Annotated in this window: 48 protein-coding genes (1 of these 48 running past the window's edge); 30 read left to right on the forward strand and 18 right to left on the reverse strand. The window is 57.8% G+C overall.

Features of this window, described 5'->3' with window-relative positions; genetic code table 11:
• Positions 1-146: 146 nt before the first annotated feature.
• Positions 147-461, reverse strand: coding sequence for an antibiotic biosynthesis monooxygenase family protein (locus HKD21_RS07395; protein ID WP_194255232.1), 315 nt, complete (start codon positions 459-461; stop codon positions 147-149).
• 239 nt (positions 462-700) lie between these two features.
• Here HKD21_RS07395 and HKD21_RS07400 point away from each other — a divergent pair, with 239 nt between their 5' ends.
• The gene (locus HKD21_RS07400; RefSeq protein ID WP_194255049.1) at positions 701-1,858 is read left to right on the forward strand and encodes an iron-containing alcohol dehydrogenase; all 1,158 of its coding nucleotides are present in this window, start codon (positions 701-703) and stop codon (positions 1,856-1,858) included.
• 30 nt (positions 1,859-1,888) lie between these two features.
• Here the strand turns inward: HKD21_RS07400 and HKD21_RS07405 are convergent, their stop codons facing one another.
• Positions 1,889-2,479, reverse strand: coding sequence for an NAD(P)H-dependent oxidoreductase (locus HKD21_RS07405; protein ID WP_194255050.1), 591 nt, complete (start codon positions 2,477-2,479; stop codon positions 1,889-1,891).
• 123 nt (positions 2,480-2,602) lie between these two features.
• Between HKD21_RS07405 and HKD21_RS07410 the strand changes: the two genes are divergently transcribed.
• Entirely contained in the window at positions 2,603-3,526 is a 924-nt protein-coding gene (locus tag HKD21_RS07410) for a LysR family transcriptional regulator (protein WP_194255051.1), read from the forward strand.
• A gap of 14 nt (positions 3,527-3,540) precedes the next feature.
• Here the strand turns inward: HKD21_RS07410 and HKD21_RS07415 are convergent, their stop codons facing one another.
• Entirely contained in the window at positions 3,541-4,509 is a 969-nt protein-coding gene (locus HKD21_RS07415; protein WP_194255052.1) for a LysR family transcriptional regulator, read from the reverse strand.
• A gap of 170 nt (positions 4,510-4,679) precedes the next feature.
• On the opposite strand from HKD21_RS07415, the gene HKD21_RS07420 reads away from it, so the two are divergent.
• Genes HKD21_RS07420 through HKD21_RS07430 form a run of 3 tightly spaced genes read left to right on the forward strand, consistent with a single transcriptional unit; the run spans position 4,680 to position 8,943 of the window.
• Entirely contained in the window at positions 4,680-6,344 is a 1,665-nt protein-coding gene (locus HKD21_RS07420) for an MFS transporter (RefSeq protein ID WP_194255054.1), read from the forward strand.
• Between the two features lie 14 nt (positions 6,345-6,358).
• Positions 6,359-7,435: an HlyD family secretion protein gene (locus HKD21_RS07425; protein ID WP_194255055.1), complete on the forward strand. Its 1,077-nt coding sequence runs from the start codon at positions 6,359-6,361 to the stop codon at positions 7,433-7,435.
• Between the two features lie 8 nt (positions 7,436-7,443).
• Complete coding sequence (locus tag HKD21_RS07430) at positions 7,444-8,943, forward strand: efflux transporter outer membrane subunit (protein ID WP_228121155.1); 1,500 nt, start codon at positions 7,444-7,446, stop codon at positions 8,941-8,943.
• 24 nt (positions 8,944-8,967) lie between these two features.
• Here the strand turns inward: HKD21_RS07430 and HKD21_RS07435 are convergent, their stop codons facing one another.
• The gene (locus HKD21_RS07435) at positions 8,968-9,870 is read right to left on the reverse strand and encodes a S1/P1 nuclease (RefSeq protein WP_194255057.1); all 903 of its coding nucleotides are present in this window, start codon (positions 9,868-9,870) and stop codon (positions 8,968-8,970) included.
• Between the two features lie 538 nt (positions 9,871-10,408).
• On the opposite strand from HKD21_RS07435, the gene HKD21_RS07440 reads away from it, so the two are divergent.
• The 4 genes from HKD21_RS07440 (at position 10,409) to HKD21_RS07455 (ending at position 16,068) form a co-directional block, all read left to right on the forward strand.
• Positions 10,409-12,055, forward strand: coding sequence for a lactate permease LctP family transporter (locus HKD21_RS07440; RefSeq protein WP_194255058.1), 1,647 nt, complete (start codon positions 10,409-10,411; stop codon positions 12,053-12,055).
• Positions 12,056-12,483: 428 nt separating this feature from the next.
• Positions 12,484-13,101 (forward strand): sorbitol dehydrogenase family protein, encoded by a 618-nt coding sequence (locus tag HKD21_RS07445; protein ID WP_194255059.1) that lies wholly within the window; start codon positions 12,484-12,486, stop codon positions 13,099-13,101.
• Positions 13,102-13,121: 20 nt separating this feature from the next.
• Positions 13,122-14,759 (forward strand): GMC family oxidoreductase, encoded by a 1,638-nt coding sequence (locus HKD21_RS07450; RefSeq protein WP_194255060.1) that lies wholly within the window; start codon positions 13,122-13,124, stop codon positions 14,757-14,759.
• Entirely contained in the window at positions 14,752-16,068 is a 1,317-nt protein-coding gene (locus HKD21_RS07455; protein ID WP_194255061.1) for a cytochrome c, read from the forward strand. Before HKD21_RS07450 ends, HKD21_RS07455 begins: the two co-directional genes overlap by 8 nt.
• Before the next feature lie 83 nt (positions 16,069-16,151).
• Here HKD21_RS07455 and HKD21_RS07460 read toward each other — a convergent pair whose 3' ends face one another.
• From HKD21_RS07460 to HKD21_RS07480, 5 genes are all read right to left on the reverse strand, one after another.
• Positions 16,152-16,415, reverse strand: a complete 264-nt coding sequence (locus HKD21_RS07460; protein ID WP_228121156.1) for a hypothetical protein — start codon at positions 16,413-16,415, stop codon at positions 16,152-16,154.
• Positions 16,416-16,618: 203 nt separating this feature from the next.
• On the reverse strand, positions 16,619-18,148 hold the full coding sequence (glpK, locus tag HKD21_RS07465) for a glycerol kinase GlpK (protein WP_194255062.1): 1,530 nt from the start codon (positions 18,146-18,148) through the stop codon (positions 16,619-16,621).
• A 40-nt stretch (positions 18,149-18,188) separates the two neighbouring features.
• Complete coding sequence (locus HKD21_RS07470; RefSeq protein ID WP_194255064.1) at positions 18,189-19,085, reverse strand: MIP/aquaporin family protein; 897 nt, start codon at positions 19,083-19,085, stop codon at positions 18,189-18,191.
• Between the two features lie 35 nt (positions 19,086-19,120).
• Positions 19,121-20,701, reverse strand: coding sequence for a glycerol-3-phosphate dehydrogenase (gene glpD, locus HKD21_RS07475; RefSeq protein ID WP_194255066.1), 1,581 nt, complete (start codon positions 20,699-20,701; stop codon positions 19,121-19,123).
• Between the two features lie 118 nt (positions 20,702-20,819).
• A complete protein-coding gene (locus HKD21_RS07480; protein WP_194255068.1) occupies positions 20,820-21,605 on the reverse strand; it encodes a DeoR/GlpR family DNA-binding transcription regulator in 786 nt (261 codons plus the stop codon).
• A 257-nt stretch (positions 21,606-21,862) separates the two neighbouring features.
• Between HKD21_RS07480 and HKD21_RS07485 the strand changes: the two genes are divergently transcribed.
• The gene (locus tag HKD21_RS07485; RefSeq protein ID WP_407646546.1) at positions 21,863-22,252 is read left to right on the forward strand and encodes an RcnB family protein; all 390 of its coding nucleotides are present in this window, start codon (positions 21,863-21,865) and stop codon (positions 22,250-22,252) included.
• A 9-nt stretch (positions 22,253-22,261) separates the two neighbouring features.
• Here the strand turns inward: HKD21_RS07485 and rbsK are convergent, their stop codons facing one another.
• A complete protein-coding gene (gene rbsK, locus HKD21_RS07490) occupies positions 22,262-23,206 on the reverse strand; it encodes a ribokinase (RefSeq protein ID WP_194255072.1) in 945 nt (314 codons plus the stop codon).
• Positions 23,207-23,491: 285 nt separating this feature from the next.
• On the opposite strand from rbsK, the gene HKD21_RS07495 reads away from it, so the two are divergent.
• From HKD21_RS07495 to HKD21_RS07505, 3 genes are read left to right on the forward strand one after another with little or no spacing between them, the layout of a single operon-like run.
• Positions 23,492-23,767, forward strand: a complete 276-nt coding sequence (locus HKD21_RS07495) for a YtcA family lipoprotein (RefSeq protein WP_077802577.1) — start codon at positions 23,492-23,494, stop codon at positions 23,765-23,767.
• A gap of 2 nt (positions 23,768-23,769) precedes the next feature.
• Positions 23,770-24,819: a multidrug transporter subunit MdtN gene (gene mdtN, locus HKD21_RS07500; RefSeq protein ID WP_194255074.1), complete on the forward strand. Its 1,050-nt coding sequence runs from the start codon at positions 23,770-23,772 to the stop codon at positions 24,817-24,819.
• Complete coding sequence (locus tag HKD21_RS07505; protein ID WP_194255076.1) at positions 24,800-26,647, forward strand: FUSC family protein; 1,848 nt, start codon at positions 24,800-24,802, stop codon at positions 26,645-26,647. Before mdtN ends, HKD21_RS07505 begins: the two co-directional genes overlap by 20 nt.
• A gap of 65 nt (positions 26,648-26,712) precedes the next feature.
• Here the strand turns inward: HKD21_RS07505 and HKD21_RS07510 are convergent, their stop codons facing one another.
• Positions 26,713-27,798: a glycosyltransferase family 4 protein gene (locus HKD21_RS07510; protein ID WP_194255077.1), complete on the reverse strand. Its 1,086-nt coding sequence runs from the start codon at positions 27,796-27,798 to the stop codon at positions 26,713-26,715.
• 307 nt (positions 27,799-28,105) lie between these two features.
• Between HKD21_RS07510 and HKD21_RS07515 the strand changes: the two genes are divergently transcribed.
• Complete coding sequence (locus tag HKD21_RS07515; protein WP_194255078.1) at positions 28,106-30,313, forward strand: TonB-dependent receptor; 2,208 nt, start codon at positions 28,106-28,108, stop codon at positions 30,311-30,313.
• A 7-nt stretch (positions 30,314-30,320) separates the two neighbouring features.
• On the opposite strand, the gene HKD21_RS07520 is transcribed toward HKD21_RS07515, so the two are convergent.
• Positions 30,321-30,962, reverse strand: a complete 642-nt coding sequence (locus HKD21_RS07520; RefSeq protein WP_194255079.1) for a TetR family transcriptional regulator — start codon at positions 30,960-30,962, stop codon at positions 30,321-30,323.
• 78 nt (positions 30,963-31,040) lie between these two features.
• Positions 31,041-31,403: a hypothetical protein gene (locus HKD21_RS07525; protein ID WP_194255080.1), complete on the reverse strand. Its 363-nt coding sequence runs from the start codon at positions 31,401-31,403 to the stop codon at positions 31,041-31,043.
• A 192-nt stretch (positions 31,404-31,595) separates the two neighbouring features.
• On the opposite strand from HKD21_RS07525, the gene metH reads away from it, so the two are divergent.
• The 6 genes from metH (at position 31,596) to HKD21_RS07555 (ending at position 40,632) form a co-directional block, all read left to right on the forward strand.
• Positions 31,596-35,102: a methionine synthase gene (gene metH / locus HKD21_RS07530; protein WP_194255081.1), complete on the forward strand. Its 3,507-nt coding sequence runs from the start codon at positions 31,596-31,598 to the stop codon at positions 35,100-35,102.
• A 39-nt stretch (positions 35,103-35,141) separates the two neighbouring features.
• Positions 35,142-36,020: a formyltetrahydrofolate deformylase gene (gene purU / locus HKD21_RS07535; protein WP_194255082.1), complete on the forward strand. Its 879-nt coding sequence runs from the start codon at positions 35,142-35,144 to the stop codon at positions 36,018-36,020.
• Between the two features lie 101 nt (positions 36,021-36,121).
• Positions 36,122-36,568, forward strand: a complete 447-nt coding sequence (locus tag HKD21_RS07540; RefSeq protein WP_194255083.1) for a hypothetical protein — start codon at positions 36,122-36,124, stop codon at positions 36,566-36,568.
• Positions 36,569-36,716: 148 nt separating this feature from the next.
• Positions 36,717-38,135, forward strand: a complete 1,419-nt coding sequence (locus tag HKD21_RS07545) for an FAD-binding oxidoreductase (RefSeq protein ID WP_194255085.1) — start codon at positions 36,717-36,719, stop codon at positions 38,133-38,135.
• A gap of 57 nt (positions 38,136-38,192) precedes the next feature.
• Entirely contained in the window at positions 38,193-39,692 is a 1,500-nt protein-coding gene (gene mqo, locus HKD21_RS07550) for a malate dehydrogenase (quinone) (protein ID WP_194255087.1), read from the forward strand.
• Positions 39,693-39,813: 121 nt separating this feature from the next.
• On the forward strand, positions 39,814-40,632 hold the full coding sequence (locus HKD21_RS07555) for a DeoR/GlpR family DNA-binding transcription regulator (protein ID WP_194255089.1): 819 nt from the start codon (positions 39,814-39,816) through the stop codon (positions 40,630-40,632).
• A gap of 23 nt (positions 40,633-40,655) precedes the next feature.
• On the opposite strand, the gene mntR is transcribed toward HKD21_RS07555, so the two are convergent.
• Positions 40,656-41,147 (reverse strand): manganese-binding transcriptional regulator MntR, encoded by a 492-nt coding sequence (gene mntR / locus HKD21_RS07560; RefSeq protein WP_194255091.1) that lies wholly within the window; start codon positions 41,145-41,147, stop codon positions 40,656-40,658.
• Positions 41,148-41,315: 168 nt separating this feature from the next.
• Between mntR and HKD21_RS07565 the strand changes: the two genes are divergently transcribed.
• Positions 41,316-42,650, forward strand: coding sequence for an Nramp family divalent metal transporter (locus HKD21_RS07565; protein ID WP_228121158.1), 1,335 nt, complete (start codon positions 41,316-41,318; stop codon positions 42,648-42,650).
• Between the two features lie 3 nt (positions 42,651-42,653).
• Here the strand turns inward: HKD21_RS07565 and HKD21_RS07570 are convergent, their stop codons facing one another.
• Together HKD21_RS07570 and cysG are read right to left on the reverse strand one after the other, a co-directional pair.
• Complete coding sequence (locus HKD21_RS07570) at positions 42,654-43,610, reverse strand: glutaminase (RefSeq protein ID WP_194255096.1); 957 nt, start codon at positions 43,608-43,610, stop codon at positions 42,654-42,656.
• A 142-nt stretch (positions 43,611-43,752) separates the two neighbouring features.
• Positions 43,753-45,192 (reverse strand): siroheme synthase CysG, encoded by a 1,440-nt coding sequence (gene cysG, locus HKD21_RS07575; RefSeq protein ID WP_407646547.1) that lies wholly within the window; start codon positions 45,190-45,192, stop codon positions 43,753-43,755.
• Positions 45,193-45,413: 221 nt separating this feature from the next.
• Between cysG and HKD21_RS14470 the strand changes: the two genes are divergently transcribed.
• From HKD21_RS14470 to HKD21_RS07585, 3 genes are all read left to right on the forward strand, one after another.
• Positions 45,414-45,539 carry a hypothetical protein gene (locus HKD21_RS14470; RefSeq protein WP_265588979.1) on the forward strand — a complete coding sequence of 42 codons (126 nt, stop codon included), beginning with the start codon at positions 45,414-45,416 and terminating at the stop codon, positions 45,537-45,539.
• Between the two features lie 29 nt (positions 45,540-45,568).
• A complete protein-coding gene (locus tag HKD21_RS07580) occupies positions 45,569-46,156 on the forward strand; it encodes an HD domain-containing protein (RefSeq protein ID WP_194255098.1) in 588 nt (195 codons plus the stop codon).
• A 152-nt stretch (positions 46,157-46,308) separates the two neighbouring features.
• Positions 46,309-48,969: a TonB-dependent receptor gene (locus HKD21_RS07585; RefSeq protein WP_194255100.1), complete on the forward strand. Its 2,661-nt coding sequence runs from the start codon at positions 46,309-46,311 to the stop codon at positions 48,967-48,969.
• A gap of 6 nt (positions 48,970-48,975) precedes the next feature.
• Here HKD21_RS07585 and alr read toward each other — a convergent pair whose 3' ends face one another.
• The gene (gene alr, locus HKD21_RS07590; RefSeq protein ID WP_194255102.1) at positions 48,976-50,079 is read right to left on the reverse strand and encodes an alanine racemase; all 1,104 of its coding nucleotides are present in this window, start codon (positions 50,077-50,079) and stop codon (positions 48,976-48,978) included.
• A gap of 226 nt (positions 50,080-50,305) precedes the next feature.
• Between alr and HKD21_RS07595 the strand changes: the two genes are divergently transcribed.
• The 6 genes from HKD21_RS07595 (at position 50,306) to HKD21_RS07620 (ending at position 57,009) form a co-directional block, all read left to right on the forward strand.
• Positions 50,306-51,673 carry a lipopolysaccharide biosynthesis protein gene (locus HKD21_RS07595; protein ID WP_194255104.1) on the forward strand — a complete coding sequence of 456 codons (1,368 nt, stop codon included), beginning with the start codon at positions 50,306-50,308 and terminating at the stop codon, positions 51,671-51,673.
• Positions 51,670-52,800: a sensor domain-containing protein gene (locus HKD21_RS07600; protein ID WP_194255106.1), complete on the forward strand. Its 1,131-nt coding sequence runs from the start codon at positions 51,670-51,672 to the stop codon at positions 52,798-52,800. Before HKD21_RS07595 ends, HKD21_RS07600 begins: the two co-directional genes overlap by 4 nt.
• Positions 52,800-54,611 (forward strand): fatty acyl-AMP ligase, encoded by a 1,812-nt coding sequence (locus HKD21_RS07605; RefSeq protein ID WP_194255108.1) that lies wholly within the window; start codon positions 52,800-52,802, stop codon positions 54,609-54,611. The genes HKD21_RS07600 and HKD21_RS07605 overlap by 1 nt, the downstream gene beginning before the upstream one ends.
• Before the next feature lie 128 nt (positions 54,612-54,739).
• Complete coding sequence (locus tag HKD21_RS07610) at positions 54,740-54,994, forward strand: acyl carrier protein (RefSeq protein ID WP_099285040.1); 255 nt, start codon at positions 54,740-54,742, stop codon at positions 54,992-54,994.
• Complete coding sequence (gene spt, locus HKD21_RS07615; protein WP_194255110.1) at positions 54,991-56,184, forward strand: serine palmitoyltransferase; 1,194 nt, start codon at positions 54,991-54,993, stop codon at positions 56,182-56,184. Before HKD21_RS07610 ends, spt begins: the two co-directional genes overlap by 4 nt.
• 63 nt (positions 56,185-56,247) lie before the next feature.
• The gene (locus HKD21_RS07620) at positions 56,248-57,009 is read left to right on the forward strand and encodes an energy transducer TonB (protein ID WP_194255112.1); all 762 of its coding nucleotides are present in this window, start codon (positions 56,248-56,250) and stop codon (positions 57,007-57,009) included.
• A gap of 6 nt (positions 57,010-57,015) precedes the next feature.
• Here the strand turns inward: HKD21_RS07620 and HKD21_RS07625 are convergent, their stop codons facing one another.
• Positions 57,016-57,671: the 3' portion of a hypothetical protein gene (locus tag HKD21_RS07625; RefSeq protein ID WP_194255236.1), read on the reverse strand. The gene runs 283 nt beyond the window's last position; the window shows 656 of its 939 coding nt (coding positions 284-939); its start codon lies beyond the right edge, outside the window — the gene reads right to left on this strand; it ends in the stop codon at positions 57,016-57,018.

Consider the following 57,671-nt stretch of genomic DNA (forward strand, 5'->3'; position numbering starts at 1 on the left):
CTGGCGCTCAGACAACAAAAATACCTCACTCACAGGCCTACCCTCCATCGGTAAGCCTGTGAATCACAACCTCTCGCTCAGTTCAATAAATTAATAGGTCCTGAGCCTAGGAAACAACACCTGCAAGCTTAAGCAGAAGGCACATGTCAGGCATCAATATTCTGCAGAACCTGAAACCCTTCAAAAACAGGTGGGCCAATCGTCAAAACCGCCCTTTGTCCCGCTCCGACATGTGCGACACGAAACTCTTCGGAGCGGGTCCAGCCGATAAATGCCTCGTAAGAGGTCCAAACGGTATGGGACGCGTACAGAACATATTCCTCAAGAACCGGCCCCCGCAGAAACTGGAAGCTGACAAACCCGGGGACGGCCCTGAGCAGGACATCCCGGCTTAGCCATTTCTGACGAAAGGCCTCTTCGCTGTCAGGCCGAACCTTGAAACGATTCATGGCAATGTACATCGCAATACCCTCATTCGCGCTTCGCAGGATATGCTCATGCGCCCGGAAACAACGAGCTGTCCGCAATGCGGTTTCCTTTATGGCAGAATGCACAATCCAAGACACTACGTCTGATAGTGATATTTTCCCGTCTGTGTCGAAACAGCGAAAAGCGTTAGGATCACGTCAGGTACATTCAGGCCGTAACGATCGCATTGATGACGGCGCAATCAGAAACACCCACTCTGAAGGCAGAAACCATGCAGAATTTTGAATTCTACAACCCCACGCGTATTATTTTCGGTGAGAACACGATCCCGAAGCTGGCGGAACAGATCCCGGCCGATGCCCGCGTCCTGATCCTGTTTGGCGGCGCAAGCGCAGAACGCAACGGCACACTTCCAGCCGTCCGCGAGGCGCTGGATGGCCGCTTTACACGGGAATTCGGCGGCATCGAAGCCAATCCGACCTTCGAGACGCTGATGAAGGCGGTCGAACTGATCCGGAACGAGAAACTGGACTTCCTGCTGGCCGTAGGCGGCGGCTCCGTCATTGACGGCACCAAGTTCGTAGCTGCGGCCGTGGATTTTGAAGGCGATCCGTGGAGCATCCTCACAACGCATGGCGCAAACGTCAAAGCTGCGATGCCATTGGGAACCGTTCTGACGCTGCCTGCGACCGGTTCGGAAATGAACAGCTTCAGCGTCATCACCCGTCATGCCACGCGCGAGAAGCTGGCCTTCGGCAGCCCGCACGTCTTCCCGCGCTTTTCAGTTCTGGACCCGACCCGCACCTATTCCCTGCCCGTCCGGCAGATTGCGAATGGCGTCGTGGATTCCTTCGTCCACATCATGGAACAGTACCTGACCTATCCGGCGGACGGTCTGGCTCAGGACCGCTTTGCCGAAGGGCTTCTGCTCAGCCTGATCGAAATCGGGCCGAAAGTCGTTGCAGAACCTGAAAACTACACGCTTCGCGCCAATTTCATGTGGATCGCAACACTGGCGCTCAACGGCATCATCGGTGTCGGTATGCCGCAGGATTGGTCCACACACAGCATCGGCCACGAACTGACGGCACGTTACGATATCGACCATGCCCGGACACTGGCCATCGTCCTGCCGTCCATGCTGCGTGTCCGCAAGGACGCCAAACGCGGCAAGCTCCTGCAATATGCAGCCCGCGTCTGGAACCTGCATGAGGGCACGGAAGACGAGCGGATCGAAGCCGCCATCGTGCAGACGGAAAAATTCTTCGAAAGCCTCGACATTCCGACCCGCCTCTCCGCTTACGACATCGGCGAAGACGGCATTGACCCACTGGTCGCACAGCTCGATGCTCACGGCATGACGGCACTGGGCGAACAGGCTGAAATCACTCTCGATATCAGCCGACGCGTGCTTCAACTGAGCCTGTAAAACAGAGGGCGGTTGAGGCCGCCCCTCTTTTCAGGATGCAGTCCCGATCACGTCTTTCAGATGCTGGTGATAGGCGGCAAGTGTCGCGTCCACATTTGGCGCTTTCATTACGTCTGTCGCCAGAAACGTCGGAAGTGGGGACATCCCCAGAAATTCATGAGCCTTGTGAAACGGGAAATAAACCCCGTCCACACCACGCCCCTCAAAGAACTGATCCGGGTCCGTAAAAGCATCTTCCGGCGCATTCCAGGTGACTGACAGCATGTAATGCTTGCCCTGTACCAGACCGCCAGAACCATATTTACGCTCGGGATGTGCACGGCTGCGGCCATCATTTGCATACAGCTTCCCATGACCAGCCGTCATGACTTCGTCCATGTATTTCTTGACGATCCAGGGCACGCCCATCCACCAGCCGGGGCACTGGTAGATGATCAGATCAGCCCACATGAAGTTCCCGACTTCCTGTTCCACATCGTATCCGTCATCAATCTTCGTCTGACGGATATCGTGACCGTTTTTCAACAGGATATCAGCGGCACACGCCTGAAGTGTGTCGTTCAGACGACCGTGAGAATGGGCAAAGACCTTGCCACCATTCAGAAGAAGAATTCTTGTCATGATTGCATATCCGTTATTGGCCCAAACCGGGGCTATAAAACCATCATGAACCCCTGAAACCCACTTGATAACCGTCGCGATCTCCACAAAATCTATGAAGCAGTTTCACAGATCGGGCAGAAAATGGACAACCGTTTCGGCGAGATGAAAATCTTCCTCCTGATTGTGGAAAGCGGCAGTTTTTCCGAAGCGGGCCGCCGCTCCATGATGACGCCATCCACAATCAGCAAGCTGATCGGGCGCGTGGAGAACCGCCTTGGCGTTAAGCTCGTGGATCGCTCGACCCGAAAACTTTCCATCACGCCCGAAGGTCTTGCCTATTACGAACGGGCTCAGGCTTTGATTGCCGAGCTTGAAGATATGGAAGGGTGTTTATCCAGAAAAACCGTCCAGTTGACAGGGATCATACGGATCAGCGCGTCCGTAGCGTTCGGGGCTTTGGTACTGGAGCCGTTGCTGCCGGAATTCTGGGCGACATATCCAGATATCGTGGTGGATCTGTCACTCTCCGACGAGATGGCAGACCTGTATCTGGACCGAACGGATGTTGCGTTTCGAGTGGGAAAACTTCAGGATTCCAGCCTGATGGCCCGACATCTGGGAACCGTACCGCGGCTTATCGTCGGTGCGCCGGAGTATCTGGAACGCTTTGGACGGCCTGAGAGCGTGGACGATCTGGAGCGTCATCGATGTCTGGGTTTCAATTTCCAGCGCGCGGCTCCGGTCTGGCCATTGCAGGAGCGCGGACGGGTCGTGGATCGGATTATTCGAGGGCCACTGCTCGCCAATAATGGTGAGACTGTCCGACGCGCGGCGCTCCGGGGCGCTGGGCTGGCACGGCTGGCGGAATATCATGTGCGCGACGATCTGAAGACGGGGAGACTGGTGGAGGTTCTGACAGATCGTGGTACGCGGGACGAAGAAGCCATCCACGCGCTTTATCAGGGCGGAAAACAGATCCCGCAACGCATCCGGGCTTTTCTGGACTTCGTGGTTCCACGTCTTCAGGTAAAACTCAAACCGACAATATCTTATAAAAATTTGTGAAGAAAATTCTCTGATCAGTATTCAAGCGGACGCAATGGGCCATTTCTGAAACGGACGAGCTCGTGGCGGATGACCTGAAACACAGTGTCGCGCAACCAGCGATGAACGCCATCTGAATCCACTCGGGGATGCCAGGCCTGAAAGGACGTAACGGGAGGAAGGTCGAACGGAAAATCGAACGCTTCGAGCTGGATTTGCGACAAGGGAAGACGGTCAATCACGATATCAGGCAGCGGAAGGATCATGTCCGTCTCTCGCATGGTTTCAATCATGGAATGGTAAGTCGGCACAACCATGGCAATGAGTCGGGTTAGGCCGTAATGCTCCCGCAAAACAGTGTCGATCGGGCCATGGAGCCGCCCTTTGCGGGAGACGCTGATATGATCATATTCGACAAGCGTCTGCGGCGTGATCCCGCGTGCGAAAATGGGGTGTCCTTGGCGCACCATGGCGCGGAATGACGTCAGAAACAGGGTTTGACGCATAATTTCGGGCCGCAGATCGTCCGTAGCACCGACATAAAGGTCGATCCTGCTGTTGCGTAGGGCGTCACTGGCCGGTTCCTCTGTTTCGGGAGCGAACACAACGCTGCAATTTGGGCACTCTCGCTTGAGGGCCATCAGGATGACATGCCCAAACGCACTGACGACAAGGTCATTGGCGCGGATCGTGAAGCGGGGCGAAAGATGGCGCAGATTGAGCGTTTCGCTGTCATTCACTAGCGCATCGGCCTCCCGCACGATGTTCTGGACCCGGTCACGAATGCGGCTGGCGAAGGCTGTGGCCATCATTCGGCGCCCGGACAGAACCAGAATAGGATCTCCGAACACGGTGCGCAGCGTTGCAAGATGGCGGCTCATGGCGGCATCGCTCACCTTCAGCCGACGCGCTGCCTGTGAGACGCTTTCTTCTTCCACAAGAACCTGAAGATAACGCAGCAGGTCGAGATCGTAGCGTCTGTGACTGTCAGTTCGTTTGGCCATCGCTCTCTCCGTTTCCTGCGGTTTTCCAGTATATTTCAGTGCTTTTACGCTGAAATGGAAGGGTTTTTTATAATCCTTGCGGAAAGTGGAAACGTCACTTGCTGCAAACGTGGGTTTTCGGACCACTCCGCTCTGGATAGTGGCTGTGGGACAACGAAAGAGACCCCACAATGCAACCAGCAGCCTCGCCTTCGGCGGGTGCGCCGCCCGCGCAGCCGTCTTACATTCCGCCTTTCGGCATGCGGACGATCGTCGGCTGTCTCGGGATGCTGCTGGCCGTGCATGTCGCCGGATTCAACGAACACATTACCGAAATCGGCCTCGCCGATATCCGCGGCGCAATGCATATCGGGCACGATGAGGGCACGTGGTTCACCTCGATCTACGAGGCCTTCAACATTGCGGCCATGGCGTTCACGCCCTGGTTCTACATGACGTTCTCGATCTATCGCTTCTCGATCTTCATGACCGCCGTATTAGCGCTTCTGTCCATCCCCCTGCCCTTCATGCCAGACATGATTTCGCTGTGTTTCCTTCGCGCCGCACAGGGCCTGAGCGCGGGCTGTCTGCCGCCCGTCCTGATGACGGTCATGCTCAAATACCTGCCTCCCCCCATCAAGGTGTTCGGCATTGGCGGCTATGCCATGAGCGCCACCTTCGGTCCCAATCTGGGAGGTCCTCTGGAAGCGATGTGGTTCGAGCATGTCGGCTGGCGCTGGCTTTACTGGGAAGTCATTCCCTTCAGCGTCGTCGCCATCGCCATGATGGCCTACGGACTGCCGCGCGATCCGGTGCATCTCGAACGGTTCCGGAATTTCAACTGGCGTGGCTTCTTTATTGGAGTTCCGTCCATCCTGTGTGTGGTGACGGTGCTGTACCAAGGAGACCGGCTGGACTGGTTCCGCTCGCCGATCATCTCCCATCTGACATTTTGGGGTGGTGCGTTGTTCGTGGGATTCCTGTTCCATGAATGGCACCATCACAGCCCGTTTTTCCGGCTTCAGTACTGGAAAAACCGCAACATCACGATGTCTCTGCTGACACTCGTGGGCGTGCTCATCATCTGCGGGCTGATGATGGAAGTCCCGATGACATATCTGGAAGCCGTGCGGGGATACCGACCCATCCAAGCAGCTCCGGTTGCGCTGACGGTTGCCCTGCCCCAGCTCATCATGCTGCCGCTGACGGCTGCGCTCTGCAACTCCGCACGGGTGGACTGCCGGTATGTTCTGGCGTTCGGGATGTCCTGTCTGGCGCTCGCGGCCTTCCTCGGGACCTGGCTGACGCCGGATTGGGTGCGGGATAATTTCTATCTCCTGCAGGCGCTTCAGATCCTTGGTCAGCCAATGGTCGTGATCCCGGTGCTGATGCTGGCGACCATGTCTCTCGGCCCGGCGGACGGGCCGTTCATCTCGGGCATGGTCAATATGCTCAAGGGAATGGCCAACGCGTTTGCAGCGGCCATTTTCGAAATCCTGCTCCGCCGTCGGGAACAGTATCACTCCACAATGCTATTGGACCGGACAGGCAATAACGCCACAGCGCTGTCCGGTATGGGCGATCCGATCCAGGGAGCCATCAGCAACAGCTCGCCCGACGGCGATCATGTGACGCGCAATACGCTCCAGATCTTCCACACCTATCTGCACGAGCAGTCGATCACGCTGGCGCTGGTGGACATCTATTTCGTCGTGATGTGCCTCTGCATTGCCTATGTCGCGCTGACTGCCGTGCTGCCGAAACGGGTTTATCCACCCGGCAAGGGGCCTGCTCCGGCCATGCCTGCCGCCGCCCGCGAACCCGATCCTTCCTCCCTTCCCGCCACCGCGCACTGACGGACCTGCCTCATATGATTTACGGAAAACCCCTTCTTCTGGCCGGATGTGCGGTCGTCCTGCTGACCGGCCTTGCCTGGACGGCAGATCGTTTCTTCGTGGGCGACGGCATCCGTCAGGAAACCAACGACGCCTATGTCACAGCCGATTTCACGACCGTGGCTCCCAAAGTCTCCGGACGTATCGACCGGGTGCTGGCGGAAGACAACGAATACGTCCATGCCGGGGAAGAACTCGCCCATATCGAGGATGACGATTACCGTGCGGCTCTGGATGCCGCGCGTGGCGATACGGCTGCGGCTCAGGGCGATGTGAACAATCTTCAGGCCCTGCTGGACCGTCAGGGCTCCATCGTCGATGCGGCGAAATATACCGTGCAGTCCGACGAGGCCGCGCTTGTCTTTGCGCGGCAAAATGCAGCCCGTTACCGCAATCTGTCCGCAGGGGGCGCGAGCACGATCGAGCAGCAGCAGGGTGCGGAAGCCCGACAGCTTGAAGCCCTCGCCGCCCTTGCCCGCGACAAGGCCGGAACCAGTACGGCTGAACAGCAGATCGCGGTGCTGAAGGCTCAACTTGAAAAGGCTCAGGGTGCGCTTCTGAAGGCAAAAAGTGCCGAGCATCAGGCCGAACTGAACCTCTCTTACTGCACTATTCCCGCGCCGGTGGACGGCGTGGTGGGAGAGCGAGGCGTGCGTGTCGGTGCCTATGTCCATCCGGGCACGGGGCTTCTGGCGGTCGTGCCGGTCCGCAAGGCCTATGTGCTGGCGAATTTTCAGGAAACACAGCTGACGAAAGTCCAGACCGGCCAGAGTGCGACGGTATGGATCGATACGTTTCCCGGTCATCCGCTCAAGGCCCATGTGGACAGTCTGGCCCCGGCCACAGGTGTCGCATTCGCAGCCATCCAGCCCGACAATGCGACCGGAAACTTCACGAAAGTGGTCCAGCGCGTCCCCGTCAAGCTGACTTTTGATCCCGGCCAGCCTCTGGCGGAAAAGGTTCGTGTCGGCATGTCGGTCGAAGCGCGTATCGACACGTCTTCCACGCCAGAAGGCACCCATTCCCATGATGCTCGGTATCTCTGGAAATGAGATCTTCCATGTTTCCCCCCTCACGCTGCCTTCTTCTGGCACTCACCATGCTGTCTGCCTGTACGGTGGGGCCGGACTATCACCGCCCCGACCCGCAGGCCCCTGCGCACTGGCATCAGAGCCTTTCTCCCGAAGCCAGTCATCCGCAGGAGACATCCATTGTCGATGCACAATGGTGGCGGATCTATCGCGACCCCACGCTGACGGCGCTGGAAGAAGATGTGGCGCGCAACAATCTCGATCTGCGTGAAGCCGCCCTACATTTCACCGAAAGTCAGGCGGAACGGCGGATCGCCAGCGCGGCCCAGATGCCGCATATGGAAGGCGCTGCCTCCTATGCCCGTGAACGCGCCAGCACGAACGGTATTCTCGGCCTTCTGGGAACCATGCAACAAGCCGGGCCCGGCGAGATTGCCAGCGGCCAACAGGGCTTTGGACCGGCTGCAATGGATGGCGCGAAGGGCAACCCGTCTTTCAATCTGCCACAATACGGGCTGAGTGCATCATGGGAGGTCGATTTCTGGGGGCATGTGCGTCGTCAGGTCGAGGCAGCTACCGCGGCCATGCAGGAAACGGACGAACTGCACCGCGATGTGCTGGTCTCCCTCATGGCGGAAACCGCGCAGGATTATCTGAGCCTGCGAAATATCCAGACGCAGATCGGCATCACGCAGCAGAGCATCGCAATTGCAGCACACAGCGTGAAACTGACGGAACTCCGCTTTGCACAGGGCACGGCAACGAAGCTCGATATCGCTTATTCCCGCGGTCAGATGCATGGTTTTGAGGCGCGCCTTCCTGTGCTGAAAAGTCAGGAAGTGCACCTCGTGAATGCCCTGAGTTTCTTGACGGCGCGACAACCGGGCGCGTTGAAAGACACGCTCGGGTCTGTTCAAGCCCTCCCCTCCGTCCCTGCTGACATTCCGGTCGGTCTGCCCTCCGAACTGGCCGAACGCCGCCCCGATGTGCGAGCGGCAGAAGACCACCTCCATGCCGCGACGGCGAGTATCGGCGTGGCAGTCGCGGATTTTTTCCCGCGCGTAACGCTGTCTGGCAGTCTGGATATTCAGGCATTGCAATTCAGCGGGCTGGGTTCATGGGCATCGCGTCAATACGGGTTCGGGCCGACTATGACGCTTCCCTTGTTCGAAGGCGGTCGCCTGACCGGACAGCTTCATCTGCGCCGTGCCCAGCAGAAGGAAGCGGCGATTGGGTTGCAGCGCACGCTTCTGAAAGCATGGGAAGAGGTCGATGACTCAATGGCGGATCTGAGCGCCGCGCAGGAGCGGCGCAACAGGCTCGCAGAGACGGTCGCGGAAGACGAAACCGCTGTTCATATCGCGCAGCTCCAGTACGGTCAGGGAGCCGGAGACTTCCTCAACGTCCTGACGACGCAGAATGCCCTTCTGGCCAGCCGAAGCGCTCTGGCTGAGTCAAGCGCGAACGTCTCGATCTCCGTCGCCCATCTATACAGGTCTCTGGGAGGAGGCTGGATGCAGAAACCCTGACATCCAGCGAATGCAGCGTCGTCCTCAGCCGTTATTCAGAGCGGAATTGAGGACGGCTGCCAGACGCACACCCGCCTGTTCGAGACGCAGTTGCATGATCGGCCATGTCAGCTCGGTGTAGGCCTTGCCTACATCGGCACCCTTGTTTGCCGGAAGCGCACCATAAGCCACGCTGCGGGCCAGTGAATGGCTTTCATCGGCCCAGTTGACGGTCGCGTCGTGAACGTCGCCGCCTTCCAGATCCTGCACCCAGTATTGCGCTTCATCAGGCGTAATCAGGGCACCGAGACGATCCGCCTCCTGTTTCGCACGGGCGGGATCGATGCTGTAGAACGGCCCGACATGCAGGTCCGCTTCATGATCGATCACTCCTTCGTCCCACAGGGAATGCAGGTTCATGTGACCATTGGCGTTATTGCCGAAATAGGTCAGGTGAATTGCGTTGCCGCCCATATCCTTGTTGCGCTCAGCGGCGTGGAGGGGCTGGTGGATATCGCCCATCAGATGAACGACCCATTTTAGCGCGACCAGACGCTCCTGAGGCGATGCATGCGTATCGGCAAGGATCCTGATTTCTTCGGGAAGTTTTTCCACAACACAGGCATGGTCCGGACAGTCGCGGGCCTGATCATAGGCCGGATGAGACACGTCGATATCAACGTAATGCCATTTCAGCGTCTCGGGCGCGCCTCCCTTCTTCTTGGGAACATGGCCGATCGTATCGGGCCATGAGGCGACCTGATCAAGGGTCTGGTGGTTTTCAAGTTTCAGCAGAGCTGCCGCCGCTTTGCTGGTCTGGGGCGTCAGGCGCTCCTGAGCGATATCCGCCACGATAGCGTGACCATAAGGCCCCCAGGCAAATGCACTGGAAGAAAAGGCAAGCATGCCTGCCCCGATCAGGGACGCACAGAGAACACGAAACTGCATGGAAAACCTGACTGCCCATTGCTGGAAATAATGTTCTCTCTGTTTCTCACCCTTTCGGGAGCACCACAAGGCATTCCAGCGCGACGTCATACCTCGCGTTCGACCTGCGATCACAGGAAAGAAATTCTACAATAAAAATCTTTGAAATTTCCTGATTTCATTTAATTTTTTAGTTTTATAAACTAACTTCTCTTCCATGATAAATTATAACGCTCAACATTCCACATTAGACCATAATTTTTATTTCATATCATCCGATTTTACTTCATAATTTATAATGATCGAGATGAAATAATTCACAAATTCTTCAATCTTAAACTACAAACTTTAACGATAAACATCATGGTTTATTCGAATTTATCAAAGGATGTATTCTCATTTATCCAACTATTAAAAACAGTATGTCATAAAATTTACCACAATTTTCGAAATACCCTCATTGCTATTATTATTCCCAAAAAATACGATCCATTTGTGAATGCAAGAGAAATACAAATTTTTCTTAATATCACTTAATTTCTATTTTGGAGGCTCCAGAATGTCATCCTGGGCACAGGTTTACGATCCAATAGGCAACATCTGGATTTCTGGAGCAGTCGCCCTTATTCCAATCCTGTTTTTCTTTTTCGCCCTTCTTTACCTGCATATGAAGGGCCATATTGCCTGTACCATTACTGTGGGAATTACTTTTGCACTGGCTGTCCTGTTTTACGGCATGCCTTTCCTCACAGCTGTAGCAGCCTGTATGTATGGCTTTGCTTACGGATTATGGCCGATTTCCTGGATCATTATCGGGGCAGTCTTTCTGTACAAGATTTCCGTCCGGACAGGTCAGTTCGACATTATCCGCCATTCCATTTCCACGGTTTCAAAAGACCAGCGCATTCAGCTTCTGCTGGTCGCCTTTGCTTTTGGGGCCTTTCTGGAAGGAGCTGCCGGTTTTGGCGCGCCTGTAGCTATTACGACAGCACTGCTCGTCGGGCTTGGTTTTCCGCCGATCTACGCCGCCGGGCTGTGTCTGATCGCCAATGCGGCACCTGGCGCATTTGGTGCCATGGGCATTCCCGTGATCGTCGGCGCGCAGGTCATCGGGGCCGAGCCTTATGCCGTGGGTCGACTGGTCGTGATGCAGTTGCTAGCGATCGGCATCATCATTCCATTCTGGCTGGTCGCTGTTGTGGACGGAGTGCGGGGCATCCGTGAAACGTGGCCCGTTATTCTGGTTGCCGGAGTAACCTTCACCGTCACGCAGTCTCTGACAGCCCTGCTGATCGGTCCGGAACTTCCTGATATTATTGCGCCACTGGTGACGATGGTTGCCATCCCGGTCTTTCTGCGCTTCTGGAAGCCAAGCCTGGTTTTCCGTTTCGACACTGGCGATACACCCGCCGATGCCGTGATTGACAACACCTCCTATACGTCATCGCAGATTATGCGGGCCTGGTCTCCGTTCATCATCCTGACGGCCTTCGTTGCAATCTGGAGTATCAAGCCCTTCAAGGCCTTGTTTGCCGCTGGTGGCCCGCTAAACTGGACGGTACTCGTCATCCAGTTTCCAGGACTGCACAATCTGGTCCTGAAAACGGCCCCGATTGTCCCCAGCCCGACCCCGTATGCCGCAATTTTCAAGCTAGATTTTATTTCTTCGGTCGGAACAGCCATTCTGCTGGCCGGTGTTGTGACCGTTATGTTCCTCAGGATGCGCCCTACAGACGCCTTGGCGACATTCCGCGACACCCTGCGTGAACTGCGCATTCCAATCTATGCCATCGGTATGGTGCTGGCCTTTGCATTTCTCGCAAACTACTCCGGCCTTTCCACCACGCTGGCGCTGGTTCTTGCCATGACCAAGGGTGCCTTCACGTTCTTTGCACCGCTTCTCGGTTGGCTCGGAGTGTTTCTTACGGGGTCCGACACGTCTTCCAATGCGCTGTTCGGCGGTCTTCAGGCGGCAACCGGACGGCAGATCGGGGTCAGTGGAGAGCTTCTGGTAGCCGCAAATACGGTAGGCGGTGCTGTGGGAAAAATGATTTCCCCACAATCCATTGCTGTAGCCTCGGCAGCCGTCGGGCTGGTGGGACGCGAAGGCGAACTGCTTCATTTCACGCTGAAATGCAGCATCATTCTGGCCGTTCTGGTTGGACTGGTTACGACGGCGCTTGTTTTTATGGGGGTAGGCGCCTGATCCTTTATTGATCTGAAAGCGATGATGATCGGGCGCAGGAATATTCTTGCGCCCGTTTTCTTGTTCAGGCCCCGATAAGATTGCAAAATTCTGCTTCTAAAAATTAGTTAAGAAGCATTCGCAACAACAATAAACACTGCTGCAGAAGCATCCCGGCGAATCCCCTCTTCTGCACGAAGAATCACCACAATAGAGCTTTGTAAAAATCTTCAACACTCTTCGGAAACCACAATAAGACAACGAGCGTTTTCGCTTTCTATCCTTTCGCAATATCGTTCGAAAACTTTGTTTTTTAGGAGATTATTTACCGATAATAAGCTCTCCGCGGTTGCATGATCACACGACGTCTGTAGGTTGCGGACCTTTGTAAGGTGACACTGATCACGGTCATGTCATCCGTCTCGAGTGTATGCGAAGAGTGATTTTACATGACGAAAGATCGTCACTGCCCTCTTGTTGACCTCCATACGTCCTCCCCCAATGCCATGCGTCTGAACCGGCTGACGCGAATGTCGCGTCGCGATACGCTGATGACGGGCATGGCGGGCGTAGGCGTTCTGGCGGTTGGAAATGTCGCGGCCGCAGACCCTGCGACTGGCGCCGATCCAGAACTTGAACGCTTCATGAAGGTGTCAACGCGTCTGACCGATCGCGCCTCTCTCGATCCCCGGATCGGAAAGGCTCTGTACGAGCGCATTCTTCAGTCTGGGCCAGAGCGCAAAGCGCAGCTTTCTAAGCTGGCGACGCTGCTGGAAAGCGGAAATTACGAAAACGCCTCCGCGTTCGCCAAGGCCGCCGAACAGGCTGATCCGGCGTTCAAGGATGTCATTCATGATATCATGACCGGCTGGTATCGCGGTGTCGCGGACGGCAAGGTTGTGGTCTATCGCTCCGCCCTCATGTTCGACGTCACCAAGGACGCGATCTATCCCAAGACCTATGCCGCAGGCGGCCCGTTCTACTGGACGACTCAACCGCCTGATGTCGACAAGCCGACCGGCGCTCCTGCGCTGTCGCCGTCCAAGTTCGACGTGGAACCTACCTGAGAGCGGGAAAAGCATCTCCTATGTCTTCTGATCAGAATCTCTCCGCCGATGTTGTGATCGTCGGGTCCGGCGTGGCTGGCAGTTCCATTGCGAACGAACTGGCGCGTGCGGGCATTTCCGTCATCGTGCTGGAAGCCGGACCGCGTGTGGACCGGCAGCATTTCGTGGATAATTTCCGCAATCTGGAAAACAAGCCGTCCTATCAGGGTCCCTTCCCCTCCACGCCCTGGGCCGTGCATCCGCCCAACCAGATGACGCCGAACCAGTATCTGCATACGAGCGGCCCCAACGCGGAAGCCTATCAGCAGGTCTATCTACGGATGATGGGTGGGACGACCTGGCACTGGGCCGGATGTGCATGGCGTTATCTGCCGTCAGATTTCGAACTCAAAAGCCGCTATGGTCAGGGCCGCGACTGGGCACTGAAATACGACGATCTCGAACCGTTCTATTATCAGGCCGAAGTCATGATGGGCGTGTGCGGGCCGGACCCGAAGGTCGAGGATCTGGGCTCTCCCCGCCAGCAGCCCTATCCGATGGAAGCGCTGCCAATTTCTTATGCAGCGCAGCAGTTCCGCAAGCTCATCAACGAAAAAACACCCTACCGTGTCGTACATGAACCGCAGGCCCGCAACACGCGGCCTTATGACGGCCGCCCGACCTGCGAGGGGCACAACAACTGCATGCCGATCTGCCCGATCGGTGCGATGTATAATGGCGGATATTCCGTCTATCACGCAGAGGCGGCCGGGGCGAAGTTCATCCCGAACGCAGTCGTCTACAAGATCGAGCGTGACAGCGCGAACAAGAAGGTGACGGCCGTTCACTATTACGATCCGGACAAGGGATCGCACCGCGTCACAGGCAAGTATTTCGTTATTGCGGCGCACTGCATCGAGACGGCCAAGCTCCTTCTGGTTTCGGCAGACGAACAGAGCCCCAATGGTATTGCCAACAGTTCGGGCCATGTCGGTCGGAACATGATGGATCATACGGGCGTACAGGTGACGTTCATCAGCGGCGATAAGGCTCTGTGGCCGGGACGAGGGCCACTTGAAACCAACGTGATCGACAATTTCCGCGATGGCGACTGGCGTGGCGATCGCGGCGCATATCTCGTGCACATGGTTGACGACAATCAGGTCGATTTTGCAACGCAGCTTGCGATTTCAAAGGGTTATGTCGGCAAGGATCTCGAAGAGCAGATCCGTTATCTGGCCTCCCATACCGTCCGTCTGTTCAGCCATAATGAAGCTCTGCCCGATCCGGACAACCGCCTGACGCTGAGCACGACGCACAAGGATGCGCTCGGCATTCCGCACCCGGATGTCTATTACAAGCTGCCGGAATACACCGTCCGCAGTTGCGAGCATACGCGCGGACTGTTCAAGAACCTCATCGGCCTGATGCATGGCACGGACGAGCAGTGGACGCCGGGCTATTTCCCGCAGGATCATCCCTCCGGCAGCACCATCATGGGTGTGGACCCCAAGGATTCCGTCGTGGACGGGCACTGCCGGACGCATGACCACGAAAACCTGTTCATCGCAAGCTCGTCCGTGTTCTCCACGGTCGGGACCGGAAACATCACCCTTACCGTCGCAGCCCTTGCGCTTCGTGTTGCCGATACGCTGAAAAAAGAACTGCTCCATGCCTGATTTCAAAACCGTTTTCTGGTCTTTTCTTGTTGGTGGAACGGTTCTGGGCGGACTGTCTTCTTTCGCTGCGCGGGCGGCGGACGTGGATCAGGACGTCATGAACCGTGGCGCCTATCTCGCCACGGCTGCGGACTGCATCGCCTGTCACACCAAGCCGGGCGGCACACCATTCGCGGGCGGTCTGAAGATCGCCACACCCATGGGCGACATCATTTCCACGAACATCACGCCCGATGCCGATCATGGCATCGGAAAATACTCCGAGCATGACTTCGAACAGGCCCTGCGTCGTGGCAAACGTCGCGATGGCGAGAACCTATATCCCGTAATGCCGTATGTCTCTTACGCGGCCATGACGGATCAGGACGTTCATGCGCTCTATGTATGGTTCATGAACGGGGTCAAACCTGTCGCGCAGACGCCCCCCGCAACCCAGCTCAGTTTCCCAAGCAATATTCGCCTGACGCTCTCAGGCTGGAACATGCTGGCAGGAACCGAGACGCAGGAAACGGGCGATTCTGCGACTTACGACAAAATGCGTCGCGGTCGATATCTGGCCACAGCGCTCGAACATTGCGGAACATGCCACACACCACGCAATGTCATGCTGATGGAGAAATCCGACCAGTATCTGGCGGGTAGCCCGCTATCTGGCTGGTACGCGCCGAACATTACACCGAGCAAAACGGGCGGAATTGGAGACTGGAACGAAGACGATCTCGTCCAGTATCTGCGTACCGGTCGGGTTAAAGGCAGGAGTCAGGCGGCTGGACCGATGGGCGAAGCTGTCGAACACAGCACAAGCCATCTGACAGACGAAGATCTGCACGCTATCGCGGCGTTTGTCCTTCAGGTCAAACCGATCGACGATGCTTCCGACCATCAGCCGCGTGACGGTTTCGGCAAAGCGAACGATATCCCCGATCTACGCTCGGGCGAGCTGACCCGCATCGACAACCTGTCCCAGAAAGCCCCGGAGAACCTGTTCGACGCCAACTGTGCCGCCTGTCATGGGCAGAACGGTGCGGGAACCGTCGATCAGTATGCGCCGTCGCTCTATAAAAACTCCGTGGTCGGTGCAGGACGCCCGGACAATCTGATCATGACGATCCTGACGGGTGTGAACCGCAAAACGGCGGACGGTCACGCGAGCATGCCAGCTTTCGGCAGCACCTCGGATGTACAGCGTCTGGATGATGCGGAGGTCGCAAGCCTCGTGAACTATGTCAGCAAGACTTTCGGCAGCGGCACCTACACCGTCACCGCAGATCAGGTCGCCAAGGTTCGCAAGGACCACACGCCGCACTGATCCTTCGTCAGTCACACATGTTCATCAAAAAAGGGGGGAGCCGTATCTGATTCGGCTCCCCCCTTTTTATGAAAAACGCAGATTCACCCTTCGCTGGAACGACGCTTCATCAACAGCAGGACGAAATACGGCACGAAAAAATAAAGGCCAATCATCACCATGAGCGGACCAAGTAGCCAAGCCATGTTTTCGTGAAACAGCGACTGGCTGAAGAGATTGCCGAGCCCCATCATGCAACTGACGCAGAAAAAGCCACCCAGATTTGCGAGAAATCCGCGGTCCCCATTAATTTGACGCAGCTGGTTGAAAACGGAACTGGATTGCTGCGGGACGGTCATTGCGGACATGCTTCCTGTTTTCCAGCAGAAAATAGAAAAAGAACACGCCAGTCGTGGCTTTCCATCCTGTTGGAGTGTCGGGAAGGATACTGCCAAGTCCCGCAAGATCAAAGCCTCAACTCCACAAAGAAGAGCCGCACGAGGTTCTGTCCGACATTCAATAAAAAACCGGCGCCTTTGCAGGCGCCGGTTTCCCAAAAATTATTGAACGCTCAAGCGGCCTGACTGGAAACCGCGGCGGCAGTCGGCTCGGCCGGAGGCGTGAGCGTGCGGCGGACCGCGTCGTGCCAGCCATCGATCATGATACGACGCTGTGCCGGGTCCATCTTCGGTGCGAAAACGCGCTCCTGTTTCCAGGTCGCCGCGACTTCATCCAGACTTTTCCACAGTCCAACCTGCAATCCAGCGAGGAAGGCTGCGCCAAGAGCCGTAGTCTCGATATTGACCGGACGTTCGACCTCAGCCTTGAGCATGGAGGACAGGAACTGGGCGAACCAGTCATTGACCGCCATGCCACCATCGATACGCAGAATGCTTGTGCGCATGGCACCGTCTTCGCGCATGGCGCGGATCAGGTCATAGGTCTGGTAGGCCACGGATTCCAGCATGGCACGTGCAATATGCGCCTGCGTGGAGCCGAGCGTCAGGCCGCAAATCAGGCCACGCGCGTCGGGGTCCCAGTGCGGAGCGCCGAGGCCTACGAAGGCCGGAACCATATAGACGCCGTGGCTGTCCGGGATACGGGTTGCCATGTCGTCGGTCTGGGAGGCGTGCGTTATCAGTTGCAGGCCATCACGCAACCACTTGATGCCCGCCCCAGCCACGAAAATAGAACCTTCCAGCGCGTAAAAGGTCTTGCCGCCGATGCGATAGGCGATCGTGGTCAGCAGGCGGTTATTGGACATGATCGGCTTTTCCCCGGTGTTGAGCAGCATAAAGCAGCCCGTACCGTAAGTCGCCTTGGCCATGCCTTCATGGAAACAGGCCTGTCCGATAACGGCAGCGTGCTGGTCGCCTGCCATACCGCCAATGGCAATCTTTTCCCCGAACAGCTTGGCTTCCGTCTCACCGAAATCGCTGCTGTTGTCGCAGACTTCCGGCAGAAGGGCGCGCGGCACGTTGAAAAGCTCAAGAAGTTCATCATCCCACTGTTGCGTGTGGATATTGAACAGAGACGTGCGGCAGGCATTGGTGATATCGGTCGCGTGTTTGCGTCCGCCTGTCAGGCGCCACAGCAGGAAGCAGTCGATCGTGCCTGCTGCAAGTTCACCAGCTTCCGCACGGCGGCGCGCATCGGGAACATGATCGAGCAACCACGCAATCTTGCTGGCCGAGAAATAGGGGTCCAGCAGAAGCCCGGTCTTGTCGCGAACGATGGCTTCCTTGCCTTGCTGGCGCAGAGCGCTGCATTCATGGGCCGTCCGGCGATCCTGCCAGACGAGCGCACGATGGATGGGGCGGCCCGTTTCGCGATCCCAGATGACGACAGTTTCGCGCTGGTTGGTAATGCCCAGAGCCGCAATCCGCTCAGGCCCGCCCACTTCGTCGATGGTCTCCCGCGCTGTGGCGAGCACGTCACGCCAGATGTCCTCGACGTCATGCTCCACCCAGCCGGGCTCAGGGTAATGCTGCGGAAACTCACGGCGGGAGATGGCCAGAGCCTGCGCATCCTTTCCGAAAATGATGCTACGGGTCGAGGTCGTGCCCTGATCAATGGCGAGGATGCAGTCTTTCTTGTTCATGATAGGCTCTCCAATAAAGGTTCAAAAATTCAGACTGATGTCAGGACACTCGGTTGACGACCGGGAAAGCAGGATCGCCAGGATTGGACACGACCAGAACCGGCTCGGCGGGATTGATCCCCTCGGGCGCCACGATGACGGTCTGCTCCAGGTAGCGTGGCATGAACGGGCGCAGGCCGAACTGGTAAATGGCGGCACCGATCGGACCACCGATCAGAGGAGCAACGATGGGCACCCAGAAGTAATTGCCCGGTGCTGGCAGTGCGCTCTGTCCCCAGCCAGCAAAGAAGCAGAACAGACGTGGACCAAAGTCACGGGCCGGATTGATCGCCCATGCGTCCAGATAACCGCAGGATGCACCGATGATCGCGACGAGCAGACCAATGATCAGCGCGCTGGAATTCGCCTGAGGAGCCTGCGTATTGTACTGGCAGGTAATCGCGAAAATCCCGAAAACCAGCACAGCCGTCAGAACCAGCTCGTCCCAGAACGCATGCGACACCGTGACGAAATCGCCGGGATGGGTGAAGAACACGCCTGCAGCACCGCCATCGACGGCACGCGTCAGATTATGCGCCAGATTGAAATGGTCGATGACCGGCACATAAAGCGAGTAAATCACTGCCGCACCGGCAAAACCGCCCAGAACTTGAGCGCTAATGTAGGGAAGCACTTTCTTCCACGAAAAGCCGCGGAACATGGCCAGAGACAGCGTAACAGCCGGGTTTGCATGCGTTCCGCTAATCGCGCCGGTGGCGTAAATCGCCACCGTCACGCCCAGACCCCAGACGATACACACGCCCCAGTAGGCCGTTTTGTACGGACTGGGATCATAGAGCGAGTACATGGCCGCAACACCGTCTCCGAAAAGAATGATGATTGCGACTGCGAAGAACTCAGCAAGGAGTTCACCAAGGTAACGTCTGTTTTCTGACATGACTGATATCCGCCATGAAAATGAAGCAAATGAGGTCAGGCGACGTTCTGGCGCGCGACCGGATCGGTATTGGAAACAGAGGCGACGACCGCTGGCAGGCGGCCCTCGACATAGGTCTGAAGGACCGCGCGATCAGCGTCGTTGACGAACAGGCCAAGCCGTGAACGACGCCACAGGATGTCCTCGGCAGTACGGGCCCATTCGTTGTCGATCAGGTAATCCACTTCCCGCGCGCTGAGCGTATCGCCGAACATCTGGCCCATGCCCTCGGCATCGGCAGTAGCGATTTCGAAAGCCCGGAGCCCGTAATTGCGCATCAGGCGCCATGAACTGCGCTCGGACAGATGCGGTGCGTATCCCCGGAAGCGACGAAGCTGTGCGTCGAAATCCTTTGGCGCGAACTCTCCGCCGGGAAGCGGGGTGCCATCCGTCCAGCCCGGCTTGTGCAGGACGGGAAGATGCGGCGCGAGCTTCTCGACGGCATGTTCGGCCAGTTTGCGGAACGTCGTGATCTTGCCACCGAAAACGGACAGGATCGGCGCGGCTGTCGCGTCCACATCCAGCACATAATCACGCGTCACGGCCGAGGCATTGCCCGAATTGTCGTCATAGAGCGGGCGCACGCCAGCATAGGTCCAGACGACGTCATCGGGGCTAACGGTTTTCGTGAAATAGCGGTTTACGCTCTCGCACAGATAACTGATTTCATCAGGCGAAATATTGACCGTCCCCGGGTCCTTCTCCCACGGAACATCCGTGGTGCCGATCAGGGTGAAATCCTTCTCGTAGGGAATGGCGAAAACGATCCGCTTGTCCGGGTTCTGGAAGATGTAGGCCTGCGAACCCTCAAAGACGCGCGGAACCACGATGTGGCTGCCTTTGACCAGACGTACCTTATTGCGGCTTGGCACGTTCAGGCGGTCCTGAAGAAGTTCGGCCACCCACGGGCCCGCGGCATTCACAAGCGCCTTTGCCTGAACCGTGCGCTGCTCACCCGTCTGGGTGTTTTCGAGCGTGGCGGTCCAGACTTGCGGGCCGCGAACAGCCTTGACGAGACGTGTGCGGGTCTGGACGTTCGCACCCACGCGCACGGCATCCATGGCGTTGAGAACCACGAGCCGACTGTCCTGCACCCAGCCATCCGAATATTCAAAACCGCGCACATAGTCCGAACGCAGCGGCTTGCCCGCCGGGGCAGACCGCAGGTTCAGAGCCTTCGTTTTGGGAAGCGTCATGTTCGGGCACAGATGGTCGTACAGGAACAGTCCCGTACGCAGGAGCCAGGCCGGACGCAGCATTTTCGAGTGCGGCAGAACGAAGCGCATCGGCCAAATGATGTGCGGTGCGATCTTCAGCAGACGCTCACGCTCCATCAGGGCCTCGCGGACCAGCCGAAACTCGTAATATTCGAGATAGCGCAGGCCACCATGAATAAGCTTAGTGCTGGCGGACGATGTATGGCTTGCAAGATCATCCTGCTCGACGAGAAGCACATTCGCCCCCCTGCCCGCGGCATCTCTCGCAATTCCGCAGCCATTGATCCCGCCGCCCACAACCAGAAGGTCGTAGGGCGCGGCCGGATTGGCCGCAGATGAAACCTCATGAATCGATGACATCATAATCTCCTGTCATCACGCTCCAAAACGAGCGGTCGATGTTCGTTTTGGAGCATGTTGAGCGATAAAGAAAGGGGTTTATGTGATTCGTAACGCAATAGTGTTAGAAGACGCTGCGTTATTCGTTATTTTCAGCCACATGCAGCGTGACACCCGCAGTATCCAAAAGCCGCTGAAAGGAGTCGGAGACCGGACGGTCCGTGATCAGGTCATCGATATCCCGCAGATCCCCTACCCTACCCAGCGGGTGACGCGTGAACTTCGTATGATCGGCCAACAGCAGAACACGGCGCGAGTTCCGGATAATTGTCCGTGCGCACTGGATTTCCTCCAGATCGAAATCCAGCAACGTGCCATCTTCCTCAATCCCGCTGATCCCGATCACGCCGAATTCCGTGCGAAACGAAGACAGGGTTTCGATGGCCGTGGCACCGAGAATGGCGCCGTCCTGCGGACGCAACTGTCCGCCCGCAATGATGGTATGAAAATCCGGTCGCCCAGAGACAAGAGACGCCACATGCAGGTTATTCGTCACAATCCGCAGATCCCGATGGCTTGTCAGAGAGCGTGCAAAGGCTTCCGTCGTTGTGCCGATATTGATGAATAGAGACGAACGATCGGGAATCAGGGCCGCCGCATAACGTCCGATCGCATCCTTGGCAGAGGAATTGAGGATCTGGCGTGCGTCATAATCCAGATTTTCAACCGTAGAGACTGGCGTTGCACCCCCGTGATGGCGGCACAGCAGACCAAGCTCCGCAAGATGGGTCACATCACGGCGAATGGTCTGAACCGCAACGCTGAAATGCTGCGCCATCTCTTCATTGGCCATATAGCCCTGACTGCGAACCAGACGCACGATCTGGTCCTGTCTTGGGCTGGTGGAGGGTGGATCGTGAGGCATAATGGAATATCCAGGCGCGGAATGTAAGAAAACGAACATAAGCGCACATTTACGCACACGGAAAGCCCGTTACACTCTGCAAGACCCTTTATTACGGAAACGGCAAAGAAAATCCGAAACATTACAAGCCGTTACAGATCGTGCCCCAAAAGCCATATTCCGGCCATGTCAGAAGACTTACCTAAGACCGTACGTGCTCGGAATGAAACAATCGGGCCTGAAGGTGAGTTATGAAGACAAGAGTATTCGCAGGACTGATGGCCGGTTGCCTCCTTGCCGCAGCCCCGCTCGCTTCCGCCGATCCGCGAAATTCCGGCCCTCAGGGTGGACCCGGATGGCATGGCGGTCCGGGAAGGAATGGCGATTATCGCGAAGGCGGGCGGCGCGGTAGTCCGGACCGGGTGTGGCGTCGTGGAGACCGTTATGATGGTCCCCGTGGTAATCGCTGGGCTGTCAATAACTGGCGCAGCTATCGTGGTCTATATGCCCCGCCGCCCGGCTATTACTGGACACGTTATGGAAATCAGTTCCTGCTGACAGCTCTGGCAACGGGTCTGATTGCGGGGGTTGTCAGCGCCAATGTGATGGCACCACCTCCAGGACCGCCCCCGCCACCTCCTCCCGGATATGGACCAGGGCCACGCTGAAAGAGTGACTTACTGCTGAATAAGCGCCGCGACCTCACTCCATTCCGGCGCGGCGTCTGCGGCGCCCCGGCGGGTCGTGGCCAAAGCCCCACAAGCGGAAGCAACCCGGGCCGCTTCCGGCAGGCTCTCTCCGCGGGCCAGTGCAACCGCCAGCCCTGCATTAAAGCAGTCTCCGGCAGCCACGGTATCGATCGGAGTTACCTGAAATGGTGGAATATGGCCTGATGATGTTCCATCGTGCCAGAACACGCCTTTCGCTCCCATCTTCACCAGAACGGCGCGAACACCTTTCGCCAACAGAGCTTCTGCGGCCTTCTTGGCCTCTTCAATGGTTGTAGGCCGTATGCCGGTGAGGCTGAACGTTTCGCTTTCATTCGGCGTAATGATATCGACCTCGGTCCACAAAGCATCGAGAAGCCCGTGTTCGGGCGCAGGGGCCGGATCGAGCACGACGAAACCGCCCGCGCGCTTCGTCCGGTGTGCAGCAGCCAAAACGACTGTCTGCGGAATTTCCAGCTGAAGCAGCAGAACCGCTGCCCTGTCCAACCAGGGCGATGCCGCTCTGACATCCGTTTCGTCCACCGCCATATTTGCCCCACCAGCGACGGTGATGCAGTTCTCCGCCGATGCATCGATCCCGATCAGGGCAATGCCAGTCGGATGATCAGGATCATCATGCAGCGGAGACAGATCCACACCGAAACCCTCAAGGCTGGCCCGCGCCTGTGCCCCAAAAGCATCACGCCCCACACGCCCGGCGAGAGCAACATCCACGTCGAGCGCTTGCGCCAACCTCGCAGCAGCGGCGGCCTGATTACTGCCCTTCCCGCCCAGTCCGATCGCATAACTGTCGGCGTGAACGGTTTCTCCCGGTCGGGGAAGCCGCTGGCTGCGGGCCGTCAGATCAATATTGATACTGCCGAAAGAAAGGATCAGAGGCGTCCGCAAGGTCATGTCCATTAGGCCGGGAGCTGGAGAATAAGGAAGATTTTTCAAGCTTGCTTATCGGATGCCTCAACACCCTTCAAGCAGATCAGCCGGAAGATCCGCCGCAATGAAGCATCAGAGCATCATTGCCCGGCCCAAATCCGGATTCGTTTCTTCTCTGTGCAACTTTTTGCAGAAGCAGAAGTTTTCTTGGCTCGACTTCCATACCGGGTCGACAGGACTGTGCCTTTCACAAATGAATGTGATAGGCTTCACGCCTCCTGATGGCCGCGCGAAAGTGTCCTGTCCCCAATGCGACCTGCCCGCCTCCGATCCTGCATTTCCGGCCCCGCTTTTCTCCTGACGGGCGGATGCACTCTTCGCGGCGCTCCGGCCTTTCCGATCATGGGAGCCTATTTCCCAGGCTGGATGGCCTGTGCCCTGATCGGCGTTGCAACGGCTGTCGGCCTGCGTGTCCTCTTTCTGCTGACAGGGCTTGATGCGCTGCTCAGCTTTCGTCTCTTCACCTATGTCGCCCTCGGCGTCATCGCCGCACTCACGGTGTGGACGCTGGTATTCGGACCCTGATCGTGCAGCGCATCCCTGTCTCCAGCAAAAAACCAGTCGGCATCATCATCGCGGTCCTGTGTGTGGGAGCGGCCACCGCTTTTGGCATCCACGTCTCTCATGAGGACAGTGCGCATCCCTCCTCCGATAGCGGCATCATCGATGCAGAAGTGGTGCATATCGCTTCGGTTGTGGGAGGACGCCTCAAAGCACTGAACGTATCGGTCAACCAGCGTGTGCACAAAGGCGATGCGCTGTACCAGATCGACCCCGAACCTTATGAACTGACGCTTCGACAGGCGAAAGCCAATCTGGATCTGGCCAATGCGGAAGTGGAGAACCAGACGCGTCTGCTCAGCGTCAAGACATCCAATGCCGCCACGGCCGGCGATCAGGTCTCCCGCGCCCAGACCAACCGGGATCTGGCAGCACGGACAGTAGAGCGGCTTCAGCCTCTGGCGGGAAAATCCTATATCCCCTGGCAGCAATACGATCAGGCCCGCGTCGCCCTGCATGACGCTGAAATCTCGCTGGCTCAGTCCCGCATCCAGTCCACAGCGGCCACAACTGCGATTGGCGATCTGAAAAGTTCGATCGCCGCACGCGATGCGAGTCAGGCAGCGTACGACCGCATCCGGTATGAACTGCGGCAGACCACGGTCATTGCTCCTGCGGACGGGTATGTCACGAGCCTGCGCGTCAAGGTCGGTGAGGTTCTGGCGCCCTCACAGTCTTTGTTTACGCTGATCGCGGACAATGAGTGGTATGCGATGGCGAATATCCGGGAAGGCGATCTTGAGGCCGTAGGGGTTGGGGATTGCGTGACAGTTCACTCCATGATTGATCGGAACACACCGATCCGAGGTCATGTCCAGAGTATCGGCTGGGGTGTTCTTTCGATGGATTCCTCCGGGATCGCCCGTTCGCTTCCCCTCGTGCCACGACAGATGGACTGGGTGCATGTGGCGCAGCGTTTCCCGGTCCGTATCCGGCTGGAGAAGGCAAACCCGCTTCTGCTGCGGCTCGGCGCCACCGCGACAGTCGAGGTCCGGCATGGCGCTGCCTGTCCCTGAAACCTCCCCTTCTCCGGACGCCCCGACAAGGGAGGTGATCCAGTCCACCTCGCCCCTGCGCACACTCGGGCTGGCGCGGATCTGGCGTCTGATATGGGACCCGGCTCCGGGGCGTATGGGCTATGCGCTGCGCATGGCGGCTGGCTGCACGACCACCGTTCTGGTCGGAGAAATCTGGCAGGTTCCCGATCTGGGAGTTCCAGCACTCGTGACGATGGCGCTGTGGCAAAAGGACCGCGTCACCAATGCTCTCGTCGGAGTTCTGGTGAACATCGTGGTGGTGTTCCTGCTCCTGCTTATCTATGGCCTGATCAAGATCACGCTGGATCATGCGATGGAACTGGTGATCGTGATCGCCCTCCTGTCGTTCGGGTTTTTCTTTCTGGGATCAGCCAGTAAACTTAAACCCGTCGCCTATATGTTCGGCCTGATTACGGTGTTCGGACTGGTCGTGATTGACCAGGTCCCGGTCGGGGAAGTCATCACGCGGGCTATTCTCTATACGGATCTGTTCCTGGCTATGCCGGGCGCCGTCATGATCATACTCGGTCTGCTGATCTGCCCGTCTCCCCGCAGGGTGCTGACCGATGATATTGCGGCCCGTCTCCGCATGGCATGTCGTCTGTTGCGCGGCGCAGATGATCGCACCCACGAGCAGGCAACGGACATGCTGCGTAGCGGTACGACAGACATGATGAAGTCTGCGAAGATGGCCAGCCTGGAAAAAATCTGGGCAGCCAAGGATCTAGCCTGTCTCAGACAGTCCGCCAGGAGCAGCGTGGCTGTCCTCGCCCTTGCCGATGAAGCCAGTCGAAACGGAATATCAACCGAAGACGCAGTCTGCCTGATAGAAACTCTTGAAAAAATGGCTGCCATTTTCGCGGATGGTGACTATCCTGCCGCTATCGAAAGGCCGGCCGTCAGTTCAGCCTCCCCCGCAGGTGCCGCCCTAGCCGATATGCTGCCGGATTTCGCGACGCCATCCGCGGAAGATGAAAAAACTGCTCCAAAAGAGAAAAAATCCGGCTTCTTTGCAGACGACGCCTTCAGCAACCCCGAGCATGTGCGTTTTGCAGTCAAAGGCACGGCAGGGGTGATGCTGAGCTATCTGGCGTTCATGGTACTGGACTGGCCCGGCATCCACACCTGCATCATCACCTGTTTCATCGTTGCACTACCGACGATGGGGGAAATGGTTTCCAAGCTGACTCTGCGTATCTCAGGAGCACTTGTGGGTGGCGCGATTGGCATTGGCTCCATCATTTTCGTCATGCCTCAACTGGATGGAATCACCGGTTTTCTGATTCTGATTTTCGTGGTGTCCCTGCTCGCAGCATGGGTCAAAACCGGCGATGAGCGCATTGCCTATGCGGGATTTCAGATCGGTCTCGCCTTTTACTTATCGGATCTGAAAGGCTTCGGGCCCACCAGCGATATGGAAACTGCACGAGACCGAATCATAGGGATCATGCTGGGCAATTTCATCACCTATGCCATGTTCACGAGCTTCTGGCCGGCGACCGCCCGGGACAGAATTGGAGAAGTTCTGCGCAAGCTGGCGCAAGCCCTTCAAAGACAGTCTCAGGCCTTCACGCCTCAAGCGCGCGCAGAGGCCATTGCCAACACCCAGTCCGCCCTTTCGGAAAGCGAACGCACGCTGGAATATATCATGGCGGAACCGATCAACACGCTCGTTGACCTCCCCCGCCTGAGAGAAACGAAACATGCGCTTGATGACGCAGGATGCCTTTCGGAAGACCTGCTTGTCACACCCGAGAGAACAGACCTGTCGGACCACACCGCGCGCCTGGAACGACTTGCAGGGTAAAGAGCAGTAGTGCTGCCATGAGGTGGTTTCCACTCACGTGAGAATATCCCCATGGAAACCAAAGATTAAGCGTCTAGAAGTTCTTTTGAAAGCTCCACATGCTTCCGGGCATATTGCACGGAATTAATGGTATTTTTTACGCGCTCCTGAGCAGTTTCAGTCCTTTGCAAAGCGCCAGACGGGTCGGCACGCACAGCAGAAATCGCCTCCGCAAGCGCTTTCGGATTCTTCGTCGGCACATAAAGCACGGAATCTGAGTCGAAATAATCCGTCAGCCCACCACAGTCTGAAGAAATGACCGGGACCCCAAGAATAATGGCTTCCTCTACCACTGTGATTCCAGAAGCATGTCGATTGGATTGGAGAGGAACAACAACGATATCAGCCTCAGAGTAAAGACCAATCAACTCGACATTATCTTTCGCACGCACAAGTGTGACGTTTGAAATATTCTTCGATGCCTCAAATGCAGCGCGGGCACTGCTCGCAATACTGAATTCAACATCCGGTAATGCCTTTGCAGCAGCACAGAAGGTTTTCCAGTCTCTATGCTCGTCGTTGCCAAGCGAAAGAACCTTGAGCTTTTTGCCTTGGCAGGTTTTGCGAGCAGGCTTCATATCATCTGCTCGGATACCGAAACGCACCTGCTCGATCCACAGATTTGGAAACAGGCGCTGTCCGTCTTCCAGATTGCAGACTGAATGGACCGTCAACAGATCGAGATGTTGCATAAGAAACCGAAAGAACCACCGTCTCCAGAAAGGCTGTTTGCGCCACCGATCCATCAACCAGACGACCTGCCCAAGAATTTTCGGTCTGTGTACAGGTTTCAGAATTCGAAAAAGCAGAAGAACAGACAAAGTCTGCGATTCTGTATGTGTCCAGACCACATCAGCCGCGAGCATTTGTTTGCGATTGCGCCATGCGTGGACGAAATCGAAACCGAATATGGCTCGCACACTATAACGTAATAATTTCTGAAATAGATTTTCGTGCTGGTCTTCTGAATAGACGATTTTTACGTCGTCTGAAGCAACTCGGGAATAGCCATAAGCCTGCTCCTCGTTCAGCCCCAGAATACGGCCTGCTTTCCAACTCTCTCGCCAGGTTTTTCCTCCAAAACCGTACGCAAGCTGCACAAAAACTTTCATAAACAATATCCAACTGTAATACTTAAAAAGTACTTAATTTTTAAGGTAACATCAACGAGAAATCATAGGAAATATAAATTCCATCCGGTTTTACCGAACGCTGGATGGCCTCATTTTCTGACTAGAATGAAAACCAGATTCGTTTTTTTGTGTTCAGGCTGGCTGTTCGTGTCTGTGTCTTTAGAGAAACAGTCGTGGCGAAACGTACCGCATATCAGCGCTAAAATTGGCGAATCATTTTGACACTCAGTGCCATAATGTGGACAGGAGACTTCAGCCTACCCATACCGACTGATCAGGATCGCTCATGAAATCCGCACGCCTGCTGCTTTGTCTTTTTTCCGGATCTGTCCTGAGCAGTATGCCCGCTTTCGCAGCGGAGACACAACCACCCTCCAAAACCAAAACAGCCGTCCCCGCACCAGTATCTCTTGCCGGATTGCGAGCGCCCAAAGCCGAAACCATCACAGTTCGCAGCCGCAACGGCTCTGGCACCGCTGCGGATTATCTGAACAAAGACGTAGCTTTGGGGCCGCTCGGCACGCGTTCCGTGCTGGATACGCCGATGTCCATCATGGTTGTTCCGCATGATGTGCTGGTGAACCAGCAGAGCCGCAACATCAACGATCTCGTGGCGTATGTGCCGTCCGCACAGCTTGAAATGCGCGGCGATCCGAACACCAGCCGCCCGCAGTCCCGCGGCTTCGAGGGCGATGTGATTGCCAACACCCGCATGGACGGGTTGAACATGGTCATCACCACCCCCTACGCCGCCGAGCAGTTTGACAGCCTTCAGGTTCTGAACGGTCTGGCAGGTGCGCTTTACGGACCCCAGAACCCGGCGGGTACGTTCGACTTCACGCTCAAGCGCCCGACAGACCGCATGACCGAACGTTTCGTTGTAGGAACGGATTCCATCGGCTCTCCGCTGGAAAGCGCGGATGTTTCAGGACGCGTCGGCAAGAACAAATGGTTCGGTTACCGCCTGAACCTGCTGAACCAGAACGGCGAAGGCTATGTCGAAGGTTCGCATCTGCGGCGCGATCTCGTCAGCGGCGATTTCGACATTCACCTCTCGGACAAGACCGTCATCCAGCTTGATGCCAGCCAGTACACCTATGCCGAGCGCGGCTATCCGGGCGGTTTCGCCTACAGCACCGCGATCCAGCTGCCTCAGGCACCGGATCTAAGCCAGAAAGGTTATGGCCAGCCGCAGGCGGGCTACAATATGGAAACCGATACGGCCATGGCCAAAATCATCCATAATTTCAATGACAACTGGAGTCTCAAGCTCGGCGGACTGTGGCAGAATGCGGCGCGCAACGTCTTCAGCACGTCCAACCAGCTCCTCAATTCCTCAGGCCTCTACCGCCAGACGATTTCAGCAGCCCTCACGGCCAATGATTTCGTCGCGGGCAGCAACATGGCCTATTTGAACGGTAAATTCCGCACTGGACCGCTACGACACCAGATCGAACTCGGGACGAACGGTTATATGATGGGGAACTACAACCCCACTTCTTCCACTGGCACCATTACGCTGGGTGAAGCAACGATCGGCCACCCCAAGAGCTTCTCAAGCGTGCAGCCTTATTATTCCGGTCGCTACAAATCCGCTGATACGATGAACCAGTCGCTGCTGGCGGGCGATACCATTTCGCTGGGCAAACACTGGTCGATCATGGGCTCCCTCGCCTGGAGCTGGCTGAGCACGAACAACTACGCCAAGACCGGCACCAAAACATCCAGCTACACCCGTTCGGCCGCCTTCAGCCCGATGACGAGCCTGATGTACAAGCCAACGGACAGCCAGACGTTGTATTTCACATGGGGGCGCTCGCTTCAGGCGGGAACGACCGCACCCGTGGGGTCGGTCAACGTGAATGACGTCACGGCGCCGCTGCGCTCGGAAGAATATGAAGTCGGCTATAAAATCCTGATTGCCAAGCGCATACAGGTCAATATTGCCGGTTTCCGCATGTCCCGTCCGTTCGCCTTCACAGATCCGGTCACGAAAGTCTATGCCAATTACGGCACACAGCGGAATTATGGCGCCGAATTTCAGGCATCGGGCAACATCACCGATAACCTGACATTTCTTGGTGGCATGACATGGCTGGACGCGCAGATGCTGGGCACAGGTTCGTCGCTGACAGCCAACAAGCAGGTTGTGGGCGTCCCGCCACTGATGGCGAATGCGCTGCTGGATTATCGCCTGCCGTTCCTTAAAGGCGCAGCCGTCAACGCGAATGTTCATTACATGGGCCGTCGCGCTGCCAATGTTTACAATACGACCTTCGCGCCGTCTTACGTCACGCTGGATCTGGGCGCACGGTATGCGACACATGCCTATGGCCAGCCGCTGGTGTTTCGCTTTGGTGTGAATAACGTGACGAACCAGAGCTACTGGGCGTCCGTCTATCCGTCCAGCATCAACGGCGTCAGCAATGCTACGAACTCCGCCGTGGCCGGTCTGCCGCGGACATACCATTTCAGCATCGAACTGGACCTCTGAGCGAGGTTCAGCCTGAACTCATCGGAAAATCGTTCTGCCACAGCAGGGGCTGAAGCGTGAAGGTCCGGCGCAGGATGGTTTCCAGATCTGAGCGACCTTCGGTTTTGACCCATTCATCCAAAGCTGTGCGGAACGTCGCAATCGCCGTCCGGGCCAGCAAACGGGCCACGAGGGACGGCATTTCCGTCGCGGGCAACCGGGCAATCAGGGCTGAGGCGAGGGTCTCCTCCCATTCGGAATACCGGCGTAGTGCCATGTCACGCAGTGTGGGCGTCTGCTCCACCAGCCTGACGACGGCATAGGCATCCATCCGGTCGGACGAATAACAGGCGACGACCGGCACCAGTCCTGCCAGTACGGCATCTTGTAAAGGAACATCGAGCGGCACGGCGCGAATGGCGTCGGTCAGGATCGTGGTGACACCGTGGGTCCAGGCGAGAATAATGTCCGCCTTACCAGGAAAGTAACGAAACAGCGTCCGGCGTGAAATCTTCGCGGCTTCTGCGATTTCGTCGACGGATGTTTCTTCATAACCATAAGTCGAAAACAGGCGCATGGCCTCGCGCACCAGCGCGGCATGGGTACGGTCCTTCTTGCGCTGCCGCAGCGGTCCGTCCTGTTCGCCATCCTGTTGTACGTCTGTTGTCATGCCGTCCAGTTATCTCGAAGTCCATAACGAGCATACACCCGATGTGCTGAACCGTTCCAGCGGGCGAAAACCAGCACTTCAGGATATAAGCTGATAACGCGCCCGGATCAGCACGTCATTTTCCAGTTGCTGTCGGAGCGACGACATCTCCTGCGGCGCGGTCAGAACCGCCACTTCCTGAAAAAACGGACGCCTGCCCGTCACCCGCTCCTGAAAAACCTGCGCCAGAATCATGACCACCGGAGCGCGGCTACAACACAGGCATCCCGTGGCATGACGGTTCCTGAACGGCGACGGTGCTGGAATGTCGGCGACATCGCCCCATGTCTCCTCAGGGGATGCAGTGCCGATCAGCAACGCGTGACGTCTGCGCTCTTGCGACCATGAACATGGTCCGGACAGGATGCTCAAGGGAATCAAAGACGTGCGGGACGAGGTCATTCCGTCCTCTGTAGCAGGCGCGGCACATCCAAGCAGCATTTTCGTATTCCGATTTTCATATCCCCGACTCTTTGCCGCCGCGCAGGCGTTTTGCTACACCGTCCCTGCCTCTCGCTGCGTATGGAGGCGCTGCCTTGATCGCGGGTTCCCGAACCCGCCTCCCGTCCTTTCCAGCTACAGAGCCTGCTGCCCATGTCTTCACGCCCCCATCTGCTTGACGCCCTCACCGATCAGGTCCTGCTCTGTGATGGCGGTATGGGGTCCCGGGTGCAGATGCTGGATCTCGAAGTCGAGCGCGATTACTGGGGACAGGAAAACTGTACGGAAATCCTGAACCTTTCGCGTCCGGAACTCGTCCGTGAAATCCATCGCGGCTATTTCGAGGCCGGGGCGGATATGGTGGAAACGAACACGTTCGGCGGCTCCATTGTCACGCTGGCGGAGTTCGGGCTGCAGGACCGCACACGGGAAATCAACCGTACGGCTGCGACGCTGGCCCGTGAGGCGGCCGAAACGTTCTCCGACGGACGGCACCGCTACGTCATGGGATCCATCGGGCCGGGTACGAAACTGCCGACGCTGGGCAACATTGCCTATGATGATCTGGAAGCCGGTCTGGTCGAACAGTGCCGCGGTCTGATCGATGGCGGCGTGGACGGGTTTCTGATCGAGACATGTCAGGACACGCTTCAGATCAAGGCGGCCGTGAATGCTGCCAAGATTGCTCGGATCGAACTGGGTTCGGATGCGCCGATTTTCGTGCAGGTCACGGTCGAGACCACGGGCACGCTGCTGGTCGGCCCCGATATCGCCGCGGCTGCCACGACCGTTCAAGCGCTGGACGTCCCCTCGCTCGGCCTGAACTGCGCGACCGGCCCGCAGGAAATGGGCGAGCATGTCCGCTGGCTGTCGGAAAACTGGCCCGGTCTCATTTCCATGCAGCCCAATGCCGGTCTGCCCGAGCTTGTGGACGGCAAGACTGTCTATCCGCTCAGCCCCGAGGAAATGGCCGCCTGGATGGAGCGCTTCGTTCAGGAAGACGGGCTGAACCTGATCGGCGGCTGCTGCGGCACATCCACGCCGCATATTCAGGCGCTGGACGGGATGCTGCGTCGCCTTGGCGGCACGAAACTGCGCCCCACCCCGGTCAAGCGCAGTACGGTCTGGATGCCGTCGGTCTCCAGCCTCTATACGCAAACGCCACTGCGTCAGGAGAACAGCTATTTCTCCATCGGCGAGCGCTGCAACGCCAACGGCTCCAAGAAATGGCGAGAACTTCAGGAAGCCAATGACTGGGACGGCTGCGTCGCCATCGGGCGCGAACAGGCCGCCGAGGGTTCCAACGCGCTTGATATCTGCACGGCGTTCGTCGGACGCGATGAAGTCCGGGAAATGAACGAGGTCGTCACGCGTTTCACATCTTCCGTGAATGCGCCGCTGGTGATTGATTCCACCGAAACCCCCGTCATTGAAGCCGCACTCAAGCGGCATGGCGGCAAGCCGATCATCAACTCGATCAATTTCGAGGACGGTGAAGAGCAGGCACATGCCCGCATGAAGCTGGCGCGAAAATTCGGCGCAGCGATGATTGCGCTCACGATCGACGAAGTCGGCATGGCGAAGGAGCCGCAGGACAAGCTGCGCATCGCCGAACGTCTGGTCGATTTCGCCTGCACCCAGTACGGCTTGCCGCAATCCGACCTGATGATCGACCCGCTGACCTTCACCATCGCGACGGGCGTTGAAGACGACCGCAAGCTGGGGCAGTGGACGCTTGAGGGCATCAAGCTGATCCGCGACAAATTCCCCGACATCCAGATCATTCTCGGCCTGTCGAACATCTCCTTCGGCCTGAACCCGGCCGCGCGTGCGGTGTTGAATTCGGTATTTCTCGACCATGCCGTCAAGGCGGGCATGACGGGCGCGATCGTGCATGTGTCCAAAATCCGTCCCCTGCATCTGATCGCAGCTGAAGAGGTCAAGGTCGCGGAAGACCTGATCTTCGACCGCCGTACCGAGGACTACGATCCGCTTCAGAAACTTCTGGAACTGTTCGCCGGACGCAAAGCCGCCGATGCCGTGAAAAAGCGCCGTGCGGACACGCCGGCAGGGCGCCTGAAGAACCGGATTGTCGATGGTGACCGCAAGGGCATCGAGCAGGATCTGGAAGACGCGATGGCGGAAATGCCCGCGCTGGACATCATCAACAATGTCCTGCTGGACGGCATGAAGGTCGTGGGCGAGCTGTTTGGCTCGGGCAAGATGCAGCTTCCGTTCGTATTGCAGTCTGCCGAGACGATGAAGACTGCCGTCGCCTGGCTTGAGCCGCATATGGAGCGTACGGAAGGCCAGCATCGCGGCACGATGGTGCTCGCGACTGTCAAGGGTGACGTGCACGATATCGGCAAGAACCTCGTGGACATCATCCTGACCAATAACGGCTATCAGGTCATCAATCTGGGCATCAAGGTGCCCCTCGCGGACATGATCGCAGCCGTGAAGGAACACAAGGCCGATGCGCTGGGCATGTCCGGGCTTCTGGTGAAGTCCACGGTCATCATGCGCGAAAATCTTGCCGAAATGCATCGTCAGGGATTTGACGTTCCGGTCATTCTCGGCGGTGCGGCCCTGACACGCAATTACGTCGAGGAAGAATGCGCCCGCTCCTATGGCGCAGGCGAGCCGGGACGTGTGGCCTATGCGCGCGATGCGTTCGACGGTCTGGGCCTGATGGACAAGATCGCCAACAACGAAATCGACAGTTATCTGGGCGCCATCCAGACGCGCCGCGCCAGCCAAGCGAGCCGAAAGACGGAACGCGCACCGGAAATCGCAGAGACGCGGGGTTTTGGTGAGGTGGACCGTGAAGCCGCAAAGGCGCGGCGTGAGCGCATTTCAGGTTCCGAGCCTGTCATTACACCGCCCTTCTGGGGTGCACGCGTTCTGGAAGCGGCGCCGAATGCGGTTCTGCCGTTTCTCAATGAGCGGTCGCTGTACCAGTTTCAGTGGGGCTTCCGGAAACAGGGCCGCTCGCTCGACGAGTTCATGGAATACGCCAAGATCGAACTGCGCCCTGTGCTCAAGCGGATGCTGGCGCTAAGTGCGGAGCAGGACATCATCAAGCCGCAGGCGATCTATGGGTACTGGAAAGCTGCGGGTGACGGGAACGATCTCGTGCTGTTCGAAGAGGACGGCAGGACGGAAGCCGCACGGTTTGCCATGCCGCGCCAGCCCAAGGATGACGGCGAGTGCATCGCTGACTTCGTGCGGGACATCAGCGATGACGTCCGCGATGTGATCGGGCTTCAGGTCGTAACGGTCGGGCAGAAAGCGTCCGATCTGGCGCGGGTGTGGTTCGAGGACAACCGCTACCAGGACTATCTGTACCTGCACGGCCTGTCGGTCGAGATGGCGGAAGCGATGGCGGAATACACCCACAAGCGCATCCGCGCCGAACTGGGCTTCGCGGGCGACGACAACCGCGACATGGAAAAGCTGCTGTCGCAGTCCTATCGCGGCTCTCGCTACTCTTTCGGCTATCCCGCCTGCCCGCGGCTTGAGGATCAGGAACCGATCCTGAAAATGCTGGATGCCGAACGCATCGGCGTGTCGCTTTCGGACGGCTATCAGTTGCACCCTGAACAGTCGACATCAGCGCTCGTGATGCTGAATCCGCGTGCAAAATATTTCACCGTCTGAAGACGGCAGATTTTAATTAAAGACGGGAAAAGACCTTCCATGACGGCCTCTTCAGTTGCGCAGACGACCTATGTTTTGACGCTTTCCTGCCCCAACCGCCCCGGTATTGTGGCGGCCATCAGCGGGAAACTTGCGGAACTGGACGCCAACATCACGGAAGCTCAGCAGTTCGATGACCGGGACAGCACGGTCTTTTTCATGCGGATCGTTTTCGAAGTCGCACAAGGCCGGACCAGCATGCAACAACTCCGGGAGGCACTGGCCGTTCTGGGAAACATCTTCAGCATGGACTGGGCCCTGCATGACCGGAGCGTAAAGCCGAAGGTCCTGCTGATGGTCTCACGCTTCGATCACTGTCTGGTCGATCTGCTGTATCGCTGGCGCATCGGAGAACTGCCGATCGAGCCGGTCGGCATCGTGTCGAACCATCCGCGCGACGTTTTTGCGGATCTGGATTTCTACGGCATTCCGTTCCATCACGTCCCCGTCACGAAAGAAACAAAGCCCGCACAGGAAGCGCGTGTGCTGGATCTGCTGGCATCGAGCGGTGCCGAACTGGTCATTCTCGCGCGTTACATGCAGGTTCTGTCAAACGAAATGGCCGCCAGCCTGTCCGGTCGCTGCATCAACATCCACCATTCCTTCCTGCCCGGCTTCAAGGGGGCGCGGCCCTACCATCAGGCTTTTGCCCGCGGCGTGAAACTGATCGGCGCGACGGCCCATTACGTCACGCGAGATCTGGATGAAGGCCCGATCATCGAACAGGATGTGGAGCGTATTTCCCATGCTCACACGCCCGATGACCTGATCCGCAAAGGACGCGATATCGAACGCCGTGTTCTGGCACGTGCCGTCCGATATCACATCGAACGCCGGACCATTATCAACGGTAGCCGCACAGTCGTCTTTACAACCTGAACGCGGCTTTTCTTCAACACGACACATAAATTTCGCACGACACCTGGAATATTCTCTCATAGATTTGGCTCGGCATTTCCACATCCGGCAGCAATATTCAGATGACCTTCCGCAAAACCTTACTTTCGATAGCCCTATTCACCTCGCTTGTCGCACAGGCAGCCTGCTCGGGAGATGTGGTCCTCGAGAAGAGACTGACACCCGCGGACACCCTGCTGGAGACCACGAACCGGACTGTCGTCCCCGGCACGTTCGTCATGACTGTGAAGAGCGTGAACGTGTTCAACAAGATGGTCTTTCTCAATTCCGAGGACACTTATCTGGACCGGGCCAATGTCGCCGTACAGATCACATCGGCCGTCGCCTATAATGCCGATATCCGGTTTGGTGGCGATTTCCGCAAAATGGTGTTGAACAAGAAAATTCTGGTGATCGGATCAGCCATGAAAGTCGGGGCAGATCTGGAACAGGGGATCATCGTCAACACCAAGGGTGACGAACGGACATATATTTTCGTCAGCCGGGCGAGCAATATTTTCTTCGAATAGGCCCCGCAGGAACCCTGCCTGATCTTGCCATGAAAACCCATTTTTCGACAGATTGTTTCATTCCATATCCCCATATTGATCCGAAGATATTTCCCAAGTCTGCAATCCGGCCTATGAAGAGCGCCCTTTCTTCATGCCGGACCCAGTCATGACCGCTTCTTCCATTTCTGCTCAGGACCGCTTGCAGGCCGTTCTCAAGGCCCTTCAGCCCGTCATGGGAGAGCAGATCAGCACGGCCGCCTCCGTTCGCGAAGAACACAGCCACGGCGAGGCCATGAACGCCTCCCGTCTGCCCGAAGCCGTCGTGTTCGCGCATAGCACAGAAGATGTGGCAACCGTTCTTCGACACTGTCACGAATGGCGGGTTCCGGTCGTAGCGTTTGGAGCCGGCACTTCGGTCGAAGGGCATGTCGTCCCGCCTGAACAGGCCATCAGCCTCGACCTGTCACGCATGACCGACATCGTGGAACTGAACGCCGAGGATCTGGACTGCCGGGTTCAGGCAGGGATCACGCGCCAGACGCTGAATGTGGAAATCCGTGACACCGGCCTGTTCTTTCCGGTCGATCCGGGTGGCGAAGCGACGATCGGCGGCATGTGCGCCACCCGCGCCTCCGGCACGGCCGCCGTGCGTTACGGCACGATGAAAGAAAACGTACTCGGCCTGACGGTGGTGCTCGCGACTGGCGAAATCATCCGTACGGGAGGACGCGTCCGCAAGTCTTCCACCGGTTATGATCTGACGTCCCTGTTCGTCGGCTCGGAAGGGACGCTGGGGATCATCACGGAAGTCCAGCTCTGTCTGCATGGCCGCCCCGAGACCGTATCCGCGGCCATTTGCCAGTTCGAGAGCCTGCATGACGCAATCCGAACGAGTATGGAAATCATTCAGTGCGGCATTCCCATTACCCGCGTGGAACTGATGGACAGCGTGCAGATGGCAGCCTCCATCGCATATTCCGGCCTCACGGAATACGCACCGCTGACCACGCTGTTTTTCGAATTCACCGGCTCACCCGCAGCCGTGCGCGAACAGGTCGAGACGACGGAAGCCATTGCGTCGGGTAATAACGGGCTGGGTTTTGCGTGGGCAGAGAGTGCGGAAGACCGTACCCGTCTGTGGAAAGCGCGGCATGACGCCTACTGGGCGGCAAAAGCGATTGTTCCGGGCGCGCGGGTCATTTCCACGGACTGTATCGTGCCTATTTCGCGTCTGGGCGAGCTGATCGAAGGCGTGCATCGCGACATCGAAGCGTCCGGCCTGCGCGCACCGCTTCTGGGCCATGTGGGGGACGGCAATTTTCATACGCTCATCATTACGGACGACACACCCGAAGGGCATGATCGCGCCCTCGATCTGGACCGGAAGATCGTTGCCCGTGCCCTGTCGTTGAACGGTTCATGCAGCGGCGAGCATGGCGTTGGCATGGGCAAGCTGGAATTTCTGGAAACCGAGCATGGTGCTGGAAGTCTGAGCGTGATGCGGGCACTGAAAAACACAATGGACCCACATCATATCCTCAATCCCGGCAAACTCATCCCCGCAGGCCCAGTTTACACGGGCTGAACTTTCGGGAATCTTTCGCCCTCTTTTCTTTGCAGCTCTTGCCGGATTTTCAGCCTCATGCCGTCAGTTTCCAGCCTCTGCCCCGATGTCGTCCTGATCGGTGCGGGGATCATGAGTTCCACACTCGCGGCCCTGCTGCGTGAGCTCGATCCGTCGCTGTCGATGATGATGTTCGAGACGCTGCCGGATTGCGGACAGGAAAGTTCCTATGCCTGGAACAATGCCGGGACCGGACATGCCGGGAACTGTGAACTGAATTATACGCCACAGCGCGCGGATGGAAGCATCGACATTTCCAAGGCGCTGGCAATCAACACGGAGTTCGATCTCTCAAGGCAGCTCTGGGCGCACTGGGTTCGCGAAGGCCGCATTGCCGATCCGGCAGCTTTCGTGCAGCCCTGCCCCCATATCAGTCTGGTCTGGGGAGCTGGGAACGTCGCTTTTCTCAAGGCCCGTTACGAGGCGATGGTCGCCCATCACTGCTTTGCGGATATGGAATACACGTCCGATCCGGCCGTCATCGCGCAATGGGCCCCCCTTGCGATGGCGGGGCGCGATACGTCCCAACCCGTTGCAGCCACGCGCATCAAAGAAGGCACGGACGTCAATTTCGGTGCCCTCACTCACGCTCTGACGGACTCTCTCAAGTCAGACCGTAACATCGCCATCCACTATAATCATCGTGTCACCGGCCTGACGCGCACAACGGACGGTCGCTGGCGCGTGACGGCTACCGATACCGAAAGCGGCCATACGATCACGGTTCTGACGCGCTTCGTCTTCATCGGCGCAGGAGGCAACGCACTGCCACTGCTTCAGGCATCCGGCATTCCCGAAGCAGCACATTATGCCGGCTTCCCTGTCAGCGGACTGTGGCTGCGCTGCATGGACCCGGCCATTACAAACCAACACCACGCTAAGGTTTATGGCAAAGCCCCTGTCGGCTCTCCCCCCATGTCAGTCCCGCATCTCGATACGCGTGTCATTGACGGCAAATCCTGCCTGCTGTTCGGACCTTATGCGGGTTTCTCCACGAAATTCCTCAAAAGCGGTTCTTGGACGGATTATTTCCGCTCCCTGACGCCCAAAAATATCATTCCCGCCCTGACCGCCGGGAAAGACAATCTCGGATTGCTGGACTATCTCGTGCGTCAGGTAATCCAGACAAACGAGGACCGCTTCAAAGCCCTTCAGGACTTTTACCCAACAGCCAGACCCGAGGACTGGACGAAAGTCGTGGCCGGGCAGCGCGTGCAGATCATCCGGCCGGATAAGGGGCTGCACGGGACACTGCGTTTTGGCACCGAGCTTGTAAAAAGCGCCGACCGCTCCCTCATGGCCGTCCTCGGTGCATCGCCTGGAGCGTCGATTGCTGCGTCCGTAGCTCTTCAGGTCGTCCAGAAAGTCTTCCCCGAACGACTGACAGAGGCTGACTGGCTGCCCCGCCTACGTCAGGTGTTTCCGGCCTACGGAATTGACCTGATAAAAGACGCCCAAGCCTGCGCGGCACTCCGGAAAGAGACTGCACATGTTCTGAAGATCACGGCAAAAGCGTAATAGTCACCTTTTTGGCACCGGATTTCGCTCAACGGACGTTACACGTCCATGCGACTCTGATATACTCTGTGTGATTTTACACTTGTCTGTTTGCTTTCACGCTCAGGAATCGATTTGACACATGACTGATGGTTCGGGCTCCGTGATCACCACCGCCTCGCCGCAGAGTTCGAAACGGCGGGATAATTCGGCCCGGCAGAAACAGATCCTCGACGTTCTCCTCGAAGCCGGTAGCGCCACCATCGAAGGTCTGGCAGAGCGTTTCGGGGTCAGTCGCATGACGATCCACCGCGACTCTCATGCCCTCGTGCAGCAGGGTCTGATCGACAAGCTGCATGGCAGCATTGTTCTGCGCAACAAGGTTACGACCCAGAAAACGGTCAATTTCCGCCGGTCGCGCGCGACGGATCTCAAAGACGCGATCATCCAGCGCGCTGTCTCGCTGATCCAGCCAGAGCAAGTTCTGGTTCTTGATGACTCCACGACGGTCGCGGCCATGCTACCGCTTCTGCCCGCTCTCGCGCCCCTCACGATCATCACCAACGCAGTCGGTGTAATTCAGGCTCTGTCGCCCTACCCGAACCTGAAACTGATCTGCCTTGGCGGCGACTATAATCCGCCGCGCAACGCGTTTTTCGGGCTGGTCTGCGAACAGGCTGCGCAGTCGCTGCGCGCTAACATGATGTTCCTCTCGACCTCCATCATCCATAACGCCACCGCGTTTCAGAACGATCAGGATGTGGTCAAGGTCAAGCGGATCATGATGGATATGGCGGACCAGTGCGTGCTGCTGGTGGACAGCACGAAGTTCCGCAAAGGTGGCCTACACCGTCTGGCGTCCCTGTCGGAATTCGATCACGTCCTGACAGATTCCCATCTCAAGCCATCCATCGCAAAGGCTCTGGCACAGGAAGACGTCAATCTCGAAATCTGCACCTGAGCGCAGATTTCAGACACGGAATATCAGGCGTCCAGTAAGCCCTGCATGAACTGTTTCAGGTTGCCCCGGATCGCCTTTTCAAACAGCATCAGGGTTTCGCTTCCCACATAATGCTCTACGCCTTCGGAATCGACGCGGGCATTTTCCTCGCTCACGCCGAGCGCCAGCAGAAACGCTTCCACAATCCGATGCCGGTGCCGCGCCTTGTCTGCCATTTCCTGTCCGGCGGGCGTCAGGAAAACCCCCCTGTAGGGCTTCTGCGTGACGTAACCCTCCGTCGCGAGACGGGCAAGCATTTTCGCCACCGTCGGCTGTGACACACCCAGACGCCCGGCGATATCGACCTGCCGGGCCTCCTGCCCTTCCGACAACAGATCCGAAATCAGCTCGACATAGTCTTCCACCAGCACATTGCGCCGCGCCTCGCGATTGGCCCGGAAGCCTTCGGAATGGGTTTCGACATCAGGCAGCGTTTCCTTGGGCGCGGTGTCCTTCAGGCGCTTTTTCCGTTCCATTCCCGTCCTGTACCTTTACCAGAAAACATTATTCACGGCGGAATAAAACATTCCCGACCGCCGTGCCAGTCCGGGCGATCACGATTTCCATATATTCCATATTTTTCATGATGCTCATCAATATAGCATATTGAATATAAATTGCAGATGGGATTGAATACATCCCCAATGCCAGACGCAAACACACCCCGTACGCCATCCCCGGCCATGCGCCCGAGCCTTCCCGATGTGTTCTCCAGCATCCGCGTTCCGGGTGCGGAAGCCTCGTGGTTCAGCCGCTTTATGGCGTTCGTCGGGCCGGGATTCATGGTCTCCGTCGGCTACATGGACCCCGGAAACTGGGCCACCGACCTTCAGGGCGGCGCGCGGTATGGCTATACGCTGCTGTGCGTCATCATGCTGTCGAACCTCATGGCAATCCTGCTTCAGGCACTCTCCGCCCGCCTCGGGATTGCGACGGGACAGGATCTCGCTCAGGCCTGCCGGAACCATTTTTCCCCGCGCGTGAACATCGTTCTGTGGCTGGCCTGTGAACTGGCCATCATTGCCTGCGATCTGGCGGAAGTCATCGGCACGGCTGTGGCTCTTCAGCTTCTGTTCGGCCTGCCTCTTCTCGCCGGTGCTCTGCTGTCCATTCTGGACGCGCTGATCGTGCTGATGCTGATGAACCGGGGCTTCCGGTATTTGGAGGCGTTCGTCATCGCGCTATTAGGGATCATCGCCCTGTGCTTCGGGATTCAGCTCGTCGCGGCAGCGCCCCCCATCCACAGCGTTCTGGCTGGCCTTCTCCCCGACCCGAAAATCGTGACGACGCCGGGGATGCTCTACATCGCCATCGGCATCATTGGTGCCACGGTCATGCCGCATAACCTGTATCTGCATTCCTCAATCGTCCAGACCCGCGCCTATGAACGCACCCCCGCCGGGCGGCGAGACGCCATCCGCTGGACGACATGGGATAGTACAATCGCCCTGACGCTGGCGCTGTTCATCAATGCGGCCATCCTGATCGTGGCCGCAGCGGCGTTCCATAATTCCGGGCATCAGGATGTGGCGGAAATTCAGGATGCCTACAGGCTGCTCTCCCCGATCCTGGGACTGGGCATCGCCTCCACATTGTTTGCACTAGCACTTCTGGCGGCGGGCACGAACTCCACGATCACCGGCACGTTGGCCGGGCAGATCATCATGGAGGGCTTTCTACACCTCCGCATCCCGCACTGGGCACGACGGCTTCTGACACGCGGGCTGGCGATCATTCCCGTAGCGATCGTCACGCTGATCTATGGCAATCGGGGCGTAAGTGATCTGCTGATGGCCAGTCAGGTCATCCTGTCGCTACAACTGCCCTTTGCCGTCATTCCGCTGGTCATGTTCGTCTCGGACCGCCTCAAGATGGGCGAATTTGTGATTTCCATGCCTATCCGCGTCCTGTCATGGGGCGTGGCAGGGCTGATCCTGCTACTGAATTTCAAACTGCTTTACGACACTCTGGCGGGCTGAGCGTCAGGTCGGGTTGGCGACCCACGGACTGGCCCGAAACACCGACCAACCCGTATACTGCACAAGTCGCTCCAGTGCGCGCGTTCCCAAAAGAGAATTGCCCTGCGCGTTCAACCCCGGTGACCACACCGCAATGGACGCCACACCGGGCGCAATGGCGAGTATTCCGCCTCCGACGCCGGATTTTCCGGGCAGACCTACACGAATGGCAAACGCTCCTGAGCCGTCATAATGGCCGCACATCATCATCAGCGCGAGGATCGTCTGGGCATTACGCTCTGACATGACGCGTTCGCCGGTCAGCGGGTTCAGTCCACCCGTCATGAGATAGGTTCCAACCTGCGCAAGCTGCTGGCAGCTCATAGTGAGTGCGCATTGATGGAAGTAGAAATCCAGCGTGTCTTCAACCACGTTGCGGATATTGCCGAAGGTCCGCATGTAGTTCGCAAGCGCCATGTTGCGAAAGCCGGTCTCGCGTTCCTGCCGCGCAACATCCGTATCGATGTCGATCGAGGCCGGATCGTCCACCAGCGGGCGCAAAAAATCCAGCAGGCGCGTCCGGGCATTTTCACGGCCGTAGCGGGACACCAGAATGTCGGCAATCACGATGGCGCCCGCATTGATGAACGGATTGCGGGGAATACCGTGCTCGTTCTCAAGCTGGATGATGGAATTGAACGCGCTGCCCGACGGTTCCTGACGCACACGCCCCCAAAGCTCCTCCCCCATCGCATTAAATGCCATGCTGAGGCTGAACACCTTGGAGACGCTCTGCACCGAAAACGGAACTGCCGCATCGCCGACCGTGTGCGTCTCTCCGTCCATCCCTACGACCGCCATTCCGAAACGGTTCAGGTCCACCCGTGCGAGCGGAGGAATGTAATTGGCAACGCCCCCCCTTTCGGAAGCCGTCCGCATTTCCTCTGCGATCGAGACGATAATGGACGCAAGTGTGGTCATGGAGCCTCGGTGTGTGGAACGCGATGTGACTGAAAGGACAGGAGTTTCACAGGCTGCCCTAGCCGCGGACAACCCGCGCAGACATGAAGAGGGATATGCGTTCAAAGCATGGCTGAAAACGTGTGCCTTCTCCTCATGCAGATCAGGGGGAGACCACCCGGTGCCGCACCACTTGCCCCACGATCACCAGCGCGGGCGATTTCACCTGCGCCTCTGCGGCCTGAAGGGCGATCGTGCTCAGCGTCCCGGTCAGTACGCGCTGGGACGGCTGCGTCCCGCGCTCCACGATCGCCACAGGCCAGTCTGCGGGCAACCCTTTGGCCACCAAGCCGCGGGCAAGCTGCGTCAGAGTCGAAATTCCCATATAAATCACGACCGTCTGTCGACGGTCCGCCATGTCTTCCCACGGCAGATCCAGAACACCGTCCGCCTTCGCATGTCCTGTTACGAACAGGCAGGCCTGCGCACAATCCCGATGTGTCAGAGGAATGCCAGCATAGGCCGCACACCCATTTGCCGCAGAAATGCCCGGAACCAGCCGAAACGCGACCCCAGCCTCGACCAGCGCCTCGATTTCCTCTCCACCTCGTCCGAAAATGAACGGGTCGCCGCCTTTGAGGCGCAGGACGCGCTCGCCTGCCTGCGCGCGACGGATCATCTCACGGTTAATGTCGTCCTGCGGTAGGGCATGCCGATCCCGCTGCTTGCCAACAAACACGAGTTCGGCGTCCCGACGGACCATGTCGAGCAGCGCTGGAGACAGAAGATTGTCGTAGAGGACGGAATCCGCATTCTGCATCAAACGCAATGCCTTGAGGGTCAGCAAATCCGGATCGCCCGGCCCTGCTCCAACCAGCCAGACCTCGCCCGGTTTACGCTCTGCGTCCAGAAGCGCGTTCAGTCGCACATCCGCGCGAATATCGTCGCCGTTTCGTGCCTCTTCTGCCCCCGGACCGTCGAGAAAATCCTCCCAGATACGCTTGCGGTCCTGAACCTGCGGATAGCGCCCCGAGACCTGCGCCCTGCGAGACTGCATATAGGCCGCCAGCCGCCCCGTTCCTTCAGGCAAAAGTGCTTCGATCTGCTCACGCAAACGACGGGCCAGAACAGGAGCCGCCCCGCCCGTTGAAACAGCCACACGCACGGCACCCCGACGGACCTGCGCCGGCGTGATGAAGCTCGACGGCTGCGGATCATCCACCGCGCAGACGGGTATATTCAGCGCATCGGCCAAAGCTGCCACCTGCCGGTTGACGTCCCGATTGTCGGTCGCGGCATAGACCAGTCGACAACCCGGAAGATGCTCCCTCAGGGCCGCTTCATCCGCCCGTCCGGCCACATGACGCACCCTGCCGTCCTCAACCCAGCCCTGTACAACCGGATCGAGGCTCTCAGCCACAACATCAATCCGCGCACCATGATCGAGCAAAAGCCGCCCCTTGTTCACGGCGATTTCTCCGCCACCTACGAGCAGAACCCGCGCGCCTGCAAGCCTGAGCGCGACCGGGAACCAGCCGGTCTGCGGGTCTGATTCCGAAATACCTCCTGCAACGGGACCAGAAGAAATAGGCGACATATTCATCAGAGAGCGAGTTTCCGGATTAAAGGCTGTGACAGAGAAGTGTACCGTATTCAGCGACAGGCCGAAGGCAACGTCAAACCGGGAATTGCGTCGGCAAGCGCAATAGTGACGCACGAAGAAATTCAAACAGAACAATTCATTAAAATGCTATGCTCCTGCATAAACCGGAAGCGCTCTGCTGCCCTTCTGAGGTTGCATGCCTTGTTAAGGAGAGATGTCTCATGGCTGGATTGATGGTCAAAATCTTCAGATCTCTTCAGCAGGGTCCCGGCTTTCTCATCCTGCTCGTGCTGCTGGCCGTTGCCTGCTTTGTGGGGTATGCAATCCTGTACGCGCTTGTCGGATAAGGCGTTCACCACAGACTGGATTTTGCTTCATGACGAAAGGCGATCTTGAAAAGCGCCTCGATTTTCTCCGGGAAGCCTCCCGGCTGAAGGATATCCTCAGACGGACCTATACCCACGGTGGGCAGACCGAAAGCACGGCGGAACATACCTGGGCGCTCTGCCTTCTTGTCATGACTTTCGCCGACCAGCTTGAAGGCATTGACCTTCTGAAGCTCCTCAAAATCTGCATTCTTCATGATCTGGGTGAAGCCATTCATGGCGACGTCCCCGCAATCTCGGCCCACGCCTCCGCCAACAAGGCAGCCCAGGAGCGCGAAGACCTGCTGACAATTATGACCCCCCTGCCTGACGATCTGCAGGAGGAATTTCTGGCGCTGTGGGACGAGTATGAAAACGCTGCCTCCCCCGAAGCGCGCCTGGCAAAGGCGTTCGACAAGATCGAAACCATCAGTCAGCATAATGCTGGCCTCAACCCGGATGATTTCGACCATACATTCAATCTGACCTATGGCCGAAAATACACCGACGCGACCGAACTAACGCGACAGATCCGTGACATTCTGGACGAAGAAACACGTCGCAATATGATACGAAACCGGAACATGGTCGTGGGCTGAACGGGCGTTTCTGCTCGACATCTGAAAGCAAATCCGCCAAAATCGGCGTTAAACGGCCTTCCGTGTCGCGAAATCCTTACAGATTCGTGACAATCTGCATCCAATATGGACGTTCAGGCCCTCACGGAATGCAGAAGGATGCAGAAAAACGCATGGCAGATCGTGACCTGAAAACCGGCCCCCTTCCATCCGTGAGCCGCCCCCTGCTCTACCCGACGCTCGGGCTGGTCTGTGGCCTCGGCGGTTTTCTGGTGGCGACATCTGCAACTGCACAGACGTCGAAAACTTCCGTTACGGCTCTGCCAGCAGCTCAGAAAAACGGCACAAGCGTTACAACCTCCACCACCTCCGTAAAGGGCGGCGAGAAAATCGTCGTCAAAGGCCATAAACCCGCCGGGGCCGTTCTGGGGGACGCCAAAGCGATCATGCAGATCCAGTCTGATGAGATCCGCTCCTATGGCGTCGATACCGCAGCAGATCTTCTCACGGCCATTGCCCCCGAAACCCGTTCAGGCCGGGGCGCCACCGGGAACACGCCGGTTGTTCTGCTGAACGGCAAGCGTATTTCGGGCATGCAAGAGGTCAACGACCTGCCCTTCGAAGCCATTGCCCGGATCGAGATTTTCACCGAAGAAGAAGCCCTGCGCTACGGCTATCCCGCTGACGAGCGCGTGGTGAACATCATTACCGTGAAGAATTTCCGTGCCGTGCGACTGCGCGCTTATGGCAGCACGTCCACCGATGGCGGCGGAGACGATGGTGTTCTGGGCGCCAGCTTCACGAAACTCTCGGGCGAACGGCGGATCAATCTGAGCGCGCGTTATGAGGCGCAGGCCCGTCTGCTTGACATTGACCGCGGCGTGACGCCCCCCTCCGCAAGCAGCCTGTATTCCAACGCGGGCAATGTCACGTCCGTCAACGGTGGCAGCCTTGATCCGGTTCTGGAGGCGCTTGTCGGGCAGAGCGTCACATCCGCAGGTGTGCCGTCACTGGCAGCAGGACAGGCCCCGACGCTTCAGGATTTCACGGCCTATGCCAATGCGCCGCATGTCAGTTCAAACGCCTCCGATTACAGTCTGCAGCCCAGAACACACGAACTGAGGTTGAACGGCGTCTATGCCGACCAGATCTTCAAGACCGTTTCGGTGTCGTTCAATGCCAGTTACACCCACAGCAATTCCGAAAGCCTTCAGGGACCGGCACGCGGCATTCTCACCCTTCCCGCCGACAGTCCTTACTCGCCGTTTTCCCAAGATACGCTGCTCTACCGGAACTACGCCTCCGTTCCCGCCCTGCAACACACGTCGCATACAGACACCGTTCATGCCGGGCTGAACTTCAACGGCGATGTCGGAGACTGGAAGTGGAACAGCACAGGGAGTTTCGACCGCTCCACCACGTCCACTAACAGTCAGACCGGCCTTGACCTGCGCGACGCCCAGACAGCTCTGACCAGCGGCTTGGCAAGTTTCGATCCATTTTCCGAAGTGGACCGAAACTGGCTGAACAACCGTCTGGTCAATCGCGGCCACACCACGGGCACGAGTGGCGAGATCAGCGGGCTGCTCTCCGGTTCGCTCTTCTCCCTGCCTGCGGGAGACGTCTCCACCAGCATCGCGCCAACCGGCACCCTGACGGAACAGAACGCCACCTCGCTCAGTCAGGGCAAGCTGCAACGCACCCATATCAGCCGGGATGTCGGCACCCTTCAAATCGACGGTGATATTCCCATCGCCAATGCGCGCAAGCATGTCCTGTCATTTCTGGGCAAGCTTGATGCGAACATCAACGGCGCCATCAGTCAGGTGTCCCATTTCGGAACATTGGGAACGATCGGCGGCGGCGTGACGTGGGAGCCTGCACCGTGGGTCCAGTTCCCGTTTTCCGTCACCGACCGCACCGAGGCCCCCGGCGCCACGGACCTCATTGCTCCCCGGATCGAAACACCCAACGTCACAACCTATGATTACGTCACCGGACGTTCAGTACAGGTGACGACGATTTCAGGTGGGAACCGCAACCTTCAAGCCGCAGACCGCCACGAAATCAGCATCGGGACGATCATTTCCCCGAGCTTTCTCGACGGCGCCCGTCTGCATGTGAACTACGTCCGGGACCGCAACCACAACCCGGTGATGAGCCTGCCGACCGCAACCGCAGCCATCGAAGACGCTTTTCCGGACCGTTATCAGCGCAATTCGGACGGCATTCTCGATGTCGTCGATATCCGCCCCGTCAATGCGCTGATGGAGAAGCGCAACGAGTGGAACGCAACATTCTCATTCTCCAGACCGCTTGGAAAAAAGCCGGAAGGAAAAGGCGGGAAACATGCTGCGGGAGGACGGTATTACATTGTTCTGACGCAGGTCTGGCGCCTCAAGGACACCGTACAGCTTCGCTCAGGTCTCCCCCCTATCGACCTGCTCAACGGCGGAACCATCGGCGGAACAGGCGGCCAACCGCGACATGAAGTCGAGCTTCAGGGCGGCGTTTTCAAAAACGGGTTCGGCTTCCGCCTCGTGACCAAGTGGCAGTCCGCGGCATCTACGCTCGCCAGTTCCCATGCCAGCAGCCTGTTCTTCAGCGATCTCGCCACAGTGGACACAACGGCTTTTGCCGATCTGGGGGAGATTCCCCGCTGGCAAAAACATAACTGGGCGAAGAATTTCCGGGTTATGGTGTCGGTCAGCAACCTGTTCAACAGCCGCATCCGCGCCCGCAACGGCCTCGGCGTGACACCGGCGGGCTATGAACCTGCTTTTCTGGACCCGCTGGGCCGAACAGTGTCCATTTCGATCCGCAAATCAGTCTGATTCGGGTCAGCCCTCAGGCACATAAACCCGATGAAAGCGGCTCCCCAGCGCGGTCAGGACTTCATATCCGATCGTCCCTGCGGACCGTGCCAGCGCATCCACATCCTGCTGCGGCCCGAGAACCGAGAGGACATCCCCTGCTTTCAGGTCCGCAGGCGCCTCGCTCAGATCGACGGAAATGCTGTCCATCGAGACGCGTCCGATGACCGGAAGTCGCGTTTGACCATGCCAGACGCTTGCCTGCCCCGCCTGAGCGCGGAAGAAGCCGTCTGCATATCCGAGACCAAGCGTGCCAATGCGCGTTGGTTTCGAAGCTATCCAGCTTAGGCCATACCCCACACGGTCTCCTGGCTGGATCGTCCGGATTTGGGCAATCCGTGCATCAAGCGAGACAACAGGCGCAAGAACACGATGCCCTTCAGACGGCGCAATCCCATAAAGGGCCGCGCCCGGCCGGATCAGTTCAAAATGATAGTCCGGCCCAAGAAAAATCCCAGATGACGCCGCCAGAGACCGTGGAACGCCGGGAAAAGCCGACGCCATCGTCACGAAACGCTGTCGCTGCATCTCGTTTGCGGGGCTGTCAGGCACATCTGCACAGGCCAGATGGCTCATCACGAGTTGCAGATTCAGTCCTTCGAAAAGGCTTCGTTCCGCCAGATCCTCAACGCCCAGACCAAAACGCGACATCCCGCTATCGAACTGAAGCGCCGCCGGGAAAGCCTGTCCCGCCTGCTCACACAACTGCTTCCAACTCCGCACCTGATCAAGGCTGTTCAGAACGGGCGTAAGACCATGCGCCTGCATCCTGCTCTCACAGTCCGGCATGAAGCCATGCAGCACGAAAATCCGTGCATGAGGCAGGGTTTCCCGTAACGTCATGCCTTCATCGAGATGCGCCACAAAGAACGTTCCAACACCTCGCCCGGCCAGAGTCCGTGCTACCTGCGCCGCCCCCAATCCATAAGCATCCGCCTTGACCACCGCCGCGCACTCAGCGCCCGCACCCAGGCCGGCGACGAGATCATAATTATCAGCAATGGCCTTCAGATTGACGGTAAGCCACGCGCCCGCTCTGGCGGATGCGTCGTCCTGAGAGAATATGTGCATGGAGCCGTCCGCAAGGATGCAATGCTCCTTTATGGCACTCTCGCCAAACGACGCAACGGTCGTCGCCCTCTTTTCAGATCGGACATTCTGCGCAACAAGACGCTCTGGTCCGTATATGAACGCAATTTTCCGTCACAAAAAGTGAGTTCAGATTTTCGGGGAAACGCCTATTTCTGTTCCGCACTGACGTTAACGACAAGCCTGTCACGAAAGTTTCCATACATTGATGTCAGACGACTCATCGTCTTCCCAGGCAGCGAGACCCGGCGGTATCCAGCGCGTCATGAGCAATCTGGGTGTCCTTCTGGGAGGACGTGCCGTGAATGCTCCGCTGAGCCTTCTTCACATCTGGCTGGCGACCCACCTGCTGGGAAGCTACGGCTTCGGGCTCGTTGCGATGATGTATGCCTTCGCACGGACGATGGGAGATATCGTTGACTTCCAGTCCTGGCAGACTGTTCTACACTACGGCCTGAAACCCCTAACGCAGGGGGATCGTCGCAGTTTCCAGAAAATCGTGTCCTTCAGCCTTCTTCTGGACATTTCGGGCGGATTGCTGGGCTTCGGTGGCGGCGTCCTCATCAGTCTTCTGGCCATGAATTTTCTGGGCTGGCCTCCCCAGATCCATATCATCGGCGTCGTTTACTGCGTCTCCATCCTTTTCATGGCGTCCGCAACCGCGACCGGCCTGCTGCGGGTGTTCGACCGCTACGACCTGCTGGCCGTACAGGGGACCGTCGCAACCATCGTCCGGGTGATCGGAACCGCCTCGATGGCTTTGGGGTGGGCTTCTGTGACAGCACTCGCCAGCGTCTGGATTGCCGCCGAAGCCGCAGCCTGGGGTACGATCTTCTTCATGGCAGCACGGGAAATGTATCGCCGCGACCTGATCCGCGGGCTGTTTCAGGAAATGCGCAGCATCATCCCAGAGCTTCTGAACGGACAGTTTTTCCGCGCCTATCCGGGGATCTGGCGGTTTGCGCTGAATACGAACCTCAACTCCACGCTGGCCCTTGCTTTCGGTCATATCGGCACGCTCGTGGTCGGCGCATTCGTCGGTCCGACCAGCGCGGGCTATTACCGAATTGCAAGCCAGATTGCCGCAGGAATCGCCAAACCTGCTACCCTGATCCAGACGACCGTCTATCCGGAAATGGCGCGGCTGTGGCGAGATCAGGCCATGAACCGCCTGTACCGCATGACAGGACAGATCGCCCTGATGGCCGGAGGAATCGGGACGGCTCTGCTCCTTCTGACACTGTTTGCTGGGCGCCCGCTTCTTCAGTTGTACATCGGACATACAGGCGCGACGGAGGCCCTGCCCGTCACGTTGTGGCTGCTCGCTGCCGAAGTCGTGACCGTGTGGGGCCTGCCGTTAGAGCCGCTTTTATTCACGACAAACCGCTCGGGTGCAGCAATCGGCGCGCGTATTCTGGAATGCCTGTTCTTTCTCCCGGCGCTTGTGATGATGGTGCGCCAGTACGGACTGAGTGGTGTGGGGCCGGCCACGTTCTGCGGCGTCACTCTTCTGATCATGACCCAGCTTGTTCTCGTGATCCGCGCGGCCCGCAGCCCCGATGGTCTTGCAGCATGAAGGTGGCTTTTCCCCTCATCGGTCAGCGTCATCAGACCCTTCACGCCCTGCCCGTCGCGCTGGAGATTTCTGCCCGCCATCCGGACGTGGCAGTCCACGTCTCATGTCTGACCGTCAGCCATCTGGAACTGGCCCGCTCCCTCGCGACCCTTTATCCGGAAGCCCGCGTCCAGTTCGATCTGCTGCCCATCTCTCCGAAGCTCCGTCGCCGCATCGAAAAGCACGGCCTGAGAGTGGTGGATCGACTGATAGGCCTGTTTTCCTCCCGACACTATTTTCGGGGCTTCAACGCCATCATCGTACCGGAAGCAACATCCCTGCAACTCCGCCGGATGGGCGTGAGGCGTCCGAAAATGATCTGGACAGGACATGGTGCGGGAGATCGGGCCATCGGATTTGCCAGCCACCTCGGAAAATTCGACTTTCTGCTGGTTCCCGGGCGCAAGGTAGAACAGCGCATGCTGGAAAAAGGCATCATCCGTCCTGATGCCTATCATCGCGGCACGTACGCCAAGTTTGATCTCGTGCGGCGCATGGATGCAAAGCGGCCGAAGCTTTTTAATAACAACCGGCCGACGATCCTGTATAATCCACATTTCGTACGCAGCCTGTCTTCGTGGCCTGGAATGGGACACCAGATCCTGAAATTCTTTGCCGGACAGGACCGCTACAACCTTGTTTTTGCGCCTCATTTTCGTCTTTTCGACAATCGTCGCGAAGAAGGAGAGGCATTACAACGTCAATACGGGCATCTCCCACACATGCTGATCGACCCCGGAAGCCACCGGAGCATCGACATGACCTATACAATGGGGGCGGACCTTTATCTGGGAGATGTCAGCAGTCAGGTGGCGGAATTCATGATCCGTCCCCGCCCTTGTCTCTTCCTTAACGCCCACCATGTGAAATGGCATGGAGATCCAGATTATCAATTCTGGACGCTGGGGCCAGTGACGGAAAATATGTTGAATCTGGGCGACAAAATCGAGAATGCCTTCGAAACGCATCCTCGTTTTCTTGAGGCTCAACGCCAATATGTATTAGAGACATTCGAAACACTGGGTGATGAACCCACTGCTCCCGCTGCGGCGGACGCAATCGTCGATTTTCTGAAAAGGGCAGCCTGATGTCAGGCAACCCAAACGGAGCTAGTCCAGGTTTGACCGAGGCCAACCAGAACCCAACCGCCAATCCCGTTCCGACACCAAGCCGATCCGGCGTGGAACGACGTTACGGAGATTTCCCCAGCTTTGCAGCCGCACTCGACTACGCGGCGCAGGGTGAGAGCGGATTCAACATCTATTCCGGTCGTGGGCAGCTTCTCGAAGCCCTCCCCTACCGTCTATTGCGCGAGCAGGCTCGTTCCATGGCTTGCCGTCTGCTGGGTCTTGGCCTCACGCCCGGTGACCGTGTTGCAATCGTTGCGGAAAGCGATGGCGATTTCGCTCGTATTTTCTTCGGCTGCCAGTATGCCGGCCTCGTTCCGGCACCACTTCCCCTCCCTGTCGCATTCGGCGGCAAGGACGGCTATGTGGCGACACTGCGTGGCATGATCCAAAGCGCTGCGGCCCGTGCCGTCGTGGTCCCCGACGTGATCGGAAGCTGGACCGGCGATATCGTCGAAGGTCTGGATCTGGTGTTCGGCGGCTCTCCTGCTGATCTCAACCGCCATGCCGAAGCCCGCGTCGACCTGCCGGAAATCTCTCCGACCGCCCTGTCCTATCTCCAGTTTTCCTCGGGCAGCACCCGCTTTCCGATGGGCGTTTCGGTCACCCAGGCGGCTGGCATGGCCAACGCCCGTGCCATCGCCCGCGACGGTCTGCACGTCCATCCGGCCGAAGACCCGCGCGATGACCGCTGCGTGTCGTGGCTGCCGCTCTATCACGATATGGGCCTTGTCGGTTTCTTCCTGACGCCCCTGACCTGCCAGCTTTCCGTTGACCTGCTGCCGACCCGCGAATTCGCGCGCCGTCCCCATGTCTGGCTGGACCTGATTTCGCGCAATCGCGGGACGATCGCCTACAGCCCGTCTTTCGGTTACGAACTCTGCTCCCGTCGTAGCGGTCAGGCCGATCTGGACCTGTCGTGCTGGCGGATCGCAGGGATTGGTGGCGATATGATCCGTCATCATATCCTCGAAGGGTTTGCCGAGCGTTTCGCATCCAACGGGTTCCGGGCCAGCGCTTTCGTCGCAAGCTACGGCATGGCGGAAGCCACCCTCGCCATCAGCTTTGCCCCCCTCGATACCGGCATTCAGACGGACACGATCGATCTGCGTCGCCTCGAAAAAGATGGCGTTGCCAAACCTTCCAATGATCCGTCTCACCCACTTCGCACCTTCGTGCTGTGTGGTGCCGCACTTCCCGATCACCAGATCGAAGTCCGGGATGCGTCCGGTCGTGATCTGGCAGATCGGCAGGTCGGAACTGTCTATGTGCGCGGTCCGAGTCTGATGTGCGGTTATTTCCGTCGACCTGAAGAGACCGGAGAAGTCCTCGACGCCGATGGCTGGCTGAACACAGGCGATCTTGGTTATCATCTCAACGGTCAGATTGTTGTTACCGGACGTGCCAAGGACCTGATCATCATCAATGGCCGCAACATCTGGCCGCAGGATCTGGAATGGTCAGCCGAGAGCGAGATCCCGACCCTGCGTTCACGTGACGTGGCCGTGTTTTCGATAGATGGAGAAGAGGGCGAAAAAATCGTAGCCCTCGTCCAGTGCCGCGCAAGTGAAGATGCAAGCCGCAACCAGCTTCGTGACGAAGTTACGAGTCTGTTCCGTCGCCAGCACGGGGTGGACGTTGATGTCATTCTCGTCCCGCCTCGCACATTGCCCCAGACATCCTCCGGCAAGCTGACCCGCGCCAGAGCCAAGACCATGCTGCTCTCCGGGCAATTTGAACAGCAGCCCGAAGCCACGTCTTCGGCTGCCTGAACCCAAGCCCCTGCTCGCTAGACCTCTTGATCAAGAGAGAGGGCTGGCGAACGGGGCGGGTTTGGAGCATAAGGCTTGCCCAAGATTGCCTATATTCCAGCTTGCACAGACATCGAGAGTTGAAGTCCATGACTGACAGCATCACCGACATTTCCGCAATGATCATTGAAAAACTGCTTGCCAACCCGAAAGTTCCCCGGGACATCGATGGCAACAGCAAGATTGTCGAAGACCTTGCTTTTGACAGCCTGGCCGTCATGAATTTCGTCATGGAAATCGAAGATGAGCTCGACGTTTCCGTACCTCTCGACAAACTGGCTGATATCCGGACCATCAACGATCTGGCCGCCTGCCTGCTGACGCTGAAGGCCGCTCAGGCGTGATCGATATTTTTGCCAAACATGCAGGACTGCGCGCATCTTATGACGGCCTGACGGCGACGTCCCCGCGCAATCCGTTCGAAGTTGTGATTGAACGCCCGGTTTCCGCCAGCGTCGGCATTATTGAAGGCCGCGAAACGCTTCTGTTCGGGACCAATAACTATCTTGGTCTCAGCCAGTCGAAAAAAGCCATCGAAGCCGCTGTGGAAACAGCAGAAACGATGGGCGTCGGCACGACGGGTTCGCGTATCGCCAATGGTACTTTCGGCCTGCATCGCAAGCTGGAAGCCCGTCTGGCTGAATTCTTCCGGCGCAAGCATTGCATGGTGTTTTCTACCGGGTATCAAGCCAACCTGGGTACGATCTCGGCACTCGTAAACAAAGACGATGTTCTTCTGCTTGATGCGGACAGCCATGCCAGCATCTATGACGGTGCCAAACTGTCCGGCGCGCAGGTCATCCGTTTCCGCCACAACGATCCGGTCGATCTGGAAAAACGTCTGGCGCGCCTCAAGGACCATCCGGGCGCTAAGCTGATTGTCGCCGAGGGCATCTATTCCATGACGGGCAATGTCGCCCCTCTGGACAAATTCGTGGACATCAAGACGCGCCACGGCGCCTATCTGATGGCTGACGAAGCTCATTCGTTCGGTGTCATGGGCGCGCATGGCCGCGGTGTTGCGGAAGTTCAGGGCTGCGAAGACGGGATCGATTTCGTGGTCGGCACCTTCTCCAAGTCGCTTGGCACCGTGGGCGGCTACTGCGTCACGGACCATGACGGCGTGGACCTGATGCGTCTGTGCTCGCGGCCTTACATGTTCACGGCGTCCCTTCCCCCCGAGATCATTGCCGCTACTATGGCCGCGCTCGAGGACATGCAGGAACATCCTGAACTGCGTACCAAGCTTCGGGACAACGCGGCGCGCCTGCATTCCGGACTCCAGAAGGCTGGTCTCAAAACGGGCGAGCATGTTTCGCCTGTCGTTGCTGTCACGCTTGAAACCGTGGATCAGGCTGTCGCGTTCTGGAACGCGCTTCTGGAAAACGGGGTTTATGTAAATCTTTCCCTTCCGCCCGCAACGCCTGACAATCGTCCTCTGCTACGTTGCTCGGTTATGGCCGCCCATTCGCCCGAAGAAATCGATCATGCTGTTACGGTCTTTGCGGAAGTTGCGAGATATTTCGGACTGTAATCGCATTTACAATCTGTAACGTTTAAGGGAAGCTAGAACAGTTCACCATCACGGAGACCCTGTGTGAAACGGCTGCTTCTGGCTCTTCCTGTTCTTTTTCTTACAAACTGTCCGCTTCTGGCGGCCACTCCGCCAGATCACCCAGCGCGCCTGAACCAGGAAATTTCTCCGACATATCCCATGGAAATGGTGGAAGCGAACCAGGTAGGTGTCATGGAACTGACCTTTGACGTCCAACCGGATGGAACGGTCAGGAACGTCAGGGCGTTTGGTACGATGACCCCACAGCAGATCCGAAGCTCGCTGAGTAACATTTCTCACCTGAGATATGATCCAGCCGTTGTAGGCGGACAGCCGGTCGAAGAGAAAAACGTTCACAAAGAAGTCCGCCTTGCCCTCGACAATCCGGACGTCTCAATGCTGGAAGCGAATTCTTTCGCCTGCGATGTGACAGATAAGGGCATTCTGAAAAACTGTTCCTCCCCTTTGCCACCCAAGCCAGCGATATTTATGGGACGCGCGCTCGTTGACAGCATTAATGGCTGGCAGCTCCCTGCCCGCCATCAGGAGGGGCATCCTGTCCGGGGTCATCAGATTTTTACCGTCGCCGTCGCCGCAACCAGACAGTCTCCCCTTCCTGCCCCGGTGAGCGAAATTGACCCATCCTGGAACGTGCACGCCTTTATCCAAAGCTGCCCTTCCGATCGAACACAGACGCCATGTCAGATCATTCCGCTTGAGGTTTCAGGAAACCATTATCGTCTTCCCGCTGGCGCAAGCCTCCCGGGAAACATGCCTGAAGAACTGATTATTGGGCTACGGTAAAAAGCTTCAGGGCCGGGAACGAAACAGAAGATGCCGCGCCCGCCATATGAGAGACGGCAGCATCACGAGCGGATGTCGACTCTCAAAAGGCGATAGCTGCATGTCGAAGCCGGTATGACGCTGTATTTTCCACGCCAGATAGGACGCACCGTTTTCAAAGGTGAAAGCGGCTTTCAACAGTCTGGCCACATTGCGCGGCCGACCAGATGCCTGCACCAATTCCCATCGACGCATTGCTTTTTGACGTAGCGCTGTACTGATAACGGGTTCCAGCGTGTCGCCATTCGTCGAGAACTGAAGGCGCCCCCGTGCCCATCCCAGCGGCAGCAAAGCTGCATAACGCGCTTCCTGCCCTTCCAGAATACTATTACCCCGACCCTTTTTCTCGACCCGCAGTTCGGACGCATAAGTATGAGCAAACAGGGTTTTCCAAAACTCCTGTGCGGTCATGGAAGGTGCACCCAGAAGTGCAGCCCAACACGAAGCCGTCGTCACACATCCTGCAATCAAGGTAAGAAGACTGTCCGCACTCTCGGGCCCGCGCACCCAGACCAGCCGGACCGGCTGGCAGAAACGCGCCCAGATCGTCGTGTCCAAAGCGCCAAGACTGGTGCGTGCGGCGAACTGCTCACGGGAGAGCACTGCAATTTTTGCGCGCAGAA

The sequence above is a fragment of the Gluconobacter cerevisiae genome (assembly GCF_015244675.1).
Classification (GTDB): Bacteria; Pseudomonadota; Alphaproteobacteria; order Acetobacterales; family Acetobacteraceae; genus Gluconobacter; species Gluconobacter cerevisiae.

Coding starts and splice junctions, on each gene's coding strand:
- HKD21_RS07395 (WP_194255232.1), bottom strand. CDS start 461: ATGTACATTGCCATGAATCGTTTCAAGGTTCGGCCTGACAGCGAAGAG.
- HKD21_RS07400 (WP_194255049.1), top strand. CDS start 701: ATGCAGAATTTTGAATTCTACAACCCCACGCGTATTATTTTCGGTGAG.
- HKD21_RS07405 (WP_194255050.1), bottom strand. CDS start 2,479: ATGACAAGAATTCTTCTTCTGAATGGTGGCAAGGTCTTTGCCCATTCT.
- HKD21_RS07410 (WP_194255051.1), top strand. CDS start 2,603: ATGGACAACCGTTTCGGCGAGATGAAAATCTTCCTCCTGATTGTGGAA.
- HKD21_RS07415 (WP_194255052.1), bottom strand. CDS start 4,509: ATGGCCAAACGAACTGACAGTCACAGACGCTACGATCTCGACCTGCTG.
- HKD21_RS07420 (WP_194255054.1), top strand. CDS start 4,680: ATGCAACCAGCAGCCTCGCCTTCGGCGGGTGCGCCGCCCGCGCAGCCG.
- HKD21_RS07425 (WP_194255055.1), top strand. CDS start 6,359: ATGATTTACGGAAAACCCCTTCTTCTGGCCGGATGTGCGGTCGTCCTG.
- HKD21_RS07430 (WP_228121155.1), top strand. CDS start 7,444: ATGTTTCCCCCCTCACGCTGCCTTCTTCTGGCACTCACCATGCTGTCT.
- HKD21_RS07435 (WP_194255057.1), bottom strand. CDS start 9,870: ATGCAGTTTCGTGTTCTCTGTGCGTCCCTGATCGGGGCAGGCATGCTT.
- HKD21_RS07440 (WP_194255058.1), top strand. CDS start 10,409: ATGTCATCCTGGGCACAGGTTTACGATCCAATAGGCAACATCTGGATT.
- HKD21_RS07445 (WP_194255059.1), top strand. CDS start 12,484: ATGACGAAAGATCGTCACTGCCCTCTTGTTGACCTCCATACGTCCTCC.
- HKD21_RS07450 (WP_194255060.1), top strand. CDS start 13,122: ATGTCTTCTGATCAGAATCTCTCCGCCGATGTTGTGATCGTCGGGTCC.
- HKD21_RS07455 (WP_194255061.1), top strand. CDS start 14,752: ATGCCTGATTTCAAAACCGTTTTCTGGTCTTTTCTTGTTGGTGGAACG.
- HKD21_RS07460 (WP_228121156.1), bottom strand. CDS start 16,415: ATGTCCGCAATGACCGTCCCGCAGCAATCCAGTTCCGTTTTCAACCAG.
- glpK (WP_194255062.1), bottom strand. CDS start 18,148: ATGAACAAGAAAGACTGCATCCTCGCCATTGATCAGGGCACGACCTCG.
- HKD21_RS07470 (WP_194255064.1), bottom strand. CDS start 19,085: ATGTCAGAAAACAGACGTTACCTTGGTGAACTCCTTGCTGAGTTCTTC.
- glpD (WP_194255066.1), bottom strand. CDS start 20,701: ATGTCATCGATTCATGAGGTTTCATCTGCGGCCAATCCGGCCGCGCCC.
- HKD21_RS07480 (WP_194255068.1), bottom strand. CDS start 21,605: ATGCCTCACGATCCACCCTCCACCAGCCCAAGACAGGACCAGATCGTG.
- HKD21_RS07485 (WP_407646546.1), top strand. CDS start 21,863: ATGGCCGGTTGCCTCCTTGCCGCAGCCCCGCTCGCTTCCGCCGATCCG.
- rbsK (WP_194255072.1), bottom strand. CDS start 23,206: ATGACCTTGCGGACGCCTCTGATCCTTTCTTTCGGCAGTATCAATATT.
- HKD21_RS07495 (WP_077802577.1), top strand. CDS start 23,492: ATGCGACCTGCCCGCCTCCGATCCTGCATTTCCGGCCCCGCTTTTCTC.
- HKD21_RS07505 (WP_194255076.1), top strand. CDS start 24,800: ATGGCGCTGCCTGTCCCTGAAACCTCCCCTTCTCCGGACGCCCCGACA.
- HKD21_RS07510 (WP_194255077.1), bottom strand. CDS start 27,798: ATGAAAGTTTTTGTGCAGCTTGCGTACGGTTTTGGAGGAAAAACCTGG.
- HKD21_RS07515 (WP_194255078.1), top strand. CDS start 28,106: ATGAAATCCGCACGCCTGCTGCTTTGTCTTTTTTCCGGATCTGTCCTG.
- HKD21_RS07520 (WP_194255079.1), bottom strand. CDS start 30,962: ATGACAACAGACGTACAACAGGATGGCGAACAGGACGGACCGCTGCGG.
- HKD21_RS07525 (WP_194255080.1), bottom strand. CDS start 31,403: ATGACCTCGTCCCGCACGTCTTTGATTCCCTTGAGCATCCTGTCCGGA.
- metH (WP_194255081.1), top strand. CDS start 31,596: ATGTCTTCACGCCCCCATCTGCTTGACGCCCTCACCGATCAGGTCCTG.
- purU (WP_194255082.1), top strand. CDS start 35,142: ATGACGGCCTCTTCAGTTGCGCAGACGACCTATGTTTTGACGCTTTCC.
- HKD21_RS07540 (WP_194255083.1), top strand. CDS start 36,122: ATGACCTTCCGCAAAACCTTACTTTCGATAGCCCTATTCACCTCGCTT.
- HKD21_RS07545 (WP_194255085.1), top strand. CDS start 36,717: ATGACCGCTTCTTCCATTTCTGCTCAGGACCGCTTGCAGGCCGTTCTC.
- mqo (WP_194255087.1), top strand. CDS start 38,193: ATGCCGTCAGTTTCCAGCCTCTGCCCCGATGTCGTCCTGATCGGTGCG.
- HKD21_RS07555 (WP_194255089.1), top strand. CDS start 39,814: ATGACTGATGGTTCGGGCTCCGTGATCACCACCGCCTCGCCGCAGAGT.
- mntR (WP_194255091.1), bottom strand. CDS start 41,147: ATGGAACGGAAAAAGCGCCTGAAGGACACCGCGCCCAAGGAAACGCTG.
- HKD21_RS07565 (WP_228121158.1), top strand. CDS start 41,316: ATGCCAGACGCAAACACACCCCGTACGCCATCCCCGGCCATGCGCCCG.
- HKD21_RS07570 (WP_194255096.1), bottom strand. CDS start 43,610: ATGACCACACTTGCGTCCATTATCGTCTCGATCGCAGAGGAAATGCGG.
- cysG (WP_407646547.1), bottom strand. CDS start 45,192: ATGAATATGTCGCCTATTTCTTCTGGTCCCGTTGCAGGAGGTATTTCG.
- HKD21_RS14470 (WP_265588979.1), top strand. CDS start 45,414: ATGGCTGGATTGATGGTCAAAATCTTCAGATCTCTTCAGCAGGGTCCC.
- HKD21_RS07580 (WP_194255098.1), top strand. CDS start 45,569: ATGACGAAAGGCGATCTTGAAAAGCGCCTCGATTTTCTCCGGGAAGCC.
- HKD21_RS07585 (WP_194255100.1), top strand. CDS start 46,309: ATGGCAGATCGTGACCTGAAAACCGGCCCCCTTCCATCCGTGAGCCGC.
- alr (WP_194255102.1), bottom strand. CDS start 50,079: ATGCACATATTCTCTCAGGACGACGCATCCGCCAGAGCGGGCGCGTGG.
- HKD21_RS07595 (WP_194255104.1), top strand. CDS start 50,306: ATGTCAGACGACTCATCGTCTTCCCAGGCAGCGAGACCCGGCGGTATC.
- HKD21_RS07600 (WP_194255106.1), top strand. CDS start 51,670: ATGAAGGTGGCTTTTCCCCTCATCGGTCAGCGTCATCAGACCCTTCAC.
- HKD21_RS07605 (WP_194255108.1), top strand. CDS start 52,800: ATGTCAGGCAACCCAAACGGAGCTAGTCCAGGTTTGACCGAGGCCAAC.
- HKD21_RS07610 (WP_099285040.1), top strand. CDS start 54,740: ATGACTGACAGCATCACCGACATTTCCGCAATGATCATTGAAAAACTG.